The following is a 57,671-nucleotide window of genomic DNA, read 5'->3' as shown; positions in this document are numbered from 1 at the left end:
GTGGCTGTGTTTTTCTGCCATATCCTCACGCTTCATGGTGTATGACAACAAGGCTGGCACCAGCGTCAAGGTCAAGATAATGGCGCCCAGCAAGGCAAAACTCAAGGTGAACGCCATCGGCGAGAAAATTTTCCCCTCTACGCGTTGAAAGGTAAAAATCGGCAAAAAGGCAGTGATGATGATGGCTTTGGAGAACAGAATCGGGTGCCCCATATCAATCGCCGTGCTTTTAAGCGTCTGCATGCGCCAGGCCAGCCCCATATTGCCTTGTGTTTTATCCACCTCAGCCACCGCCAGGCGCACCATTAGCGCCTCTACCAGCACCACTGCGCTGTCAATAATAATGCCAAAGTCTACCGCCCCGAGCGAAATCAGGTTGGCGGAGACGCCGCGTAAATCCATGACAATAAAGGCAAATAACAGGGATAACGGAATCACCGAAGCCACAATCAGGGCGGCGCGCCAGTTGCGCAAAAACACTACCAGAATCGTCACCACCAGCAACGCGCCGACAATCAGGTTTTCTGCCACGGTATGTACGGTGTGGTGAACCAGGCCGGTGCGATCATAAAAAGACACGATTTTGACGCCGGGCGGCAGGGTCTGATTGGCCAGATCCACCTTCTCGCGCAAGGCGTCGATCACTTTGGCGGCATTCTGGCCCTTGGTCATCAGCACGATGCCTTCAATAATGTCATCCTGCTGATTAAAGGAAACGATGCCTGAACGGGGGCGGTCACCAATCACCACCTGACCAAGGTCGCTGACCAGAATCGGCTTGCCATCCCGCGTATCCACCACGGATTGCGCAATATCATCCAGACTGCGAAACAGGCCGATGCCACGCACCACCAGCGACTCGTCGCCTCTGTGCATGAGTCCGCCACCCACGTTACTGCTGTTGTTGCTGACCGCCTGGTTAACCTGATCAATACTCACATCAAACTTTTTCAAGCGGTAAGGATCCAGCTTGATTTGGTATTCCTTGACCGTCCCGCCAAAACTGGTGATATCGGCCACGCCTGGCACCATGCGCAGTTGCGGGATAATTTTCCAGTCCTGGATAGCGCGGATTTCGCGTTGCGGCATCTCTGCCGGCGCTTCAACCAAATAGCGGTAAACCTCCCCCACCGCCGTCGTCAGCGGTGCTAGCGTGGGCTGCAAGCCGATGGGCAAGCTCACCCCTTGTAAACGTTCTAACACCTGCTGCCGCGCAAAATAATCTTGCGTGCGCTCGGCAAAAGTGAGGGTGACCACGGAGAGCCCGGTAATAGACACCGAGCGGATTTGTGCCAGTCCCGGCACCCCGCTCATCCCATGCTCAATCGGCAGTGAAACGACGCGCTCGACCTCCTCTGGCGCCATGCCCGGCGATTGTGTCACGATAATCACGTGCACATCTTCAACATCGGGGAACGCTTCAATTGGCAGGTTTTGCACGGCAAACCAGCCAAAAATCATGAGCACAACCGCGCCAATCAGCAGAAAGACACGCTGTTGCAGTGAGAAGGTGATCAAGCCTTTTAACATCGCCTATTTACTCACGGACAAATCTGAATTGAGCAGAATGGCACCGCTGGTCACGATGCGCTCACCCGGGTTTAAGCCGGTTTTCACGGTGGCATATTCCCGCCGTTGTAAATCCAGTACGACTTTACGCTTGCTAAAATGCAAGGGCTGCTCTTCTACAAAGACATAGCTGTAGAGTCCCTCGGTAATCAGGGCACTGTTGGGCACGCGGATAACACGATGCTGGCTGGTATCCAGCGGCGTGATGCGCGCATACATTTCTGGTTTGAGCTTGCCTTTGCTGTCGAGCAGGCAACGCACAGGAATCCGGCGCGTGGTCGGGTCTACCATGATGCCTATTGTTTTAATTTCGCCGTCAAACACCTCGTCAGGATAGGCATCCACCTGGACACTGAGCTTTTGCCCTTGCGAAATCCGGCTCAAGTCCCGCTCTGGCAAATCGATACTGGCCCAGACATGGCTGGGATCCGTGATCAAAAACAAAGGATCTGCCGCATCGGGGCGGACCTCGCTGCCGGGATTCACTTTCCGGTCAACCACCACCCCCGCGATTGGCGAGCGCACGACATAGCGATCACTTGCCCCGGTCGACACCCGCAGGTTTTTCAACCTCGCCATCGCGCGCTCATGTTCTGCACGCGCACTCGCCCAGTCCGCCTGTGCGACTTCCATGTCTTTTCTGGCCAGCACGCCGCCCTCTACCAGCATGCGGCTACGCTCCAGCGCCTGTTGCTTGAGTCCCAAATCTGCCTGTGCTTTGCGCACATCCGCGACCGCTGCCCCCACATCCGGCGAGTCCATCACCAGCAAGGGCTGACCGGCTTTCACGGCTTCGCCTATTTGTGCCTGAATATTCAGCGCTCGTCCGGCCACTGGCGAATACACCCGTGCTGTCCGGTTTTCATCAAACACAATCTTGCCGTTGAGCGGCTCGGTCACCGGCACCGGGATCTCGGTGACGGGTTCAATTTTGAGACTGTTTAATTGTGGCGAACCCGGCGTCAGTACAATCTGGTTGGCAGGCTGCGCGGGCACGCGGGCATTTTTATCTGCCGCCATGGCTGAAGCCATGCAAACCCCTATCGCGCACAAGATAAATACGATCTGGCGCATCGCCTTGACGGTAGCAGGAGGGCAAGCCATGGAGGTGAATGAGCGCATCATAAAATTATTCTTGATAGACAAATGCCTGGCGGGTGGCCGCTAACCAGGCGGATAGGGACTTGGCATAATCAGCCTTGACGCTGACTGCCTCCAGTTGGAGCGTGCGTAAAATACGTCTGGCATCGAGCAGATCCATGACATTCATGGCGCCATGCTTGTAGGCAAACTCTGCCGCGTCTGCTGCATTTTGCGCTTCCCGCAGAATGCTCTGGTCAAAACGTCGATTTTTATCAATCGCGGCATCCAAATCTGCTTTGGCCTGTCTCATTTCGGCAATCGCCGCCGCCTGCACTCGCTCTCTGGCCTCGATTGCACTGGTATAGCCAACTTCAGCCCGTGCGGCCTCGCCCTCATACTGATAATTGGTAAACAAGGGAATGCTCAATGAAGCGCCTATGGTATCTGGTGCCGATCCAGGCTCCTGCCCAGGAAAATGCTGGTAAGCAAACGACCAGGTAAAATCTCTGACCTTGAGCGACTCTGCAAGCTTTCTGGTCTGCTGAGCCTGCTCCATGCGCGCTTCAGCCGCCTTCACATCCGGACGTTGTGGTAACCAGCCAGTGTCTTTCTCAGCCGCTGGATTGGCCGAGGGCTCTGCAATCAGGGCGGGCCAGGGGTCCGTCACACGGAGCTTGCTCGCGTCCTGATCCTTGCCAAGCAAGTAAGCCAGCATGGCTTGCGCTTTTTGCACAGTCGCCTCTGCCTGGCGCAAATCATTGCTGGCCCGCAGGGCATCTACCCGGATGCGCGCTACATCCGCCGACGCCACATCGCCTGCTTTCAGACGCAATTGCGCTGCCTGCAGTGTTTTCTCGTAGCTACTGACATTCGCCTGCTGAATGAGCAGACTTTCCTGGGCAAGTTTGAGATCAAAATAGGCCGTGGCCATGGCCAATGCCTGTTGACGATAGGTTTCCCCCAGGTCGAGCCGGCTCGCTTTGACCGCACTTTCCGCCACGGCAGAACGCAGTGCCCGCTTGTCACCACGCTCATACAACTGAGTGACCTGCACCGCCGAGTTATAGGTTTGATCCAACAGGTCTCGTTTGCCGTTTTGGTTTTTATTGCCTTGGCCGCGATTGAGGTTGAGACTGGAAAGGCCGAGTGACAAGACCGGGTTTGGTTTTTGGCCAGCAATCAGGGTATCGGCTTCTGCACTTTCAATCGCCCGCTTGGCAGCAAGCAGATCACGGTTATTGCCTGCAAACACAAGTTCCGCCTGCTGCAGGCTGAGCTGGTCCCATGCAATGGCTGGAGCGACACCGGAATCCGCAACCGCCTCAAAACAGACCATCAGCAACACGCAAAGCCAGCCCTGCTGACGCCTCAACATAACACCTATCCCTGTGCTCATCACTTAAATTTTTATGGTATACACCTGATTATCCTTATCATAGTAGGCTTATCTGCTTACGACAATCTTTCACTGAACGCATCCTGACAAAAAAGAGTCTATTGTAAACACCGTCAGCCATGGACAAGGCCGCGGGCTTTATAGACAATCCTCCTTATGACACAACATTTCAAGATTCCCGTTTCCGCATTGGTGTTGATTCATACGCCAGATTTGCAAGTACTGTTGATGGAGCGTACGGACAAACCGGGATACTGGCAGTCAGTGACCGGGAGCATAGAAGCAGAAGAATCGCCCTATCAGGCAGCGATTCGCGAAGTGCGGGAAGAAACCGGCCTGGACGCGCTGGCTTACGACTTTGAAGATTGGCACGCCAGCAATGTGTATGAAATCTACCCGCATTGGCGTCACCGATATGCGCCCGGCATCACGCAAAACACCGAGCACCTGTTTGGCTTGTGTCTGCCGGAACCACAACCAGTCACGCTGGCGCCAGACGAACACACGCGCTATGAATGGGTAGACTGGCGGCAAGCGGCTAAAAAAGTCTTCAGCTGGACGAATGTGGATGCCCTTAGACGGCTGGGTGAAAAACACCGTTTAACACTGTAATTGCCAGCTTTGCAATTGGGATAAATCCACATCGGTTGTAAAATAGCGTTTTACCCTCAACTAATGGCTATGACCATGCAAACCGCCACTATCAAATTTGAAAAGTTCCAGTCGGCCAAAGACGATGACTGTCAGGCCCGTATTCTGGCTGCCCGCGAAAAGCTGGGTAAGCGACTGGTGATTCTGGGCCACCATTACCAGCACGAGAGTGTTTACCGCCATGCGGATTACTCTGGTGACTCACTGAAACTGTCTAAATATTGTGACAGCCTGGATGCGGAATACATCGTCTTTCTGGGTGTGCATTTCATGGCCGAGGTGGCTGACATCTTGAGCCGCCCGGATCAGGTCGTGATCTTGCCAGACTTGGCCGCAGGCTGCTCCATGGCAGACATGGCCAATCTGGCCAAGGTTGAGCGTAGCTATCGAGAACTCAGCAAAGTGCTTAATTTTGATGAGACCATCACACCGGTCACGTATATCAACTCCGCGGCGGACCTGAAAGCCTTCTGTGGTGAACATGGCGGCATTGTGTGCACCAGCACCAACGCCCCCAAAATCCTGGAGTGGGGTTTCAGCCAGCGCGAAAAAATCCTGTTCTTTCCGGATCAGCATCTGGGCCGTTGGAGCGGCTACAAAATGGGTATCCCATTAGAGCAAATGCCTGTCTGGGATCCAGATCTGCCCATGGGCGGCTTGACCGAACAGCAAATCAAAGACGCAAAAATCCTGCTGTGGAAAGGTCATTGCTCAGTACACCAGATGTTCCGCAAACAGAATATCGACCAGTTCCGCGCCCAGCATCCAGATGGCAAAGTCATCTCTCACCCGGAAACGGCGTTTGAGGTCTGCATCAACTCAGATTATGTCGGTTCTACAGAATACATCTTGCGTACCGTGAGTGAAGCCGAGCCTGGGACGAAATGGCTGGTAGGCACCGAATTGAACCTGGTCACACGCCTGGCCGAAGAAATGAAACCGCAAAACAAGCTGGTACAGTTCATGAGCCATGTGGTTTGCGAATGCTCAACCATGGCACGTATTGACCCGCAACACCTGGCCTGGTGCCTGGAAAACCTGGCCGATGGCAATGTGGTCAACCAGATTAAAGTGCCAGCGCATGAAGCCAAACTGGCCAAGCTCACACTGGACAGAATGCTGGCCGTTTCCTGATGCGCGACTGCCCGCTGTGCCAACCAAGCCCCTACGACTTGCTATGGCAGGATGATTTTTGCCGGGTAGTGTTATTGCACGACGCAGATTACCCTGCCTATTGCCGGGTAGAATTAATTGCACACGTCAAAGAAATGACCGACCTGCCTCCCGCAGCGCGAGCACGCACCATGAAAGTTGTGTTTGCTGTCGAAACTGCACTGCGGGAAGTCATACAACCGGATAAAATCAACCTGGCTAGCCTAGGCAATAAAACGCCGCATATGCACTGGCATGTGTTGCCAAGATTCGAGCGTGACAAACACTTTCCGAATAGCCACTGGGGCAGCGCTATGCGGGATTCCGAGAGTCAGCCACTGCAACAAGACCAAAGAGACAGGCTACAAAAATTAGTGACCGAACGCGTGGAATGCGCCTTAAATTCGTAATCAATATAGGCTGAACCCTAGGCGGCCGATCATGGTCGCAAAAAAGGGGCTTTCAATAGCCCCTTTTTACTTTATAGACCCTTATTTCAGCCATCTTGCGATATCCATCGCATAATAAGTCAGCACGCCGTCTGCTCCGGCACGTTTAAACCCAAGCATTGCTTCCAGCACGCAGGCTTTTTCATCCAGCCAGCCATTTTGTGCAGCGGCTTTGAGCATGGCGTATTCACCGCTAACATGATATGCATAAGTCGGTACGCCAAACTCGTCTTTGACACGGCGTACGATATCCAGATAGGGCATGCCTGGTTTAACCATGACCATATCCGCGCCTTCTTCCAAATCCAGTGCGACTTCTTTTAATGCTTCATCAGAATTGGCTGGGTCCATCTGGTAGTTGTATTTGTTGCTTTTGCCCAGATTGGCCGCTGAACCCACCGCATCGCGGAAAGGACCGTAAAACGCTGATGCGTATTTGGCAGAGTAAGCAAGAATTCGCGTGTAGATGTAGCCTTGCTCTTCAAGCGCATCACGAATGGCGCCAATACGGCCATCCATCATGTCAGAGGGCGCAACCACATCTGCACCCGCTTCTGCGTGACATAACGCCTGCTTCACCAGCACTTCAACAGTTTCGTCATTCAGGACATAGCCGGTATCGTCGATCAGGCCATCCTGGCCGTGAGTGGTGTACGGGTCTAAAGCCACGTCAGTGATTACGCCCAAGTCCGGGAAAGCCTTTTTCAGGGCTCGCACAGTCCGTGGCACCAGGCCTTCAGGGTTATAAGCTTCTTTGGCATCCAGGCTTTTAAATTCTTGTGGCACCACCGGAAATAAAGCCAGCGCGGGAATACCTAGTTTTACGCACTCTTCAGCGGTCTTGAGCAGCACATCCAGGCTTTGACGCTGTACGCCAGGCATCGATTTGACTTCTTCAATCGCGCCTTCACCCTCAAGCACAAACACCGGGTAAATCAAGTCATTGGTGGTGAGAACGTTTTCACGCATCAAGCGACGTGAAAATTCGTCTTTGCGCATACGGCGTGGACGGAGGGCTAAAAATTGATTACTCATATCGATTCCTTTTTTGACCACAGCATCTGGTCAAATTGCGTGCGCTTTCAATCATTGCGCCTGATTTGGACACGCTCATGCAGGGCATACCTTTGCACTCACGCTGTTTAAAACTTCTCCTAACCAAAGACCCTGGCGAGTTCTGCACCTGGATCCTCTTGCCGCATAAATGCTTCGCCGACCAAAAAACCATTCACCTGATGGCTGCGCATCAAAGCCACATCCTCTGGTGTGAAGATGCCAGACTCAGTGACGACAAAACGGTCTTCCGGCATGTTCTCGAGCAGGTCGAGCGTGGTTTGCAAGGTGACATCGAACGTGCGCAAATTGCGGTTGTTGATTCCCAGTAGCGGCGTTTCCAGTTGCAGCGCGAGTTCAAGCTCATCCGCGTCATGGACTTCGACGAGTACCGCCATGCCCAGATTGTGGGCCGTCAGCTCCAGTTCCTGCATTTGTGACAGTTCGAGAGCAGCCACGATGAGCAACACGCAGTCAGCGCCCATGGCTCGGGCTTCGTAAATCTGATAAGGATCTATCATGAAATCTTTGCGCAACACGGGCAATTTGCAGGCCGCGCGCGCTTGCTGAAGGTATGCAGCAGATCCCTGAAAATATTGCTCGTCAGTCAGTACCGACAAACAGGCCGCGCCGCCTTTTTCATAGCTTTTAGCAATGGCGGCCGGATTAAAGTCAGCACGGATGATGCCTTTGGAGGGGCTGGCTTTTTTAATTTCAGCAATCACGGCAGGTTTATCTGCATCCACCTTTTTAACAATATTGCCGATAAAGTCACGGCAATCCGGCTGACTCAACGCTTCCTCACGCATCGCATCCAATGACTTGCTGGCTTGCGCTTTGCTGATTTCTTCACGTTTGGTCGCTAAAATTTTATTTAAAATATCGGACATAATCTGCTCGCATGCCTTATTCGTAAGTGTGATTTTGATGTTTGATCCAGCCATGCTGGTGGCCCTGCGGGTCATGATGCGTCCAGTGCATAATGCCGCCTTTGGGGTTATAAATATATTCGCCTTTAAAACTGATCTGATCCTCTATGTTCAGGCTTTCTACCCTGGGCGCGAGGTCAATATTATGCGCAAATAATAATGTTTGTCTTGGCGACACGCTCACCAGAAACCGCTGGTGCCTGGCACCTTGAGTGTCATCGGGCAACAGCTTCTTCACAGTGCCGCTACCTTCGAGCCAAACATGACTTTTCTTTTGGGCAAATGCCTGCTTAAGCGCCGCATTCTCTTCAGTGACGAGTCCTGCCGAGAGCGGTTGCAAGTGTACAGACTGCACCTGCGATTTCACCTCTAGCGCAGACTGTGGCTGATTCAGCGGATTGGATTGCTCTGCTTGCTGGCAGGCGGCCAGCAGGCAGAATATTGCAATCAGCGCCCCTTGTTTCATGCTGCCTGACTCAAGGCCTTCAATTGTTGCAATTTACGCAACGCGGCGCCTGAATCAATCGATTGCGCGGCTTGCGCAATGCCTGATGGCAAGTCGCTTGCCAGGCCAGACACATAAATCGCCGCCCCGGCATTGAGCAAGACGATATCGCGGGCAGGGCCTTTTTCGCCAGAGAGCAGGCCTAAGATAATGTCACTCGAATGCTGCGCACTTTCCACATGGATGCTGTTCACATCATGCACGGGCATGCCAAACTGGGTAGGGTTTAAAGTGTATTGACTCACCTGGCCATGCTTGAGCTCGGCCACATAAGTGTCTGCTGAAAAAGAAATTTCATCCATTTCATCCGCACTGTGCACCACCATGACATGCTCGCTGCCGAGCTTTTGCAAGGTTTGCGCCAGCAAAGGCACCAGGTCACGGTGAAAAACCCCCATCACCTGACGCTTGGCGCCGGCCGGATTGGTCATGGGGCCTAACAGGTTGAACATGGTGCGCACACCCAGCTCACGGCGCACCGGGGCAGCATATTTCATGGCCGCATGGTGGTTAGGTGCAAACATAAAGCCGATTCCTGCCTCGTTCACGCAGCGCGCCACTTGCTCAGCCGTTAAGCCAATATTGACACCCAACGCCTCCAGCACATCGGCAGAGCCGCTTTTTGAAGAAGCTGCGCGGCCACCATGCTTGGCGATTTTGGCGCCGGCCCCGGCCGCCACAAACGCGGATGCGGTAGACACATTAAAGGCTTTGTTGGGCGCGCCGCCGGTGCCGCAGGTGTCAATTAAATGCGTAGAATCGGTAATTTCTACCTTGCTGGACAGGTCGCGCATCACCTGTGCAGCCGCGGCAATTTCGGTGACGGTTTCACCCTTGACGCGCAGGGCCGACAAAAAGCCGGCAATCTGGATTTGAGTAAACTCGCCGCTCATGATCTGCTGCATGATTTCCAGCATTTCTTCATGTGTGAAATCTGTATGGTCAATCAGGCGCTGTAAGGCGATTTTAGGTGTGATGGCCATCAATAGCCTTTCAGGAAGTTATCCAGCAACTCATGCCCGTATTCGGTCAGAATAGACTCGGGGTGAAATTGCACGCCTTCCACGGCCAGTGTTTTATGCTTGACGCCCATGATCTCGCCATCTTCGGTCCAGGCCGTAATCTCCAGGCAATCCGGAATAGTTTCGCGCTCGATGACCAGCGAATGGTAACGCGTCGCGGTATACGGGTTAGGCAGGTTTCTGAACACACCGGTATTGGTATGGTGGATCAATGAGGTTTTGCCGTGCATCAGGGTTTTGGCCTTAATGATGTTGCCGCCAAACGCCTGGCCTATGCTCTGGTGACCCAAACAGACGCCCAGCAAAGGAATCTTGCCGGCAAACTCGTGAATCAGAGGCACGGAAATCCCGGCTTCGTTTGGTGTGCACGGTCCGGGAGAAATCACGATTTTTTCCGGCGCCATCGCTTTGATCTGTTCAAGCGTGATTTCGTCATTGCGGTGCACATGAACATCTTGCCCCAGCTCGCCGAAATACTGCACGAGGTTGTAGGTAAAAGAGTCGTAGTTATCAATCATCAACAACATATCAGGCTCCTTTTCCTGCATGGGTTTGAACATTGGCTGCCTGGCTATCCAGTCCTGCCTGCACCAGCTCAGCGGCGCGGATCACGGCTTTGGCCTTATTCTGGGTTTCTTCCCATTCGCTTTGCGGCACTGAGTCGGCCACAATGCCGGCGCCCGCCTGCACATAAAGTTTTTTGTTTTTGATCACGGCTGTACGGATCGCAATTGCCACATCCATATCGCCATTAAAGCCTAAATAGCCGACGGCGCCAGCATAAATGCCACGTTTGGAAGGCTCCAGTTCTTCAATGATTTCCATGGCGCGCACTTTAGGGGCACCAGACACGGTCCCGGCAGGGAAAGTCGCTTTGAGCACATCAATCGCATCCAAGCCTGGCTTGAGCTGACCTTCAACATTGCTGACGATATGCATGACGTGTGAATAACGCTCAATGGTCATATTGTCAGTGACTTTCACAGTACCCGTGAGCGCGACGCGACCCACATCATTGCGGCCCAGATCCATCAACTGCACATGCTCGGCACGCTCTTTAGGGTCAGCCAGCAGCTCGGCTTCGAGGGCCAGGTCATGATCACGATTTTTACCGCGTGGGCGTGTCCCGGCAATCGGCCGTGAAGTCACGGTGGTCTCTTCCAGACGCACCAGGATTTCTGGTGAAGCACCGACCACATGATGGTCATCCATATCGTAATAAAACATATAAGGAGATGGGTTGAGGCTTCGCAAAGCGCGGTACAGACTCAATGGTGACGCGTCAAAGTCTTGCGACATCCGCTGGCTCAATACCACCTGCATGATGTCGCCTTCTAAAATATATTGCTGTGCTTTTTTGACTGCCGCTTTGAAGTTGTCTTCACCAAACTCAGAAATAGCCTCTGTTTTAGCGCTCGGCAATGCAGCAGGAATCTCTACGCTACACCGTAACTTCTCGACCAAGGTGTGCATGCGTGCGCATGCAGTTTCATAGGCATTGGCTTTAGCCGGGTCAGCATACACGATGAAATACAGTTTGCCGGAGAGGTTATCCACCACGGCAATTTCTTCTGAAACCATCAACAATATATCTGGCGTACCAATCACATCTGGCTTTTTCTGCTTACCCAGACGTTTTTCAATGTATTGAATAGTCTCATAGCCAAAATAGCCAGCCAGGCCTCCGGTAAAGCGCGGCAAACCATCGTAAGGCGGCGTTTTAAAGCGCGCCTGATAGGCCTTGATAAAGTCCAGCGGATTTTGATCGCTATGCGATTCAATGACTTGATGATCCTGAATCACCTGCAATTGATGCTCACGCACCACAATTCGCGTGGTGGCAGGCAGGCCTATGATCGAATAGCGGCCAAAGCGCTCGCCGCCTTGTACGCTTTCGAGCAGGTAGGAATAAGGTTGATTGGCCAGTTTAAGATACAGTGATAAGGGCGTATCCAGATCGGCAAAGGTTTCTAGCACCAGCGGGATACGGTTGTAGCCTTGCGCCGCCAGCGCGTCGAATTCGGTCTTGCTTAATGTGCTTAACATGATGCTTTTTTCCAGTTTGATTCGTAGAGTGCCGTGCAAACAATCACAGCAGGTCGGTGCAAATGGCGCGCACCTGCGCGTGGGGCAGGACTAGCCCCGCCACGAACGACGCCAGCTTAATACTGGCCAACTTGAAGAATGATGAGCACAAAACATCATGGTAATTAAGGTCTGTTTTTTTTATGATCCCTGCTTTAAGAGAGCAGGTAACTCCAGCAAGTTCACCACCTCGGTAAGTTGCTGTACGGTGGCATCCACCGTCGCGACATCAATTTCGCGGCCTTGATTATACCCATAAGGCACGGTCACGACAAAGCATCCGGCAGCATGCGCGGCCTGAATATCCGTCTCAGAATCCCCTACCAGCACCGCTTCAGCAGGCAGCACACCTAGCTTTTGGCAAATATGCAACAGTGGCAAGGGGTCAGGTTTCTTTTTGGGCAAGCTGTCGCCAGAAATAATGACCTCAAAAAAATCAGCCAACCCTGCTTGTTGCAGCAAAGGTAAGGTGAATTTTTCGGGTTTATTGGTCACGCACGCCAGGCGAAAGCCTTGTTTCTTGAGCTGCTGCAAAGCAGGGACAACCCCTGCGAATGGCTGGCTTTGGGTGGCGTTGGCGGTATAAAAATCATGATACAGCGGCTGCGCCTGCGCAAACAAATCAGCCTCCGGCTCCACCTGCACGCTCTCGGTGAGGCAGCGCTTGATCAGGTTTTGCACGCCTTCACCAATATATGTGGCGATTTGTGCTTGTGGCAACATGGGTTTGCCTAAAGCTACCAACATGCGGTTGGCAGCTTCGGCAATTTGCGGTGCGGTATCCAGCAGGGTGCCGTCCAGGTCGAACATCACCAACTTGACTTGAAACCGCATCACAACAGACTTTTTGAATTAAACAGTGGCTAAAGAAGCACGCATCGCCGCCACAACTGTGTCGTAACGGTTAGGATCGGTGTCTTTAGGTGAACCGAAAATCGCGCTGCCTGCAACGAAAGTATCAGCACCGGCTTTGGCGATCTCTGCGATGTTGTTGGCGTTCACACCACCGTCCACTTCCAGCCAGATTTGACGGCCAGTTTTTTCGTAATAGGCATCAATACGGGCACGCGCTTGTTTCAGTTTGTCCAAGGTGGCTGGAATGAATTTTTGGCCACCAAAGCCTGGGTTCACCGACATCAGCAAAATCATGTCCACTTTATCCATCACGTAATCCAGGTAGTGCAATGGTGTCGCTGGGTTAAATACCAGGCCAGACTTACAGCCGCTGTCACGGATCAAGGCCAGGCTACGGTCAATATGGTCAGAGGCTTCAGGGTGGAAAGTGATGATGTCCGCACCTGCTTTGGCAAAGTCAGGAATAATGCGGTCAACAGGTTTCACCATCAGGTGCACGTCGATGAGTGCACCAACATTGTGTGACAGGTCACGAATCGCATCACAGACCAATGGGCCAATCGTCAGGTTAGGCACGTAATGGTTGTCCATCACGTCAAAGTGCACGATATCGGTGCCGGATTTGATCACGTTTTCGATTTCCTGGCCCAACTTGGCAAAGTTGGCAGATAGAATACTGGGGGCAATGCGGAAAGTTTTGTCCATGCGCTTGATGTTCCGTAATTGAATCTAATAAAAGTTAGCAAAACCAATATTTTAACGCCATTTTGTGACAAATTGACAGGATTCTTGCTTGCCGTCGCTGAATATAAGAAAATGTCGGCACTTTTGACATGGATGCCTCTCCAATTCGCCATGAACCACCTGCAAGCGCCCACGTGTTTCACTTTTGACCCTGTCCCGCAGGTAAAATAGCGCCATGCAACTGTATACCATTGGTGTCAACCACACCACCGCTCCCATTGCCATCCGCGAGAACGTTGCGTTTAACAACGAAACCTTGCCGCAAGCTCTGGCTGATCTGGCACGACACAATGTGGCAGAGGTGGCGATCTTATCCACCTGCAACCGCACCGAAATCTATGTGCAATCCATCCGGCCAGAAGTGGTGATTGATTGGCTGGCAGCGTATCACCGCCTGGAGGCAGACAAGTTGCTGCCTTACACCTACACCTTGAGCAGCCACGAGGCCGTCAAACACGCGTTCCGCGTGGCCAGCGGGCTGGATAGCATGGTGTTGGGCGAGGCGCAGATTCTGGGTCAATTCAAGCAATCGGTAAAAATTGCCCAGGACGCAGGCACCTTGGGTACCCTCTTGCACAAACTGTTTCAACGCACGTTTGAAGTGGCCAAAGAAGTACGCACCAACACCGATATCGGCGGCAGCTCGATCTCAATGGCCGCCGCAGCGGTCAAACTGGCACAACGGATTTTTGGTGACTTGAGTGGGCAACGCGTGCTGTTTATCGGCGCCGGTGAAATGATAGAGCTCTGTGCTGACCATTTTGCCGCGCAAAAACCGAAAAAAATCACTGTGGCAAACCGTACACTGGAGCGCGGCGAACAACTGGCAGACAAGATTCGCGGCCAGGGCCTTAATGTGCAGGCCATTTTACTCAACGACCTGCCAGAGCGTTTTCAGGAATTCGACATCGTCATCACCAGCACCGCCAGCCAGCTGCCGATTGTTGGCCTGGGCATGGTCGAGCGCGCTATTAAAGCGCGTAAACACAGACCGATGTTTATGGTAGACCTGGCCGTGCCGCGGGATATCGAGCCCGAAGTCTCGGCGCTCGATGACGTATTTTTGTACACCGTAGACGATTTGGCGCAAGTGGTCTCCGAAGGCCTGGGCAATCGCAAAGAAGCCGCGATAGATGCAGAAATGATCGTCAACGCACGCGTTGAACATTTTATGCAATGGCTCAAGCAGCGCGAAGCGGTGCCCACCATCAAAGCCCTGCGTGATCAAGTAGACAGCCTACGCAAGGCTGAGGTGGAAAAATCGCTCAAATTGCTGCAAAAAGGCGAGCCGCCCGAAAAAGTACTCGAACATCTCAGCAATGCACTGACCAACAAGTTTTTGCATGGCCCCAGCCACGCGCTCAACAACACTGAAGGCGATGCCCATGCGCACATGGAGCATCTGGTCAAACAACTTTTTCAGTTAAAAGAATAACTTTTTCAAGATATCGGCCTCCGCTGACGCTTTGAATTTTAGGGTCCCACAATGAAACCAAGCATGTTGCAAAAGCTCGCCAACCTAAGCGAGCGTCTCGAAGAACTCAACCGCCTACTCAGCAGCGAGGGCGTGACTGACAATATGGATAACTACCGTAAAATCATGCAGGAACATACGGAAATCACTCCGATTGTCGAGCAGTATCACGTCTACGCGCAAACCGAGTCTGACATCAAAGAGGCACATGCCATGCTGTCTGACCCTGAGATGAAAGAGTTTGCCCAGGAAGAAATCGAGACTGGCAAAAAACGTCTGGAAGAAGTGGCGCTCACCCTGCAAAAACTGCTGCTGCCTAAAGACCCCAACGATGACAAAAATATTTTCCTCGAAATCCGTGCCGGCACCGGCGGCGATGAGTCTGGCCTGTTTGCCGGTGACCTGTTCCGTATGTATTCGCGCTATGCCGACCGGCAGGGCTGGAAGGTAGAAGTGGTCTCTGCCAACGAAGGCGAGGTCGGCGGCTACAAAGAAATTATTGCCAAAATTATCGGCTACGGGGCATATTCAAAACTCAAATTCGAGTCCGGCGGCCACCGCGTACAGCGCGTGCCGGATACCGAAACACAAGGCCGGATTCACACTTCAGCCTGTACAGTCGCGATTCTGCCAGAAGTCGAAGAGGTGGGTGATGTTGAAATCAATCCCGCCGATATCCGTATCGACACCTTCCGCGCCTCAGGTGCAGGTGGTCAGCACATCAACAAAACCGACTCTGCGGTGCGGATCACCCACGCCCCCACCGGTATCGTAGTGGAATGTCAGGATGGCCGTAGCCAGCACGCCAACAAGGCGCAAGCCATGCAGGTGTTGGCCGCACGCATCAAAGCCAAGCAAGTCGATGAACAACAAAGCAAAATCGCCTCCGAGCGCCGCAACCTGATTGGTTCGGGTGACCGCTCAGAACGTATTCGCACTTACAACTACCCGCAAGGCCGCATTACCGACCACCGTATCAACCTGACACTGTATAAAATTGACGCGATTACCGAGGGCGATATGGATGAGTTGATTAATGCGCTGGCGACTGAATATCAGGCGGATTTGTTGGCGAGTTTGGGCGAAGACGCCTAATCGAAAAATATGGTGACAGCAACTCATCTCCACCATCGAGGCAGTTGCCTATGTGAAACGGTGCACTATGAAGTCAGAGGCGCACTGGGAGAACTGGTATATTGCCACTGCCAGCGTTGCCGCAAAGCCACCGGCTCTGCCTTTATTGCAGTTGCCCCTGTGCCCAAGGCCAACTTCACAATCACGCAGGGCGAGACGGCACTTAAAACTTACCGCAGTGAAGCAGGGGTTTGTCGTGTATTTTGCAGTCATTGTGGCTCGCCCATCATGGCTTACCGCGAGAGTGCACCCGATATCTTGCGACTTCGAATCGGGACCCTAGATACGCCGCTCCCCACTCAGGTATCAGCCCATATCTTTGTTGGCTCAAAAGCAGACTGGCATGAGATTCACGATGATGCGCCACAATATGTTGAGCGCCCGTGACTGAATCGTCCCCGCACATGACCCCATTTCGCATCCCTGTTGCGCCGCGTAGTATCCAGAAAGATAACCCAATCAAGTTTTTACTGGATACTGAAGCCGTCGACTGCTTGGCACATAATATCGGATTAGTGCATTCGGCTTTTGATGGACACTCATTCAAAAGCTTGGCGCTCACCAACATTGCAGCGCTGGGGATTATGGATCGCTCAGCGCATATTGCGGCGGCATTAAAAGCGACCTTACCCGCAAAGTTTTCCGAAGCCACGGACATTCTGCTCAGCACGCTAACGCCGCCGAATGTACACACCGAACGTCTCGGCTTGAGTGTGTTTTTTTACTTGCCGCATACACGCTTCATTGCCGACTACGGGCGTGATCCGCAACACAACGCGGGCGAAGATCCTTTTGACACGGCCATGCGTGCCCAATATGAATTGACGCGCCGCTTTACCGCCGAATTTTCGATCCGTCCGTTCCTGATGCATGATTTTGAGCGCACCTTGAATCAACTGACCTTGTGGCTAAACGACGCAGATCCGCATGTGCGCCGCTTATGCTCTGAAGGCTGTCGTCCCCGCTTGCCTTGGGGTGCGCGCATTCCCCAGTTGATTAAAGACCCCAGACCGACACTGCCTATTCTGGAAGCGCTGAAAAATGACCCCAGCCTGTATGTACGCCGCAGTGTTGCCAATCATCTAGGCGATATCGCAAAAGACCATCCAGCATTGGCATTTGAGGTATGTGAGCGCTGGCTGACTAATGCGGATAAAGACTTGAAATGGGTGATCCGCCATGCGGTGCGCCATCCTGCCAAGCAAGGCAACGCGCAAGCGCGTGCTATCCGGCTGGCTGCGGGAGGAAAATAAATGCTACCGACCATCCGCGCCTGCCTGGATGCTGCAAAAATCCAATTGATGCAAACCATCCCGGCTGACGAAGCCAGCATAGAAGCCCGCATGTTATTAATGGAGGTGCTCAAGGTGAACCATGCCTGGCTACTCGGTCATGCATTGGATTTGCTGGACACACAAAAACAAGCGGACTTTAAGGTCTTAATTGACCGCCGCCTAAAAGGGGAGCCCATCGCCCATATTTTGGGCTATCGGGAATTTTTCGGGCTCGCGCTCAGAGTGACGCCTGACACCTTGATCCCTCGACCAGATACTGAAACACTGGTAGAAGCGGCCTTGGAAAAAATCAACCAGCATGCGCGCGGCAAACCGCTTGAAGTGTTGGACCTGGGCACAGGAACCGGGGCTATCGCACTCGCGCTGGCCAAACATGGACCAGACTGCCAGGTGACTGCGGTGGATGCCTCTGAAGCGGCCTTGGCCGTCGCGAAAGACAACGCTTATGCGCTGGGCATTGAGAATACGCAGTTTGTGTTAAGCGACTGGTTTTCAACGCTGGCTCCCAAACCTTACCATGTGATTGTGAGCAATCCGCCCTATATCGAAGCGGACGACCCGCATCTACAACAAGGCGATTTGCGTTTTGAACCCTTATCGGCGCTGGCTTCAGGGGCAGACGGTTTGCAAGCGATCCGGCAGATTATTGCCCAGGCGCCTGGCTATTTGACTGAAAATGGCTGGCTCATGCTAGAGCACGGTTACAACCAGGCGGACGCCGTGCAATCACTCTTAAAAGCACAAGGTTTTGCAGAGATTGCAACGATGCATGATCTGGGTAATCAGCCCCGAGTCACGTCAGGAAAATGGCCACTAGCAAAACCAGTATGATTTTTGCTAGATTGAAAACAAAACCTTTATCTAAGGAGTTGTGATGCAGCCTATCCCTAATATTAAAGCCGTGCTATTTGACCTGGATGGCGTGTTGTATATCGGCAATCAAGTCATCAATGGCGCGATCGCGGCCGTGAAACAACTGCGCGAAGCGGGCATTGCGGTACGCTTTGTCACCAACACTAGCACGCTATCCTTAGCGTCCTTGCAATCCAAGCTGAATGCGTTGGGCTTCAATGTAGTGCCCGAAGAAATCATGAGTGCACCACAAGCGACCATCCAGTACCTCAAAAAGCAGCCGAACCCGGTCTGTAAATTATTGCTGGCAGACGATGTGAAAAAAGATTTTGCCTGTTTTGATCAATCAGAAACCGCTGCCAATTATGTGGTCATCGGCGATATTGGCGACCGCTGGTCTTACCAACTACTCAATGAAGTGTTTACCTGCCTGGTGAATGGCGCGCAGTTAATTGCCATCCATAAAAACCGCTTCTGGCAAACCGAGACCGGCTTGCAAATGGATATTGGCGCGTTTGTCACCGGGCTGGAGTACGCCAGCAATACCAAAGCCATGCTAATGGGCAAGCCTTCGCAGCATTTCTTTCATATGGCCATCGATGCTTTACGGCTAAAACCTTCGGAAGTGCTGATGATAGGCGATGATATTGATGCAGATATTGGCGGTGCGCAAGATGCAGGCTTGCATGGCATTCTGGTCAAAACTGGAAAATATCGCGAAACCTATACGCGCTTATCCGCCGTGGAGCCGGATGCGATGATTGCTTCAGTGGCAGATTTACCGGCATTGCTAGGCTGTTTTTCTGCCTCCGCCCATTCCTCCTGACCGGGTCAGCCCGGTCTCGCCGTTTCGGCATGCCGCATAGTATAATTGCGGCATGTTTGAATCGAATTCTGTTGGTATCGTTAAAGCGCAAGTTGCGCATTTCACCCGGCCGCTCACGCTTAAAAGCGGCGCCGTGTTGCCACAATACCATCTTGCTTATGAAACCTATGGTGAACTTAACGCGGCCAAAAGCAATGCCGTGTTGATTTGTCATGCCCTGTCTGGCAACCATCATGTGGCTGGCCGTTATACGCCAGAAGATAAATATCCTGGCTGGTGGGATAACCTGGTGGGTCCGGGCAAACCGCTGGATACCAACAAGTTTTTTGTGATCGGGTTGAATAATCTGGGCGGCTGTCATGGCAGTAGCGGCCCATCCAGCGTGGATCCGCTGACAGACAAGCCTTATAGCGCTACTTTTCCGGTCGTGACCGTAGAAGACTGGGTAGAGTCACAAGCGCGACTGTTAGATTACCTGGGTATTGACCAACTGGCGGCGGTGATTGGCGGCAGTCTGGGGGGCATGCAAGCGCTGCACTGGAACATTGTGTACCCCGAGCGTGTGCGGCATGCCTTTGTGATTGCCTCGGCGCCCAACCTGACCGCACAGAACATGGCGTTTAACGAAGTGGCACGCCAGGCGATTATCACTGACCCCGAGTTTTTTGACGGCGATTATTACAACCATGGCACCGTGCCGCGCCGTGGCTTGCGCATTGCCCGCATGCTGGGTCATATCACCTATCTGTCAGACGATGCCATGGGTGAAAAATTTGGCCGCAAACTGCGTCATGGCGATGTGAAGTACAGCTTTGATGTCGAGTTTGAAATGGAGTCTTACTTGCGCTATCAAGGCGACAAGTTTGCCGGCGAATTTGATGCCAACACCTATTTACGCATGACACGCGCGCTGGATTATTTTGACCCGGCGCTGGATTTTGAAGGCAATTTGAGCAAAGCGCTCAGCCGCGCCAAAGCCAAGTTTGTCGTCATCTCGTTTACCACCGACTGGCGTTTTTCGCCTGCACGTTCGCGCGAGATCGTCCAGGCCTTGCTGGATAACGCCTTGCCCGTGAAGTATGCCGAGGTCACCTCGGCCCATGGGCATGATGCCTTCTTGATGCCTGATGCGCATTACCATGCCATCATGCGCGCCTATTTGGAGCAAATCAAAGTATGACGAATGTAAATATTACCAATGTTCGCCCAGACTTTGCATTAATTACAAAATGGGTGCAAATAAAAGCCAAAGTGCTGGATTTAGGTTGCGCAGATGGCACGCTGCTCACGCACTTGCATCAAACGCTTGGCATTACAGGCTACGGCATTGAAAAAGACGATGCCAATTGGTTGGCAGCATTAAAAAATGGCGTGGATGTGATTCAAATGAACCTCGAAGAAGGCCTGTCCGGCTTTGAAGACCAGTCGTTTGATACAGTCATTTTGTCGCAAACCTTGCAGGCCATGCACAATACTGAAAGCATCGTGCATGAAATGCTGCGGGTAGGGCGCGAAATCATCGTCACCTTCCCCAATTTTGGCTATTGGCGCAACCGCCTGCAAATCACGCTGGGCAACATGCCGGTCTCCAAAAGCCTGCCCTACCAGTGGTATGACACACCCAACGTGCACCTATGCACCATCAACGACTTTGACCACTTTTGCCGCCAGCACAACATTCAAGTGATTGAGCGCAAGGTAATTACCGACGGCCAGGATATCCACGTCTTGCCCAATCTGCTGGGCAACCTGGCCATGTACCGCTTAAAACGCGCATCCTGACAACATCAAGCCAGCTATTTCAAGAAAGATTGAGCGCTTTTAAGCGCCGGTAAAGCGTATTTCTGCTTAACCCCAGCTGACGGGACACCGCTGAAATATTGCCGCCATGTTGCAACATGGCTTGCCGGATCGCTTCATCATTTTGCACTTTCAGACTGGCCGCTGGCAACGCGGTCATGCCGACCGCAGACGGTTCAGCATCTGCTTTTTTGGCATGCATTTCATCCAGAAAATCCTGCATCAAATGCTGGCGGCCAATGATCCCGCCATCCGCCAATGCCACGGCCGTGCGCAGTACATTATGCAACTGGCGTACATTACCCGGCCAGGGGTGGTCATTAAACAGCGCCACCACCTCTTCACTCAAGCTGGCTTGCGGCGCCTGTTCAATTTGCAGAATGACCTGAATCAACCTTGCCATATCCAGCCGCTCTCGCAGTGCTGGCAATTGCACACTGAGGCCATTGATGCGGTAATACAAATCACTGCGGAACTCGCCTGCAGCCACTTTATCTTTCAACTTCTGATTCGTCGCGCTGAGCAGCATAAAGTTGACCGGGATAGACTTGCTGCCGCCCAACGGCGTCACGCTGCGCTCTTGCAAGACGCGCAACAAGCGCGCTTGCAGTGACAATGGCATATCGCCAATCTCATCCAGAAACAAGGTGCCGCCATCCGCTTGCTGGATTTTGCCAAGATTGCCTTTACGCTTGGCACCTGTATAAGCGCCTTCTTCGTAGCCAAACAGTTCAGCTTCAATCAACCCTTCTGGCAAGGCCGCACAGTTGACGGCAATAAACGGCTTGTGGCGGCGCGCACTGGCATCGTGAATCGCGCGTGAAAATAATTCTTTACCGGCCCCGGTCTCGCCGAGGATCAGCACCGGGATGTCTTTGTCCAGCACTTGCTTCACTTGCGTGATCGCCAGCTTGAATTGCGGGTCGCCACTGTCCAGCAGCTCCAGACTGGCGGCAGACTCGCGCGGCGCCAGCGGAGGCATTTTTTTCGGAGCGGAAGGCGTCTGGCTCGCCGAGGCGCGGGCATATAACCGCGCGCCATTACGCAGATGCAGTGGAAACAGGACATCGGCATTTAAACCGCGCTGCTTGAACGCGATCCACGACTCGTCAAAAATATCTTCAAATGCAATGCGCCGCGCAGACAGGCTATCCTGGTCCAGCGGCAAACCAAACTGAAACTGACCACTGCGGTTGATCGTCTGTAGCTGGCCAGCCGCATCAAACAAAGCCACCCCTTCCCACAAGGTACCAATAAATTCTGGCCGCACATGAAAATGCACGGCGATTTCACCCTCTGCAGTGGCATGAAACAGCCGGTTTTCGACCATTTGTGCCGCCATTTTGACCAGGGCCAGCGTGTGCTGCTGCGGCGCATTAAGGTCGTTGGATACGTCCAGCGTCGCAACCAAATGGTTATTAGCAGCAAAGATCGGCACGGCGGAACAACTGAGTGAATGATGATAGGCCATGAAGTGCTCAGCCCCCTGCACACTGATGGCCAGGCGCTCTACCAGCGCAGTGCCTATGGCATTGGTGCCCCGGTGTTCTTCGCTCCACGACGCGCCAGGCAATAATGAGGCGCGGATCTGATTTTCATCCACGCCTTCACCCATGGTGCGCAAAATCACCCCTTCGTTATCGGTCAAAATCACCAGGCTACGCGTATGGGCGATTTGCTCACTCAAGGTGATCATTTCCGGTTCAGCTTGCGCCAATAACAGGCGGTTTTTCTCCAGCCGCTGCGCCAATTCCTGGGCAGTGATAATCTGGTCTTCTGCCGGGGCTTGCTCATCCACGCCTTTGACCATACACCGCCGCCAGGAGCGGGCAATCGCTTCGGCAATCGCGCGCTGATCATCACGCAAGCCAACTTGCGGCAGGGGAGTGGAGGAGGGGGAATACTTGTTGGGCATGGAAAACTGAACACCTGTCACGTCGGATTGAACAACTGTACCAGTATGACACAGTCGTGAACAGTACAGGCTATCTTGCACAGAATCTCGAGCATTGATCATACTTTTATAACCTACTGATTTTAATATATTTTTTAAAAATTTCCAAAAGATGATTGCGGTTGGCACACGCATTGCAATGACTGATCAAGCCGTCACAAAAGAAGCATTTGTTAACGGCGTGTCAACACAACTCATCCAGCTTCAAAGCAACCATTTTGGAGGTTATTTATGCAACAACGTATCAAGCTTGCCATCAGCGCATTACTGTTAGGCAGCATCAGCACCAGCGTATGGGCAGATGCTGAACTGGACACTTTAATGAAAGATGACAATCAGTGGGCCATGCAGCGTAAAGACTACGCGAATCAGGGCTATAGCCGCTTGTCACAAATCAACAAAGGTAATGTCAAACAATTGAAAATGGCCTGGTCGTTTGCCACTGGTGTGAACCGCGGTCACGAAGGTGCACCGCTGGTCATCGGCAATACCATGTTTATCCACACCGCATTCCCTAACAACGTGTATGCGCTGGACTTGAACGATGACCAGAAAATTCTGTGGTCTTATTTCCCTAAACAAAGCCCGGATGTGCAATCCGTCATGTGTTGCGACAACGTGAACAAAGGCTTGGGCTACGGTGACGGCAAGATTCTGCTGCAACAGAATAATGGCGTACTGGTCGCTCTGGATGCAAAAACAGGGGCCAAGGTTTGGGAAGTAACTGTCAACGACCCAAGAACAGGCGCGGCCAACACCAACGCTCCACACGTGTTTAAAGATAAAGTAATCACTGGCTGTTCAGGCGGTGAATTCGGTGTACGTTGCCATATCAGTGCTTACAACATCAAAGATGGCAGCCTGATCTGGAAAGCCTACAGCACCGGTCCAGACAGCGAAGTGATGATTGGACCAGACTTCAACAAGGAAAACCCACACTACAGCGCACTGTCTCTCTACGAAGACGTGAATGGCGGTAACAAAATGGGTGGTTCCTTCAAGAATCTGGACAAAGCACAACTGAAATTTCCAGAAGCCAACCTGGGTGTACGCACCTGGCTCAAACCACAACAGCAGAAAGATGGCTGGCAAAATGGCGGCGGCCCAACATGGGGTTGGTATTCTTACGATCCAAAATTGAACCTGATGTACTACGGCAGCGGTAACCCAGGTACCTGGAACCCAGACGTACGTCCAGGCGACAACAAATGGTCGATGACGATTTTTGCCCGTGACCTCGATACCGGCTTGGCACGCTGGGGCTACCAGATGACGCCACACGACGAGTGGGATTATGACGGCATGAACGAAATCGTGTTGTGGGAAGCAAACGGCAAGCAATTGGCCACCCACTTTGACCGTAACGGTTTTGGCTATACCTTTGACCGCACCAACGGCACGCTGCTGGTCGCTGAAAAAATGCACCCGTTCGTCAACTGGGCAACCAAGATTGATCTGAAAACCGGTATTCCGGTCAAGGATCCAAAATACTCTACGCACCAGGATTACAACGCAAAAGGCGTTTGCCCTTCTGCACTGGGTGTTAAAGACGAACAACCGTCCGCGTTTTCACCGAAAACCAAAACGTTCTATGTCCCGCTTAACCACGTGTGCATGACCTATGAGCCAGTTGAATCGAAATATGTGGCCGGTCAACCTTGGGTAGGGGCGACATTGACCATGTTTGCCGGTCCAGACGGCGTGATGGGTGGCTTTATGGCTTGGGATGGCCTCAAAGGCAAAGCTCAGTGGTACAACAAGGAGAAATTCTCTGCTTGGGGTGGCGCACTGGTCACCGCGTCTGATCTGGTCTTCTACGGCACACTGGACCGTTGGGTGAAAGCACTGGATGCCAAAACCGGTAAAGAACTGTGGAAATTCCAGGTAGGTTCCGGCGTGGTCGGCAACATGATCACCTACGGTCACAAAGGCAAACAATACGTCGGCGTACTGTCTGGCATTGGCGGTTGGGCGGCCGTGGCGATGAACCTGGGCTTAACCAATGATACCGATGGCTTGGGTGCTGCCGGTGGTTACAAGGAACTGACTAAATACAACGCCGCACCTGGTGGTGGCGCCATGAATGTATTCAGCTTATAAGAGAGGAAACCGCATGCAATTGTTTAACCAAACCTTGCTCGCCACGGCCTTGCTGGCTGCCACAGCCTCTGCCATTGCAGGGAGTGGCGCCGAGGCCTTGGCTCAAAAAAGCGGCTGCTTGCTTTGCCATGGCATCGACAAAAAAGTCGTTGGCCCGGCTTACAAAGAAGTCGCCGCCAAATACAAAGGTGATAAAACCGCTGAAGCCAAGCTGATCCAGAAGGTGAAGGCTGGTGGCAGCGGGGTATGGGGTGAAATGCCCATGCCACCGAACAGCCCACAAGTGAAGGACGAAGATATCAAGACCATCGTCCAGTGGGTGTTGAGTTTGTAGTTCCCCTGCGAAATAAGGCGTCAGTGGCCTGTGCAATATGGATGATTCACTTGCCCACTGACGTCCTGTTTCCAACCGTTTTACCATTGATCTCCGAGTGTGCCAACCCGCAAGGGTTGGCTTTTTTTTGCCGCCGAATTAGCCAAGCCTTAAAAGCGTTTACAATGCGGGCATGACGATCTCGCAAACCCTGTTTACACGCCGCATGCTGATGTGTTTCGCCCTAGGCTTCAGTTCTGGCCTCCCCCTGTATCTTTTGCTGCAACTGTTGCCTGCCTGGTTACGTAGCGAAGGCCTCAATCTCAAAACCATCGCCGCCTTTGCCTTTATGCAACTGCCCTATACCTGGAAGTTTTTGTGGTCACCCTTGATGGACCGCTATAGCTTGTTACAAGCGCTGGGCCGCCGCCGTAGCTGGATACTGGGCACTCAATTCGCGCTGCTTGCCAGTATTGTGGGCCTGGGCATGTTCCAGCCGCAGCAAGAAATCAGCATGGTCGCCCTGCTAGCGACACTGGTAGCGCTATTTTCGGCCAGTCAGGATATCGTCATTGATGCCTACCGCCGCGAAACACTGAGCGATGAAGAGCTGGGTTTGGGCAACAGCCTGTATGTCAACGCCTATCGGATTGCTGGCTTGGTTCCTGGCTCGCTGGCCCTGATTCTGGCAGACCATCTGGCCTGGTCGCAGGTATTTTTGGTCGTTGGCCTTTTTATGCTGCCCGGTATCGGCTTTACACTGTGGGCGCAAGAACCCGTGATGGCCAGCGCGCCCAAAACCTTGCTCGCTTCCGTGATTGAACCTTTCAAGGAGTTTATCCATCGTAGCGGCTGGCAGCATGCGCTGTGGGTGTTGCTATTTATCTTGCTTTATAAGCTGGGCGACAGCATGGCCACCGCACTCGCGACGCCGTTTTATATTGACATGGGCTTCAGCAAAACCGATATCGGCGCCATTGCCAAAGGCAGCGGCCTGGTCATGCAAATCGCCGGTGCCTTCGTTGGCGGCATCTGGATGCTTAAATTGGGCATTAACCGCGGTTTATGGACCTTTGGAGTCGTGCAGGCACTCTCCATCCTGGGGTTCGCCTGGCTCGCGGGCAGCGGCCCCTTTACCGAGATCGATGCCCCAGAACGCAGCATGCTTGCGATTGTGATCGGCTTTGAAGCCTTTGGCGTTGGCTTGGGCACCGCGGCTTATGTGGCCTACATGGCACGCGAAACCAACCCCGCCTATACCGCAACCCAGCTCGCCTTGTTTACCAGCCTATCCGCCGTACCGCGCTCCGTTTTTAATGCTCTGACTGGTGGCATGGTGGAGGCACTGGGATGGCAGCAGTTTTTTTATGTATGCACTTTGCTGGCAATCCCGGGGATGTTGCTGCTGTTTAAGGTAGCACCTTGGCGGGAAAAATAGGTTTCTCGCAGACAAATATGTTTCTTTTCGACTCTTGACGAGTTACTTTTCTTTGCTTGCACAGGCTGTGATTTACTTTTGAGTGCGCTTTGGGATTTTGGAAGGGTCTATTTCGCCTTTAGGCGACCATTCTTTGTTATGCTTTTCCATAAGAAAGAAGGCAAAGAACAAGACACCCTAGCTTCCGCTTCATTCCTGCGTTGCTCGCCAAAACAAGCGGTCACGAAACTCGACCTGGCAGCTCACAAAATACGTGGGCTGCTGCGGGACTCGAACAGTCGCTCCCTTCTTCCTTGTTTTGGCTGCGCTACTCGGTGCGGCAGATAGGGGCCCGAAAACCCATCAGCGCCACCGTTTGTGGGCTAAAAAGAAAAGAATTTGAGTTTTTGAACGGTCCAAATTTCAATAGTGTGAGTTTGGCGAGATGAATCCCATTCCATCACGCTGAGTAGCGGAGACGAAGTGGGGCATGTCGGCCATCGGCTGTTTGAGTTCCGCAACAGCTCACGTTTTGTGTGAGCTGTCAGGGCGAGTTGTGACCGCTTACTTTGTTGATAACTAAGACTGCGAAGCAGTCTGTTACGGCGTAGGCTAACTTGCGCAGCAATGTTAAGCGTAGCGGCCGTAGCCAACAACGCAAGGAAGCCAAAGGCCGTGATGGCTGGGTGCCCTCTTCTTTGGTTACTTTCTGTAGGGCAAGCAACAGAAAGTAACTCGCCTAGAGGCGAAACAAACTCTTCATGCATTCGGCATCATATTAACAAAGTACTCACTAGAGCACTTGGATTCCGACCTACGTCAGAATGACAGAACGCACTATCCCAGCAAGCTAAAAAGAACAACCTTGCTTACTCAATCCGCATAATCCACAATCAAAGGTGCATGGTCACTAAACCGTTCCGCCTTATACACGCTCGCCGCAGTCACTTTTGCACCCAATGCTGGCGTTGCCAGCTGGTAATCAATGCGCCAACCCACATTCTTGGCCCAAGCCTGCCCACGGTTACTCCACCAGGTGTAGCACGCATCGGTGGTGTCAGGATACAGCGTCCGATAAGTGTCAACCCAGCCGACACGTTGCAACACATCCCCCATCCAGGCGCGCTCTTCTGGCAAAAAGCCGGAATTCTTTTTATTGCCTTTCCAGTTTTTGAGGTCAATTTCCTGATGGGCAATATTCCAGTCGCCGCAAATTACGACCTCACGGCCACAGGCAATCAACTGCTCCAGATGCGGCAAAAATTTTGCCATCACGGCAAATTTGAATTGCTGCCGCTCTTCGCCGCTAGAGCCGCTCGGCAGGTATAAAGACACCACGCTTAGATTGCCGTACTGACATTCCAGATAGCGCCCTTCAGCGTCTATTTCGGCATGGCCCAAGCCAATAATCACCTTATCTGCAGGCTGCTTGCTGTAAATCCCCACACCGCTGTAACCTTTTTTCTCGGCATAATGAAAATAGCCGTGGTAACCAGGCGGCTGCAGCATGTCAGGCTGCATGTCACCTGCCTGGGCTTTGAGCTCCTGTAAACACACAATCTCGCCGCCACTATTCGCCATCCAAGGCAAAAAGCCTTTGTTGCAGGCTGACCGTATGCCATTGAGGTTCAAGGTTATAATACGCATTGTTTAAATACTTTCTGCTTTTTTAAAATGACTGCCAACACACTCAGTGCCGATTTTATTGCTTTTTCCATCCACAAACAGGTATTGCGCTTTGGTGAATTTAAAACCAAAGCCGGCCGCTTGAGCCCATATTTTTTTAATGCTGGCCTGTTTGATGACGGCGAGAGCATGCTCAAACTGGGTGAGTTTTATGCAAACAGCATTCTACAGTCTGGCTTGCAATTCGACATGCTGTTTGGGCCAGCTTATAAAGGCATTCCGCTGGTGACCGCGATCAGCATTGCATTTGCACGTCTGGGCCATAATTATCCGTATGCGTATAACCGCAAAGAAGCCAAGGACCATGGCGAAGGCGGGACGTTGGTCGGGGCTGCATTGAACGGCCGTGTGCTGATTATTGATGACGTGATTTCTGCGGGCACTTCTATCCGGGAGTCTGTTGAACTCATCCGCAAAGCGGGAGCCACGCCTTGTGCAGTGAGCATCGCCCTAGATCGCCAGGAAAAGGGGCTAGGGGAGTTGTCTGCCGTGCAGGAGGTTGAACAAACCAACCAGATGCCAGTGGTCAGTATTGCCAAACTGGCTGACCTGTTTGCCTATTTGCAAGGCAACGAAAAACTGGCGCAGTACTTTCCAGCCATCGAAGCGTACCGCGCACAATATTGCGTACGCTAAGCCGGCGGATCCCACTAAAAAGCGAGCATCGGCTCGCTTTTTTTATTTCAGCATGCCCATCAAGCGCGACATGATAAGTGCCGGATTATTCTCCACCACACCATTCGGCGTTAATTGATTCACCACATCGGGTAAATGTTCGGCAATTTTGCTACTCAGCTCATCGGTCGTCATATTCAACTTACCGGCGATCCCGCTCAATACTGCAGTACCCAAGGCAGCCCCGACTTGCTGAGCACTCACATTCAAATTCGCCCCTGTGCCTACCCACGAATCAACCTGCTCGCTCAAGCCGCCGTTTTTCAGCGTTTGCAAAATGCCAGGCAAGCCACCGTATTGTTGAAATAGCTCCATCGCCAGTTTTGCCAATGGACCTTTATCACCCATGACCTTGTTCACCATGGCACCAGCGACGCTATCGAATAATCCCATTCTGGGCTGCTCCTAGTTTATTGTCCAAATAGTTCTTCTTTTATTGCACCCAGGCAACGATTACCCCGCCTGGATCCGCTCTAGGCCGGAACGACAGATCCCAAGAGCTAATCAATCTGCTTTAATAACTATCTTAGAAGTAGATTGTTTACCGATTCAGAAAAGACCAATCAAAAACGCTCATGCTCGCCCAAATAACGCCATTGTCCCGGCGGTAACTTACCCAAGTTGATACTGCCTATGCGAATCCGTTTTAAGCCGACGACGTGCAATCCCACCAGTTCACACATGCGTCGAATCTGGCGCTTACGCCCCTCACGTAACACAAATCGCAGTTGATCTTCATTTTGCCAGGAAACTTTGGCAGGTTTTAACTGCACCCCATCCAGACTTAGGCCATGATTCAACAAAGCCAGGCCATTGGCACTGAGCTGACCTTCAACCCGCACCAAGTATTCTTTTTCAACGCTGGAGTCATCCCCGATCAGCTTGCGCGCAACGCGGCCATCTTGTGTGAGTACGAGCAGTCCGGTGGAGTCAATATCCAGCCGCCCGGCGGGGGCCAAGCCACGCAAATGGCCTCGCTTGAAGTGGATACCGCTGCTATCTTCGGGCCATTGATTGTCTGGATTGACCAATACCACTGCTGGTTCATAGCCATCTTCAGCCTGGCCGCTGACGTAACCCACTGGTTTGTGTAGCAGAATGGTGACGGTTTCGGCCTGATGCTCCTTGGCATAGGCACTGATAATAATCTCGGCCGCTGGGTCAATGCGGGTGCCCAAGGTTTCAATGATTTCACCATTGACCTTGACCCAACCGTTCACGATCCAGTCGTCGGCTTCGCGACGTGAGCACAAGCCGCGGTCGGCCATCACTTTGGACAAGCGAGGCTGCTGGTCAATGGCAGCGGGCGCAGGGGCTGACGGGCGAGGGGGGCGGTCATCGGTTTTTGCCATGCGTGGACGCTGCTGTTCGCGGTTGTATTGTCGACGGCCGTCGTTGGCGGAGGGTGAGCGTCTCTCTTTTTGTTCGGGTTTACCATCAAATGCACGTGGCTTTTTATCACGCACGGCTTTTTCTTTGCGTGCGGGTTGCGCTTGTGCGTCGCGCGCTTGTGGCTCGGCAGCAGCGCGTTCTTTTTTGACAGGGGGCGCTTTGCTGCGGTCACGCAGCTCGGGTGAAAGTGGCCGCACCGGCTTTTCTCGTTTTTGTTCTGTGGGCGCGGGAGATTTATTGAGTTTGAGCGTAGACAAAGTAGTCGTCTCACCATAGAAAATGAATAAGACGCTATTGTAATTTATTTGACTGGCAGCGGACGAAAATTCAGGGTGCCAGGCTGTTTGCGGGCACTTTCCGGCATATAGTGCAAAATACTTTCAGCACGCGACAATACGGGGTTTCTGGCAATAAACTGTTGTTTCCAGGCACGGTGCGGGTTGCGGATGATGCCCGCCAGCCAGGCGGCCTGAATCGGATTCATCTTGGCAGGCTCCAGGCCAAAATAATAGTTGGCCGCTGCGTGTGCACCACACAGCCCCGGGCCCCAATCCACCGTATTCAGATACAAATTAAGAATTTGTGTTTTATTTAAAGTGTGTTCGAGCTGCACCGCGTAGAGCAATTCTTCAATTTTACGCTTCCAGGTCCGTTCACCATTGGTGAACATGTATTTCACGACCTGCTGGGTGATGGTGCTGCCGCCCACCGCTTTATCCGTGCTTTCCTTGCCTAAGAGCTGCCGCATTTGCGTGAGCACATAGCCGGGATGGTGCCTGAACTCGGCATCCTCGGCGATGATTACCGCCATCGGCAGCCAATGCCCCATGTTTTCATAACTGAGCCAGTGGACTTTTTCAGGATGTTTTTGCTCATCAAGCAAGGGGCAATCATACTGCACCGTCGACGCTGTGACTTTGCTGAGATCAAGCCCTGTCACTTGCAGCTGTTCAAGCTGAGGTTGTGCACTCCAGCTCTGCTTGGGCCAGCGCAGGGTGCCGCTGGCGCTAAGAATGCCTGAGACATGCGCCTGCGCGATGCTGGAGGAATGACTGGCCAAAGGCGCCAGCAAGCTCGCTAAGGGGGTAGCAGGCAGCGTCCAGTTAAGCTTTAAGGCGTGCATGGTGACTTTGCCTTCAAAGTTAATTTTGAAGGCGGGCGTGGGCACTGCTGAAGGGGCATTGGGGAGCGCTGAGGACTGCGCAACCAGGTGTCCGCGAAGTTGCTGGCCATTCAGCTTGAGCCATAACTCGACACTTTCCAGCATCAGGGGCTTATCACTCACCGATTTAGCGATTAACCAGCATTGCTGGCAGTGGACACGCAAGCCGTCTGCATCATACAAGCGGATCTGGCCATGGTGCAGGCTAAATGCCTTGTGGTCCAGCCACCAGCGGCCAACTGGCGAGGTCGCCAGCATGAACAGCGGCAACACACGGACCTGAACGCCACTGCCTATCGGCAGCTTTATTCGCCAGGCAGTTTTATCATAGGGCTGCCAAATCCAGGCAGTGACGGCGAGCGTTGTCAGCAGGACAGCTGCCAAGAGCGTGAGTAACAGGCGTTTGCACCAGAGTCTGACCATGTTGAGCAATGCTTAGACCACCAGGCGCTCCACAACCTTGCCTTGCTGCAGATGACTTTCGATGATGTCGTCAATATCGCTTTCATCGACAAAGGTATACCAGACCGCATCTGGATAGACGACCATGACCGGGCCAACGCCACAACGGTCCAGGCAACCGGCACGGTTAATCCGCACTTTGCCAGCCCCAGCCAAGCCTTGCTGTTTGACCCGCTTTTTCATGTAATCAAAAGCCGCTTCGGCACCTTTGTTCATACAACAGTCTTCACCGTTTTCACGCTGGTTCAGGCAGAAAAAGACATGGTATTGAAAGTGGCTTGGAGTCATCTAAATTGCCTCAGTAAATAGGGACTGCACATTACTCAGTCGAAAGTTGGTCATCCCTGGTAAAGTTCCAGGTACGGGTAATACTCAGCACATCGGTATCCTGACGAATATCTTCGGTGAATACCGGAAACGGCGCGGCCAATTGCACAATGCGACGTGCGGACTCATCGAGCAACCTGTGCCCGGAGCTGCGATGAATACGAATATCTTCTATCGACCCATCGGCCTTGATCGACACCGTCATCTGCAATTGACCATATAACTTTTGTGTTCGGGCCGCCTGCGGATAATTCAGGTTTCCCACACGCTCAATTTTTTGCCGCCATTGCTCCACATAATTCGCAAAGCGATATTCCCGCGTGCGGGCACCGATAAATTGTCGCTTGGGGCGATTTTCATAGGCCTCCTGCTGCTTGGCAATCAATGCTTCCAGCTTGGCCATTTCTTGCATGGCAGCCAATTGCGGCTGTGATTGCTCTGGCAGCAATTTTGCCGGCGGTTGCTCTTTGCTGGATGGATGCGGCAATGTGGACGGCGCCTGCAGACTAGTGACCGATGTACTGGCTTTTAGTTGCGTCAGTAGTGCCTGCGCTTCTTGCTCCAGTTGGGTCACCCGCTGTTTTTCTCGAACCAGCTCAGACTCTTGCGGGGCCGCGGCAGGCGTTGCTGAGGCGGTGTTTGCCTGTGGCGTAGCGGGCAAGGCTGCTTGTAATTGCTGCACGCTGGGCAGCGGACTTTTCATCTGCCGCTTTTCATCGGTATTGCCGCCGCGATCAAGGTTGGCTTGTGCCAGCGCATCCGCTTTTTCTGGCGCACTGCGGGTTTTGCTGTTGACCAGCATCACCTGCAAAGAGGGAATCTGGTCTTTAAACGCCTTGAGTTCGGGCTGAAAATGGAGCGTCAGCAATACGGCGTGCACCAGTAAAGAAGCCCACAAGGCCCATACCAGTGGTGACTGTTTGCTGAAACCTTTCACGAGGCCCATGCGGCGTCTGCCTGTTTATCCCTGCAAAGCCTGCAATAATTTCTGGTGCACGCCGCCGAACCCGCCATTGCTCATCACCAGCACATGGTCGCCAGGTTTGGCCAAGGCGCTGACAGCGGCCACTAACTGTGTCAGGTCATCAAAGGTTTGGGCTTTGTGCTGAATCGGCGCCAGCGCTGCTGCAGCATCCCAGCCCAGGTTGCCGGCGTAGCAAAATACGGCATCGGCATCGCGCAGGCTCTCGGGCAGGGCCTCTTTCATTACACCTAGTTTCATGGTGTTAGAGCGTGGCTCGAGTACTGCCAGAATGCGAGCTGCGCCCACTTTGGCACGCAAGCCTGCAACCGTGGTGGCAATCGCGGTAGGATGGTGGGCAAAATCGTCATACACCGTGATTTCGTTAACCACGCCTTTGACTTCCATGCGGCGTTTGACGTTTTTGAATTCGCTCAAGGCCTCAATCGCAATGCAAGGTGCAACACCGACATGGCGGGCGGCGGCTATCACGGCCAGCGCATTATTACGGTTATGTTCGCCGAGCAGATCCCAGCTCACATTGCCCTGGCGCTCACCGTTAAAAAACACATCAAAGCGACCTTGGGCGTCCACATGTTGCACTTGCCAGCCACTCGCGCTGTCTATGCGCTCCACAGCACTCCAACACCCGCGTGCAAGTACCCGGTCCAGGCTTTCTTGTTGGTTCGCGACCACCAGACCTTGCTGAGGCACGGTGCGCACCAGGTGATGGAACTGCTTTTCAATGGCGGCAAGGTCGTCAAAGATATCCGCATGATCGAATTCCAGATTATTCAGTACGGCTGTACGCGGACGGTAATGCACGAACTTGGAGCGCTTGTCGAAGAAAGCGGTGTCATATTCATCGGCCTCAATCACAAAGAAAGGGGAGACCGATTGCGGATCTTGCCTGGGTGTTTGTGGCAACCGCGCAGAAACACCAAAGTTTTCGGGCACGCCGCCAATCAAAAAGCCAGGCGCCAACCCGGCGTACTCCAGCACCCAGGCCAGCATCGAAGACGTAGTGGTTTTGCCGTGTGTCCCGGCCACGGCCATCACCCATTTACCTTGCAGTACATTCTCTGCCAGCCACTGTGGGCCAGAAATATAAGGCAATCCCTGATTGAGGATTTCCTCCATTAAAGGATTGCCGCGCGTCACCACGTTTCCAATCACGTAAATATCAGGCTGCAAGCCGGTTTGCGAAGGATCAAAGCCTTGGATCAACTCAATGCCCTGAGCCTCAAGTTGGGTGCTCATAGGCGGGTACACATTGGCATCACAGCCAGTGACCCGATGCCCGGCCGCCTTGGCCAGCACGGCGATGCCGCCCATAAACGTGCCACAAATGCCAAGGATGTGAATATGCATAGAATTTACCAGAACAGATTAACGCATGCATTTTACCAAACAACGTCTGGCAAAACGGTAGTGATGTGATTCAATTTGACGCAAATAAAGACTGATATGCCCGGGAGCGGGCAGTGATATCGTCCGCCTGGAAAATATCGCTAATCACGGCCAGTGCATCCGCGCCAGCCGTGATCAATGGACGGGCATTCTCCAGCGTTATCCCCCCAATGCCAACCACCGGCACAGACAACTGTTGCCTGGCTTGCGCAAACAACGCAGTCTCGGCACGCGGCGCATTCGGCTTGGTAGAAGAAGGATAACAGGCGCCAAAAGCCACGTAATCCGCCCCCGCAGTTTGCGCGTGTTCCGCCAGCGAAAACTGGTTATAGCAAGAAGCGCCAATGATTTTTTGTTTACCGAGCAGGGCGCGTGCCTGCGTGATGGCACGGTCATGCTGACCCACATGCACGCCATCTGCATTCAGATGAGCGGCCAGATCAACATGGTCATTAATCAAAAAGGGAATCTGAGCGCCACGGCATAATGCCAACAAGGCTGCCGCTTGCTCCAGACGCAAGGCCTCGGTGGCCGTTTTATGACGGTATTGCACAATGGCAACGCCTCCACGCAAGGCCTGCGTCACCTGTTCGCACAACAGTGCAGTGTCATCACAATCTGGCGTGACCAGATACAAACCTTTAATGCTGAAGCTCACTCGCCTTTTCCTGTACCTCGGACTCACGTGCCCAGAAGAAACGGTCGGGAATAAACTGCCCCATGCCCGGCCTAAAGGCGTGACGCAGGGTTTGCCAGGTGAATTCCTGTGCTTCGTGCACGGCTTCTTCCATACTCAAGCCATGTGCCAGACATGCGGTGATGGCACTGGTGAGCGTGCAGCCAGAGCCATGATAACTGCCAGGCAAACGCTCCCAATGATAATCCTTGATCAGGCCAGGCGCCCCATTTTGTAAACCATACAAACTATTGACGACGTCATTTGAACGCTCGTGCGTGCCCGTGATCATCACATATTCAGCCCCCATGCCCAGCAGGCGTAGCGCACATTCTTCAAGCGAGCTATGCTTCACCTCGTCGCTTTCATCGTAATAGGCCAGGCGACGGGCCTCCAGGCTATTAGGCGTAATCAGAGTGGCTTGCGGGAACAAGAGCTCGCACATCGCCGCCTGCATTTCTTCATTCGACAACTCATCGCCGCGGCCGGACGCAAGAATCGGATCGATGATAAGCGGCACATCCGGGTAATCAGCCACAATCTCGGCAATCACTGCCACATTTTCAACGCTCCCCAGCAAACCCAATTTAAACGCGCTGACGGAAACATCTTCCAGAATGGTGCGTGCCTGATCATTGATCAGGTCTGCATCCAGCGGCATCACGCTCTCTACCCCCACTGTGTCTTGCGCGGTAATGCCAGTAATCACTGACAACGGGTAGCACCCAATGCTGGAGAGCGCCAGAATATCGGCCTGCACACCTGCACCACTGCTGGGATCTGTGGCCGCAAACGTTAAAACGGTGGGAGGGGTATTTGCCATGAAAAATCCTTTGGAGCGGCTGACGGGAATCGAACCCGCGTATCAAGCTTGGGAAGCTGGCGTTCTACCATTGAACTACAGCCGCAGATGAACGGGCTCTATTTTACTTGGTGTTAGCATGAATACAAAACATTATTCAGCATAAAAATAAAGCCGGACAATTGCCCGGCTTTATTAACACTCAACACATTAAATACAATTCGAGTTCACACCATCCGGCAATTTAACGCCGGAACTCAGGATAGGCGTACTACCCAGGTGATCTTCATTCACTGGACAAGCCACTGCATCAGGATCTTCATCATCCCCCGCAGCAGGGTTCAGCGAAACGATAGTCATCGTATTCAAAGCAGGGTTAGTTCCGACCAGGCCACCTAAACCAGCGTTGTCACGTGGTGAGATATTCAACGTTGTAGTCGTTGGAGTGGTAGGGGGCGTTGGAACAGCCAAAATGCTAGCTGTAGTCGTTGCGGTATTATTAACCAGTGTATAGTTACCTGCATCTACACCACCTAAAGTGATGCCACTGATATTAACAGTTTTACCAGCACCTACGGCACTATCAATAAACTGTCCGTCAGCTGTCGCCACTGTCAGCTGATCATTACCCAATCGTCCATTAAATATGGCAGCACCCGTATTTAAAGAAGCAAGTGTATTTCCATCAAAAACTTTGTCATTGGCTGTTATTCCAGCGACAGTTGAAAGGCTAGCCGGGGTAATTTGACCAATAGCTCCAGTTGCACTTGCTGAGGTCTGATTGTTGGTCAAGGTATAACCATACACCTGTCTCGCCACATCAACACCATTTCTACTTGTTGTATTAGTCACACTCAGGATCGAAATAGGATTAGTGGTCACGACCTTATTGTCGCCAACATTTTTGTTATCAAAAGTTGCAGAAACTATATTACTGTAATTAATCACATCACCATCACGACCCTCTGTCACCAATGATAAGCCTGCAATACTAGCATCTGTTGTCGTATCGTAAACACGACTTACAGACCCGGATAGCTTCGGATCAATCACAATATTTTCAGAGTAAATCAAGCCATTCCCTTTGGCTGCAGCATTGATCTGCTGCGTACCATTTTTTACACCATCATAAGTAGTGCCGTACTGCTTGAAATCATAGCCATTGAGGATTTTTGTACCGCGCTGCCCATTATCCGGTGACTGTGAATAAATGAGCCAACGACCATTTGCACCCGTAGAAATATCAAAGTTGCTGGTATTCCTATACCCTCTGCCTGCAACAATTGTCGTATTCAAACTCTGAGCATTAGTAATGATATTGCCAGACTGAATTACATCGCGGCCCGCACGAATAAAGAGATCAGGAGCCTGCCCAATTGTTCCATTGGCTAACGCAAAACCGACTTTGAGTGAAATTTCTTTAGTGACAACATCACCATCAGTCGAAACAAGTGAGACCGACCCAGCATTACCGCTTTGGCCTTTACCTGTTGCACCCGAAGCGTTGATATTGCCAACATTAATACCCGTACCCGCATTCACAGCGATATTACCTGCATTTGTACCGTTGTTATTGCCAGGATTGGAGGCATTCGTATTAATGTCCCCGGTATTAACGCTCCCATTGTTAGCGGTTAGAGTGACATTTGCTCCATTGGAGTTGCTGACGCCTTGAGTATTAATATTACCAATATTCAGATTGCCGCTAGCACTACTGATTTGAACTGCACCTGAATTACTGGCAGCAATATTATTACCAGCACCCGCCCCGCCAGCGCCAGTAGTGATGTTACCGACAGTAGCATTTCCGGAGGTGGAGATTGTCACTGCACCGCCATTACCACCTGGCAATGCAACAACTTGTCCGTTAGGGGCCACGACTGAAGAGCCCGAAGTATCAATATTGCCTGTCATATTGAGGCTGCCAGCATTGATCGTTACTGTGCCACCATTAAACCCAGCTGGCGGAAATGAGTTTTCACGCCCTTTGGCAGAAATATTTGCTGAGCCCAAATCTGCAGAACCAGTCACCGTAATATTCACATTACCAGCGTTTCCTGTGCTACTTCCGGCGCCAGGCGCACTGATATCACCCGCTGTATGCGTCAATGTCGCAGCTGAAAGTGTGACGCCGCCTGTCCCTGAAATATTGGCACCAATTGCTAAATTACCGGTACCGCTATTGTCAGCATCTGCCTTAAGGTTGATACTGCCTTTGCCAGTGGTTGTAATTGCAGCATTTACATTGATGTCATTATTTGCTTCCAGACGCACGCTACCATCACGATTCATCGTAAGCGCACTGTTAACGGTAATGTTATTGTTAGCTTGCAAATAGAGCTCGCTGTAACCCTTCACCTGAGTGACATTGACTTCAGTATTTGCCCCTGGATTAATGGCGAATGCATCATCTGGGGTGCCATCCGGTTGGTTTGCTGGTGCAGATGCCGCGGTGTTATTCAAAACAATGTTTTCAGGATCAAATAAAACGGTGCCACCGATGCCATTTGTGGCACCAACATTAACTTCACCTAGCATGGCCAAGTGCTGCTTGCCAGAGACCTCAACAAACCCACCGTTTCCACTCTTGGCGCCGCCTTGAGCAGAAATCTCGCCATAGTAACGGGTCAAATCATCAGCCCAGACAACCACTTTACCGCCATTGCCTTCCTGAATGGCATCCGCTTTGATCGTTGCACTGCTGGCTACATAAGTTGTTCTAGCGTTGTAAACTGCATCATTTTTACCCTGGTAATCACCACCTACCAACACTTTGCCACCGCCTTTATCGCCGGAGGCATCCAGCACAGCGCCGTTCATCAATGCCACTTGCTCACCTGTGACCTCAATGGTGCCGCCAGTAGTGTTAAGACCTTTCGCAATCAGGCGACCAGACACTTCAACCTTGGCATTATCGCCACCCTCCAGACGGATGACGCCATTACGTTCGACCAGTTGATTGGCTTCCACAATCCCGGAGATATTGATGGCTGAGGCACGGGCATTGGTTGCCATTTGCACAAAGCCGCCATCGGCATAGATAGCGCCGCTGTTTTTGATATTGGCCTCGAGAGCATCCCCCGAGAGCTTCGCCTTTATAAGACCATTACCGAAGAAATCCAGTGTTGCCTCTTGTGCCGACCCGAGCACAACACTGCCATTATTTGCGACCAACGTACCGGTATTTTCTACTGATTTACCAAGCAGAACGATATAACCTTCATTTTTAGCTTTAATAACACCATGATTGACAATAGACCCCATATTTTCAGTGCCTGTAAATTTATAACGTCCGGCCAGAAAATCATCATCGGTAATTTTTAATGTGGAGAGGATAATATTTCCAACATTAACTTCAGAACCTTTGGCAAAATAAATGCCGTTGGGATTCACAAATAAAAGCATATTGCTAACATTAAACTTGCCTTCAATTTGCGAAGCATCAGGCCCGGTAATCATAAACATTGCTCGGTCGCCAGCATGCTGATTCAAGTTAACTGTTTCGTTTGACCCAATATTAAAGCTATGCCAAGAAGCCTTGAGAGCGGAGGTTGTCTGATTGATGTCAAGCGTGGTGCCATTGTTACTCACATCAAAAGTTGCATGCCCAATGTCCAGCTTTGCATCAGAAGGGAGCGCATAAGAAACGCCTGAGGCTGTGAGCGCGGCGACTCCTAAACTCACTCTTAATCCAAGCTTAGCTGACTTACTTAATCGAGCACTAAAAGTAAGGCTTTGACTCTGTATTCTGCTACTTACGGACAACGATTTTTTGCCTTTGCTACGCGCTGTCTCTGCAACTACAGCCCATGCATTTTGCACATGACTCCACACCAATCTGTAGACGTGGTTTAAGGATGCTGCTTTCATGACACTTCTCCTTGTTAATAATAAACGCCACTGATCTCATGACCAGTGGGTTACCATCACTTCTCTCATATTCCTGATATGGATGTAATTTTGATTCAGGAATTTTTTTTTGTATGTAGCCCAGTATGACTAACGCTATTCATCTGGGCTACTTATGATTTATGTCAGGTTCAAAGCCTGTTTATTGACTGCTAGAAATACTAGAAACTCTTTCTTAGCTGCCCCCACAACTGGTATTCAGTATTACTACCCGAACCATCCAGATCACGCTTTTGCTGGGAGTAAGTGGTCGTTAATACCCACTGTCCTGGAATCTGGATATCAGTACCGATACCCACATGTTGGGAGCGGACATAGTTAGTGCTGCCAATCGGGTCATGATTTAACTTGCCACGACCAGCATCGTAAAAAACAAACGGCGTCACAGCTTGGATGTAGGGAGTCACGTCAGCGCCCGTGGTCGCAAAAGTACGGCGTAAATCAGTTCCTGCCATCCAGCCTTGGTCTGCCTGGCTGGGGATATCAGAGAATTGACGCCAGCGGTTAATGGCGCCAATACCAAAGCGCTCTGCGATATCAAGGTTACTATTTGTGCCTTGGTAATCTGCCCGCACAATCCAGTTGACGCCATTGTCGAATACCTGCGTACGGCTGGAAGTCCAGTTCCATTTGGTAAAACTGCCCTGGGTATCAAGTTGAGACCTATCCGTATCCTTTGCTGAGGCATCCTTGAATGAAACATTCCCTTGCGTGAGCACCAAACTCCATTGATAAGCAACGTCACCGGTCTCATTGATCCAATCACCCAACACGCCGAGCTCAAGGCTGCTAATGTTACGGCGGTTGTTAATAGAAAATGCCTTCACATCGTCATCCAGAATTTTGTAGTTGCTACCCACTTTGAATGAAATGCTTTTTTTAGTTTCACGTAACCAGGGATGTTCTAAAGACGCATAAAAATAATGCGCATCGCCCGACGCATCAAACTGTTTGAAATCGCGACCAAGCTCATAATCTACATAGCTGTAAGCCAGATTTAAAATATTACCTGCACTGCCAACAGGCGTCAGATACAATCCACTCAATGAGCGCTGACCTTCATCTCTGGAAACTTTACCCACCACCGCCAATTGATCTCCACGACCGTTCAGGTTGTTGATGGCACCGCCAAAACCTAATGTTTCTCGACCGGTGTAACGGTTGCCGTAAGTGTTTGCCGCCACATACCCACTGTACCGCGTTCTGGGTTCAACAGACACAGCCACATCTGAACTGCCCACAGCCTCACCGGGGTTGAGCTGAGAGGTGACCTGAATGCCCGGCAAGCCGTTCATCACCATGATATTGCGCACAAGGTTGCGCTCATTGAGCACATCCCCCTTGTTCAAGCCGTACTCGGAAACAGACTGGAAATACGACTGATCCAGCCCTTCACCGGTTTCGGCTTTCACCTCGCCCAAAGTACCTTCCAGAATCGCCAACTCAACCACAGCTTCTGCTTCAGTAGTTTTTTGCAAATCTTGCGTAGGCAAATAGACTTGTGTCAGCAAGTAGCCACGTTGGCGGTAATAGTTCCGAATGGTACCCACCGCTTCATTTAGCTCGCGCATACCCACTTCATGGCCAGTCAGCGAGGCGACTTGTGCTGCAAGCACCTCATCTGAAAACTGTTTGTTGCCAGAAAATTTAAACGCCTTGACCACAATCTTCAGACTGGATTTCTTTTGTTTTTTTTCTGGCTGTGGCGTTTCTTGTGGCACCTGAATAATGGGCCGTGGCTCTGGAATAATCGGTCTAGGGATATTGGGCTGCAAGGGCTCCGGGAACGAAACGCCCCCTGCCAAAACCTGCGAGCAATATCCCATGACCAGCCAAGGAATCAGGCGCATACCTGTCGTGTGTTTTTTCAAGATGACTCCCCAAAACTTTTATTAAAATCAATATGCTACAAATAATATCTCAACCCTCAAATTTACCTTAAAAAACAATCAAACACTAACCCTTTTTTACAAAATACCCTGTCATTGAAGACCACTTTTGCAAATTTGCTAGTATTCCAGGGCATCGACATCCAATACCCAGCGAATTTTCGCCTGTAATGGATGTGCTCTTACCCAGGCGACAGCGACTTGCAGTAGCTGCTGCAAGGCGTTGCGATGTGCAGATTGCATCATCACATAACCCCGCTCCATACGGTTCAGGCGTGCAAGCCCAGGTCTGACAGGATCATAAATTAGCGGCTGATCAGGCAAGGTTGCAGCATGCTGATCGACATAGGCTCTGGCGGCCAAACTAAACTCCGTCAGAAACTGGTTTACCAGGGCATACTCAGTGGCTTCTGCTTTCATCACGGCAATATAGGTAGCAGGCGGGAACTGCATCGCCATTCGCTCTTGCAACAAAGCCTGTGCAAACTCGGCGTAATTCTGCTCGCGCAAGGCGGTAAATAATAGGTGCTGCGGGAAGGCCGTTTGTATTAATACCTCACCCGGTTTTTCACCACGGCCTGCACGACCAGCCACCTGCATTAATTGGGCAAACAAGCGCTCGCTGGCGCGGTAATCCGGGCTATACAATGCACTGTCGGTATCGAGCACACCCACCAAGGTCAGATTAGCAAAATCATGGCCTTTGGCCAGCATTTGGGTGCCCACCAAAATATCGATTTCACCGGCATGCACCTCGGAAAGCAAGGTGGTTAAAGCATCTTTGGCCTGAATGGTATCTCTGTCCACGCGTGCGACGCGCGCCTGCGGAAACACCTGCTGCAGCGTTTCCTCGATGCGTTGCGTCGCCTGACCAACCGGGCGCAAATCTGGATTGCCGCAACTTGGGCATTGCAGCGGAATAGGCTGCTCATCGCCACAGTGGTGACAGCGCAGCACGCGCTGCCGCAGGTGCAGCACCGCTTTGGCAGAACATCGGCGGCAATCGGCCAGCCACTGGCAGGCCGAGCAATGCAGCACCGGGGCATAGCCACGGCGATTAATAAACAACAAGCTTTGTTCGCCCCGCTGCAAACGCTGCTCTATCGCCTGCTTTAACAAGGGCGTCAACCCAGCTTCTGGCGGCGGATGCGCAGTATCTATACAAAAAATACGCGGCAATGTGGCTTGCGCCACCGCCCGCTTGTTTAAAGTGAGCAAGCGATAAATCGGCTTTCTGCCGCCTGCGTGCTCCTGATCGCCCGTTGCGTTGTACCAGCTTTCCAGCGAAGGCGTGGCACTGCCAAGCACCACGGGCACACCATGCTGCTTCGCACGCACCAGCGCAACGTCGCGGGCATGATAGCGCATGCCATCTTGTTGCTTGTAAGAGCTGTCATGCTCTTCGTCCAGAATCATCAGCTTGAGGTGAGGCATGGGCGTAAACACACTCAAGCGCGTCCCGATTACAATGCGTGCGGCGCCAGACTGGGCCGCTTGCCAGTTTTGCAAGCGCTCACTCTCACTCAAATGGCTATGCAAGGTAACCAATGCGTACTCACTGAGCCGGCTACGAAAACGGCTTTCCAGCTGCGGTGTCAGGTTGATTTCGGGCACCATAATCAGCACTTGCGACTGTGGATCAGCCAACACTTTTTCCAACAAGCGAATATACACCTCGGTTTTACCGGAGCCCGTGATCCCAAACAGTAGCCAGGGCTGAAATCCATGCAGGCGGCCCAGAATCGCCTCAACGGCCGCGGCCTGCTCGTCATTGAGTTCGGGGACCTGCGCGGAGGCAGGCATGGAGGGCCGCGTCGCGATGACTTCTCGCCTGTTTACATAGCCGCCATCCAGCAAGGGCTGTAACGCTTTGCGCCAAGTGGCAGAAACCGCAGCGAGCATGGCCTCACTGCATTCGGCGTGCTGCTGTAGCAAGGCCAGCAACCTCGCTAAGACTTGTTGCCGCTTGCCGATCAACGCATCAGGCACCGGTTGTGCCAGATGATAGAGCCACATTTTGCGCGACACCGCCGGCTTGATTTGCCGCAAGCGCAATGGCAGGCTGGATAATACGGTTTGCCCAAACGGATAGTGATAATAGTCTGCACAAAAGCGCAACAATTTGAAGCTGGCAGCATCCAGCGGCACGTCGTCAAACACTTGCAATACCGCTTTGAGCTTGTGCAAGGGGATATCGGTCTCATTGACCAGAGCCATCACGATCCCCACCAGTTGCCGTCCGGCAAATGGCACCACCACGCGGTTACCCACTTTGATCACCAGGCCAGGATTCAGATAATCAAACTCACGGTCCAGCGGCACATCAAGCACGACGCGCACAATGCTGGCGGACGTGGTGACCTGAGGAGCGGCGGATGTTGAACACATGGGTGAAAAGGCTTAATTAGGTTAAAATGGCGGTTTGACGATAACGCATCATTTTAACCTTGAAACAAACGATCACAGAACTGATTCTGCAAGCGGTGACGCCGCTGGTGGCAGACACCTCCAGTCTCCATATCATCCTTGAGCGGCCAAAATCTGCCGAGCATGGGGATTTCGCGACCAATATCGCCATGCAACTGGCTAAACCGCTCAAGCAAAATCCGCGCATGATTGCCCAGCAGATTATCGACGGCTTGCCCGCCAACCAGGTGATCAGCAAGGTGGAGATTGCAGGTGCAGGCTTTATCAATTTCTTTTTGTCGGCAGATAGCAAACAGGCCATCGTGCACGATATTTTGAAACAAACCGACCAGTTTGGCCGCAACCCGGCGGGGCAAGGTGAAAAAGTCCAGGTGGAGTTTGTCTCTGCCAACCCCACTGGCCCGTTACATGTGGGCCATGGCCGCGGTGCTGCGGTCGGCGACTGTTTATGCCGCTTACTGGCCGCCAATGGCTGGGAAGTGACGCGTGAGTTTTATTACAATGATGCGGGCGCACAAATCGATAACCTGACCAAATCGGTGCTGGCGCGCGCGCAAGGGATAACGCCAGACGATGCAAGCTTCCCTGAAGATGGTTACCGTGGGGACTATATCCTCGAAATTGCAGAGGCCTTTTTAGCCAAAGCGACGGTGACTGCTGACGACATGCAGGTGACCGCCAGCGGCGATGTCAATGATACGGAATCTATCCGAAAATTTGCGGTGGCTTATTTGCGCCATGAGCAAGATCTCGACTTGCAGGCATTCCAGATCAAATTTGATGTGTTCTCACTCGAAAGCGCGCTATACACCGAAGGCAAGGTAGACAACACCGTGCAATCGCTGATCGCCAGTGGTCACACCTATGAACAAGACGACGCCTTATGGCTGCGCACAACGGATTTTGGTGATGACAAAGACCGCGTCATGCGCAAAAAAGAAGGTGGCTACACCTATTTTGTGCCGGATGTCGCTTACCATCGTGAAAAGTGGCAGCGCGGTTTCAAACGTGTGATCAACGAGCAGGGCGCAGACCACCACAGCACCATTACGCGCGTGCGCGCCGGGCTACAAGCCCTCAATGTTGGCATTCCGCAAGGCTGGCCCGAATACGTGCTGCACCAAATGGTCACGGTGATGCGCGGCGGTGAAGAGGTCAAGCTCTCCAAACGTGCAGGGAGCTATGTGACTTTGCGCGACCTGATTGAAGAAGTTGGCTGTGATGCCACGCGTTACTTTTTGGCGGCGCGTAGCCCGGATTCGCAATTGGTGTTCGACATCGATCTGGCACGTGCGCAAACCAATGACAACCCGGTTTACTATATCCAGTACGCGCATGCGCGCATTTGCAGCGTACTCAATCAGTGGGGTGGCGATGTTGGCAGCCTCACCACCACCGACCTGTCACCACTCAACAGCACAGCAGAAACAACCCTGATGCAAGCCTTGGGGCAATATCCTGAAGTGGTCAGCAGCGCCTGCCAGGCACTGGCACCGCACATGGTGGCCAACTATCTCAAGGAGCTAGCCAGTGCCCTGCATAGTTATTACAATGACACCAAATTTTTGGTGGATGATGCACAAGTCAAACTGGCACGCCTGTCGCTGATTACCGCAACCCGCGTTGTCCTTCGCAATGGCTTGTCTTTGCTGGGGGTAAGCGCCCCGGATAAAATGTAAGCACCTGAAAAGTGCCCGAATTGATTGGTTCAAATTATCTATGAGTCGCGACTACAAACCCTCACAAGCCAAAGCAAAAAGCAAGAGCAGCGGCAGCACCTTCTTTAATGGCCTGCTGGTCGGCCTGTTTTTGGGCGTCGCCTTGACGGTCGCGCTCATCATTTATATCAAAGGTGACCACAGCCCGTTCTCCAGCGCCTTCAAGAATGACAGTGGCTCGCAAGAGCTGCCGATCAAAAGCACCGTCACCGAAGAAGAAGTCAAACCTGGGAGCACCTCGATTGAGGACCCTAACAAATTTGACTTCTACACCATTTTGCCGGATACCGAGAGCAAAATCAGTGAAGAGCAAGTGAAAAAGAACCCGACCATCAAACAAGAAAGCTACTTTATTCAGGTGGGCGCGTTTGCCAAAGAGGATGATGCCAACAATCTCAAAACCCGACTGGCACTGGTAGGCTTTGAGGCCGTTGTACAAACGGCAGAAATTCCGAACAAGGGCACCATGCACCGTGTACGCATTGGACCGCTCAACGATCTGGCAAAAATTACAAAAATCAGCCATGACCTGGAAACCAATGGCTTTCAGCCTAATCTGATCAAGGTCAATATCGAATCTTCAGCATCGCATTAATGCTGTCATCGTATCGCCAACTGTCACGTTAAACCATTACTTTCCACACATAAGGAAACGAATATCATGAAAAAAATGTTGTTAAGTTTGATGCTCTGGGCAGGCTTCACCGCCACTGCTGCCTTGGCTGAGCCGCAAATGGGTGAGCAATTTGATCAGGTTGCACAGCAAATAACGACCGATCAACCTGCCAAAATCGAAGTCATGGAGTTATTCTGGTACGGCTGTCCGCACTGCTATCACATGGAGCATCCGCTGGAAGCCTGGGTGAAAAAATTACCTGCGGATGTGTATTTCAAACGCATGCCAGCCTTACCCAATGCCAGCTGGGCGCCCATGGCCAAAACCTATTTTGCCATGCAAGAACTGGGCGTACTGGATAAACTGCATACCCCATTGTTTGACGCCATTCATAAAACAAAAAGCTTGAACCCGGCGGACGAAGCTGCAGCCATTGACTGGGTGACCAAACAAGGTGGCCTGGACAAGATTAAAGTTGAAAAAGCTTTTAAGTCGTTTGCGCTGAACATGCAAATGAACAAAGCCATGCAGGTGTTCCGCGCTTCCGGCGCTACAGGCGTACCTGCCTTGATTGTTGATGGCAAATACATCACCGGCAGCTCCATGGCCGGAGGCAATGAAGCTGCCTTGCAAACAGCGGACTTTATTATCCAGAACGTGCGCAAGGACCGCGCAGCGGGTAAAAAATAAGCACCAATGACAATAAAAAACCCTGCTTAGGCAGGGTTTTTTATTGTTTCAGCCAGCGGCCAATCCAGGTTTCAGGCATCTCATTCCCTGTCACCAGATAATGCAAGGTTTTCAGGTCGTGCAGCAGATAGCGCTGGATCGATTTGGCCTGATCCAAACCACAGAATAAAATTTTATCGCCCATCTCCAGCGGCGTCGCCAGGTCCGGTAATAACATTTTTTCACCCGCGCGCAGCAACATTAACGGCACCACCGGCATTTCATGCCGCTGTTGACCGGCAGGATTCATGAGTAAATGCTTGAGCGCTGGTCCCAAGCCTTGCTGCATGAGGCCACACACCGCCACGGCCATGTCATCCGCAATCGTAATATCCCAGGTATCTGGCACTTGCTCACCGAGCTTGGAAACCAGTTGCGCAATCACGGCATTGGCCCAGGCATTGCCCTGATGCCGCGCCGTGGCAAGAAACTCGGCCAACATGGGTGAAACCATATAAGACAAACAGGTGTGTGCAATCACATCACTGGGCTGCATGGTGATGTCGGCATCAAAATGTTGAAACAGCGGCTCGTTATGGCGCTTGTTCTTGCGGATGATCACAAACAGATTAGGGTTGAGTTCCAATGCCGTCATGACGATAGACAAGTTATTAATGTCATTGTCGGTGCCCGCTACAATACCCACCGCCTGCTCAATCCCGGCCTGTTTCAAGATGTGCGACTCCACACCGCTGCCGATAATGCATTGCTCACATTGCGTGCCTGCCGGATCTGCCTCGATGATCGTGACATGCATGGCCTCATTTTGCAGGCTTTTGACGACGGACTTGCCAAAGCGACCAAAGCCACAAGCAATCCAGTGGCCTTGCGGAATGGCGGCCGGGGTTTCAATCGCATCGCCCGGTGCACGCGTCAACCACTCATGCAGCAGGTAAGTGCCCAATGCGTTGAGCCGCATGGCCAAGTGTTCCCCAAAAATATGGTAAGGATTAATAATGCGGTCTGTGCCAAACGAGGCCATATTGGCGGCGATGACATCATCCTGTACACGCGCCAGCACCGGCAATCCAGGCTTGATCAGCTTCACCGCCACCGAGATTGCCAGGTTGGCATGGTCATCATCGGTCAGCGCCGCCACCCCGCGGCACATGGGATTTTTAATGCCGGCGTAGAGCAACACCTCGGATAACTTTGCATCTGCGCATAAGTGCGGAATATGAAACTGGTAATTCGTCAGCTCAAGTTCATTCACGCGTTCTGGCGAGCGTTCAAGCACCACCACCCGCAACTCGTTTCTATCCAGCGCCCTGACCAGCTCGCCGCCGGTTTCCCCATAGCCACAAATCAGGTAAAACGGCTCCATCAGGTTTTTGACATCGCGCTGGAAAATCGCAGTTTTAAACGCCTGCTTGAGTGCGCCCTCCTGAAACAACCCGATAATCGCCCCGATGGCGTAAAACCAGGAGATCACCGTCACATAAATCGAAAAAGTCATCCACAGACGCTGTGGCGTGGTAAACGGGTAGGGGAGTTCACCAAAACCGATGGTGGTCGCGGTATAACTCAGAATATAAAAGGCATCGAAGAAATTCAGATGATAGGCTTGGCCGCGGTCATTTACCCCGGGGATCAACACAAAGCCAATCATCGCAATGGCATAGCTGACAATCAACATCAGCAGCGGCGCACGCATGCGCCGCAAAATCCAGAACACAATTTGATTGAGCGTCATGCTGACTACGTGCTTAGCGACGCAGGGTCACGGTTTCATAAATCAGCAAAATGACCGACGTGATATTGGCGAGAAATGCACCACCAGACAAAGAAACCACCCCGACAATCACCTCAGTATCCGCGCCGTTGCTACCAGCAACGGTCCAGATAATTGCTGCGCCAATCAACTGTAAATCGGCGACCAGGCTGGTAGCGAGGTGGATCGCACCAATCTGCGTCCGGTCACCAAATTTAAGTACGGTGGCGATCAAATTCACCACAATGGCGACATACAACTCGTAATGCAAGTGATGTTGCGGGTTATCAATATCACCAACAAAAAATCCAAAGTTAAGCGTCATGGCTAGAATAATAAAAAAGCCAAAAATCACTTTTTCCAAATTCATCTACGTTTCCCCGACCAGTGTTTTATGGCATTCTACCCGATTAAAATTTGTTTACTGCAATGTATTTTATGGCGAAAACCAATTCTGACTGCCTGCATATTGTGATTACCGGTGCCTCCAGTGGCCTTGGCGCCGCCATGGCCACGGCCTATGCCCAACATTATCGGCAACAATTGCAACTAAGTCTGTGCGGTCGCAATACGGGCGCCCTGCAAGCGCTTGCCAGTCAGCTGAGCAGCCAATATCAGGTTGCCTGTACAACTTACAGCGTCGATGTAAGGCAGGCAGACCAGATGCAAGCCATGGCGCAAGCCGCCATCCAGCAATATGGCACCCCGCATATCGTCATCGGCAATGCCGGCGTCAGCCGTGGCACCCACACCGAATACCAGGACGACATCCCCGCCTTTCAAGCCGTGTTTGATACCAACGTCATGGGACTGGTGCACACTTTTCAACCGTTTATCGAGGCCATGAAACAGGCAACAGAGCAGGGCAAGATGGCGCAACTAGTTGGCATCGCCAGTGTGGCCGGGATTCGCGGCTTGCCTGGCGCCGGCGCTTACAGCGCGAGTAAAGCAGCGGCCATTACCTACCTCGAAAGCCTGCGCGTCGAAATGCAGCAATATGCGATTACCGTCACCACCATCGCCCCCGGCTACATCCGCACGCCCATGACCGACATCAACACCTACCCGATGCCCTTTCTCATGGATGCCGATGTCTTCGCCCGCAAAGCCATGCGCGTGATTGCCCAACAACGCCGCTTTAGTGTCATCCCCTGGCAAATGGGTATCGTCGCACGCCTGCTCCGCATGATCCCGCCCGGCCTGTGGGACTGGATCATGAAAAAAGCACCGCATAAAGCCAGGCTACCCGATTAAATTTAGCCGCCATCAAGGTCGATTAGCCCGAACAGGCTATTGAGTAGATATTTCAGTTGGAGATAATCAAACAAACCCACCTTGTTTTAAGAGAAGTATGGACAACACCCAACCCCGCCAACACCCTCTACAGCCACAAGCACACGAGGTCTGGCAAGACCAATGCCGCATCTGCCTGATTAACGGCAAGCTGGTTGCCTTGCCTTATATTGAAGCGTCACGCTTTGACGATTACGAATTCGGTGCCACGCTGGCAGCCATTAATGCCAACCGGCTGATACGTAAACTGGTGAACAAAGAGCAATCTGCTCCTTGCTAGTCAAACCAGCCTCTGCGACGTCCTGCCAGGTCAGGATGCATGGGGCAAAAGTTTTTACGTCGACAACCCAAAGAGGGTTTTAAGCGTATCGCTACGCTCACCCTTCGGTATGATCCTTTTTGTCACCACGCCATCGGTGATGGTTTTCAAGGTGTCGCCGAATAAAATCATCCTGCCTGCCGGCTGATGTAATACAACCAGCAATCTCTGCACAAAAATCGCCTCAGGGTGAGTGGAGTTCATAAAATTTGCCGGATAAAAATCAATCCACTCCCAGGGATGCAGGTCAAACGCAAACTGGTTTTGCCAGCCCTCATCGACGCGTGCCTGTACTAAAAACTCGCGCTCGCCCTGGGTACGCAACATAAAGCAATCATGGTCCTGCATGGTTTCCGTATCCAGCCTATTTAAGGCCAGTGGTGCGCGGATACCATAGCTGCCAAAACCCAAATCACATAACCAGGCTTGTTGCTCGAGATGTACCACAATTGCCATATGCGTTTTGGGTCTGCGCACCGGATAAAACATTGGTCGCGCCGCGACCAGCTGAAAGCGAAAGCCCAGCGCCTGTAATGCCATGGCAAAGACCCCATTCACTTCGTAGCAATATCCCCCACGTTGCCGATAAATAACTTTCTCGACTATCTCCTCTGGCACCATGGAAACCACCTTGCCAGCCTGTACATCCAGATTTTCAAACGGCACACTGAATAGCTGACAGCGCATGAGTGCACGCAAGGTCTCGATATTGGTGTCAGGCTGTCCCACATAGCCTATGCGGTTGAAATAATCCTGCAGTTTGAAATTGGTTGCTTGCATGTGAATAGGATCCTGTGAACAAGTTGCTCTGAAGTGCGCTCCACAGTAACACGATCCACATAAAAAAGCCCACCTTGCGGGTGGGCTGTCTTTTATCGCGTAATCGGTTTATAGCGGATACGTTTGGGTTTGGCACCTTCTTCACCCAGGCGTTTTTTCTTGTCAGCTTCGTATTCCTGATAGTTGCCGTTGAAAAACGTCCATTGCGAGTCGCCTTCGGCGGCCAGAATGTGCGTAGCAATCCGGTCCAGGAACCAGCGGTCGTGCGAGGTCACCAGTACGCAACCTGAAAACTCAAGCAAGGCATCTTCGAGCGCTCGCAGGGTTTCCACATCAAGGTCATTCGAGGGTTCATCCAGCAGCAAGACATTAGCCCCGGAAATCAGGGTCTTGGCCAAATGCAAGCGACCACGTTCACCACCCGAGAGTTGACCAACGATTTTTTGCTGGTCGCCACCTTTGAAGTTGAAGCGGCCAATATAAGCCCGGCTAGGCATTTCAAATTTACCAACGCTGAGCACATCCAGCCCGCCAGAAATCGCTTCGAATACGGTTTTATCGTTGTCCAGGCCATCACGGGTCTGGTCGACTGCAGCCAGTTTAACCGTTGGGCCGGTGATGATTTCACCACTATCAGGCTGCTCCTTGCCTTGCAGCATGCGGAACAGCGTGGACTTACCGGCACCGTTGGGGCCGATCACGCCAACAATCGCGCCAGGCGGAATGGTGAATGAGAGGTTATCAATCAACAAGCGATCCCCAAAGCCTTTGGAGACGTTGCTAAACTCAATCACCTGGTTGCCAAGACGGTCACCGGGCGGGATAAAGATTTCCTGCGTCTCGTTGCGGCGCTGGTATTCGACGCTGGACATTTCTTCATAACGTGCCAAGCGCGCCTTGCTCTTGCTCTGACGCGCTTTTGCCCCTTGGCGCACCCATTCCAGCTCTTGCTTCATGGCTTTGCGGTGGGCGTCTTCCTGTTTTTGCTCCAGCGCTAAGCGGTCTTCTTTTTGTTCCAGCCAGCTGGAGTAGTTGCCTTTCCATGGAATACCCTCACCGCGGTCCAGTTCCAGAATCCATTCAGCGGCATTATCCAGGAAGTAGCGGTCGTGGGTGACAGCCACCACGGTGCCGGGGAAGCGCACCAGAAACTGTTCCAGCCACTCGACGGATTCCGCATCCAAATGGTTGGTCGGCTCGTCCAGCAACAGCATGTCAGGTTTTGACAGTAACAATTTGCACAAGGCCACGCGGCGTTTTTCACCGCCTGACAACGGGCCGATTTTTGCGTCCCAGGGTGGCAAGCGCAGTGCATCGGCGGCAATCTCTAATTGCTGCTCGACATCACTTCCGCTGGCGGCCAGGATATTTTCGTACTTGGCCTGCTCTTCGGCCAGTTTGTCAAAATCGGCATCAGGTTCAGCATAGGCGGCATAAATTTCTTCCAGCTTTTGCTTGGCTTCCATGATAGCGCCCAAGCCGGCTTCGACCTCCTGACGCACGGTTTTATCAGCATCCAGCTGTGGCTCTTGTGGCAGATAGCCAATCGAAATATTCGGCTGCCATTGCACTTCGCCTTCAAACTCTTTATCCGCGCCCGCCATGATGCGCAGCACGGTCGACTTGCCTGAGCCGTTTAAGCCCAGCAAGCCAATTTTTGCGCCCGGGAAAAATGAAAGGGAAATATTTTTGATGATTTGCCGTTTGGGCGGCACGATTTTGCTCACGCGGAGCATGGACATCACATATTGCGCCATTTGTATTACATCCAGAGTATGGTTGGAAGCGGCTATTTTAACGCAGAGCGGGGATAAACAAGGAATTCTTTAGCGTTAGATAACCGCGGATGAGCATGGCATGCGGACAGTGACATGCGCATGCAAGGCGGTTGACTGGATGCCTTTGCTAAGGCGACTAAACAGATTTCTATTCTGCAGCTAAATATGAAAAAAGGGCCAACTGGCCCTTTTTTATACCCTCAGCTTAAGCTGCTTTTTGCTCGATCAAGTTAGCGCTTGCATTTGGGACTGCGGTGCCAATTTCAATTTTGCGTGGCTTAAGTGCCTCAGGAATCTCACGCACCAAAGCAATCGTCAACAAGCCATTTTCGAGCTGTGCCCCGGTGACTTTCACATGATCGGCCAACTGGAACTTGTGCTCAAAGTCCCGGGTGGCAATGCCCCGGTGCAGATAGGTGGTTTCCTGTTCTTTTTTGGCTTTGCGGCCAGTCACGCGCAAAGCCTGGTGTTCAGTTTCAATCTCCAGCTCATCTTGCTGGAAGCCAGCCACTGCCATCACGATTTTGTAGGCGTTTTCGTCTACCAGTTCGATGTTGTAAGGTGGATAGCTGATTTCGTTTTCACTGCGCTGGCTTTCGTTGAGCATTTTAGCCAAACGGTCAAAGCCAATTGCGGTTCTGTAGAAGGGGGTTAAGTCATAACTACGCATACGTTGATCCTTTCAAAAATAAGCGATTAACATGATTCACAGACCTCAAACTGCAAGCATCTGTATCGTGTAAATGGGTATGCGCTTTATCTTTTCAAGAGGGTCAGGTATTGATTTATATTCCCAGAGCCTCGGTCCAGGCCAGCGCCTCCATATGGCACTGATTAACTTTTTCCGGCTTGAGTTGCAGCATGGCAGCCATCTCTAAAATTTCTTCATTGTTGGCATCCTCGCAGGCTTCAGTGAGCTTGAGGAAAGGGCCAAAAATTCCCTGGCGCTCAACCAGTGCATCGACGATCGTCTCAGGTAATTGTAGTTTTTCGAGGATGTTTTCCATCGGCACTTTAAGCATCACATCCAGCAGCGAAAATACGCCCACCACAAACAGATTGTCACGGTCGCGCTTTTCAAAAAACGGTTCGCCCAATAACTCGGTCAAGCGGCCACGTGTAATTGAGGTTTTCATCAGGGCAGGGGAGCTGCTGTTGTTACCCGCCGTGACCATAAGTAAAGTCAGCCAGCGATAAAGCTGGTTGCGCCCCAAGATGGTCAAAGCATGACCGATGGATTGCACTTCGCATGACAAACCAAAGCCCACGGAATTGATATAGCGCAGCAGTTTATAGCTCAGCGTGGTATCACGTTTAAACCCATTTTCGATGTCCTTGTTTTCTGCCTCCTGGCTGACCAGGTTCAACAAATGCAACACGCCATCAAAGCTTGGATTAATGACCTTGCTGCTGATATTTTCTGGCTTGGCATAAAAATAGCCTTGGAACTGGTGATAACCCGCATCCAGCAGGTCCTGAAACTGGTTATTTTCCTCCACCTTTTCTGCGATGAGGGAACATTGATCGTGCTGGTATTTTTTTAACCATTGTTTAGCTTGTGCAATGTCCACATTGCGCATATCGATCTTGATAAAGTCGGCATAAGGCAACAAGGCCTCCAAATGCGGGTAGTGTTGCGGATTATCCAATGCGATACGGAATTTGAGTTGTTTCAACTCCTGGCAACGTGCCAGGATTTCTGGGGTGACCTGAAGGTGATGCACCACTTCGAGCACGGTTTTTTCTGCCGGCATCAATTCCAGAAACACGCTATTGAGCATGACATGATCGACGTTGATGAATGCCAGCTGCTGGCCGAGTAACCAGCTCTCATGCATTTCGTCCATGGTGGTATTCAGGATACGCGCGCAGGTTTGAATATCTTCCTCAAATGGCGTGTTGCTGCCATCCGTCTCATTACGGAAGAAAAACTCGTAGCCTATGATTTGTTGTTGATCATTAACAACCGGCTGGCGACCGATAATACTGTGTTGTGACGTGGTCATGACTGCATTCCTGATTAGCACCGAATACCAGTTTATGGCAGTCATCGCCATTTTGTATTGAAAAAAAAGCCCCGAATCTCGGGGCTTTTCTGGGGTTTATGATTATTCGACGGTCACACTCTTGGCCAGGTTACGTGGTTTGTCTACATCTGTGCCTTTAAACAAGGCGGCGTGATAAGCCAGCAGCTGCACAGGAATCACATGCAACACCGGGGAGAGCGCGCCGACATGGCGCGGCGTGCGGATGACCTGTACGCCTTCAGACGCATGAAAGTGGCTGTCTGCATCCGCAAACACAAACAACTCGCCACCGCGTGCCCGGACTTCCTGCATGTTGGATTTGACCTTTTCAAGCAAGGCATCGTTGGGGGCAATCACCACCACAGGCATATTGCTATCAACCAGCGCCAAGGGGCCATGTTTTAACTCACCGGCAGGATAGGCTTCGGCATGGATATAGGAAATCTCTTTAAGCTTGAGCGCGCCTTCCATCGCAATCGGGAAGTGGATGCCACGGCCGAGGAACAAGGCATGTTCCTTATCGCCAAAGCGATGTGCCCATTCGCGAATCTGAGGCTCCAGATTCAGCGCAATTTGCACGCTGCCGGTCAGTTGGCGCAGCTCGGCCAGGTATTGTTGCTCTTGCGCATCGGTCAAGAGACCGCGCACTTTGCTCAAGGTAACGGACAGGACAAACAATGCAATCAATTGCGTGGTAAATGCCTTGGTACTGGCCACACCGATTTCTGCACCAGCACGTGTGTAGTAAATCAGGGATGATGCCCGTGGGATGGCGCTTTCTTGCACGTTGCAGATGGCAAGACTGAAAGGATGCCCCAGTTTTTGGGCATGTTTGAGCGCTTCCATCGTATCCAACGTTTCACCGGATTGCGAAATGGTGACGATCAGCTGCTTGGGATTAGGCACCGAATCACGATACCGGTATTCGCTGGCGATTTCGACTGAGGTTGGAATCTTTGCGATGCTTTCCAGCCAGTATTTGGCGGTCATGCCCGCGTAATAGCTGGTCCCCGCCGCTAAAATCAATACGCTATCAATCTGTTTGAAAATGTCAGCTGCTGTCGCACCAAACAATTCACACCTGAAAGCGCCATCATCAATAAGCGCCTCAATGGTATCGCTAATCGCGCGTGGTTGCTCATGAATCTCTTTTTGCATGAAATGGCTATATGGGCCCAATTCCAATGAGGCCAGAGAGACATCACTCATGTGCACTTTGCGCTGCACGGTTTCACCTTGCTTATCGATAATCGTCACGCGATCGGTTTGCAAGGTGGCGACATCGCCATCTTCCAGATAAACCACTTTACGCGTGGCTGACAGCACCGCAGACACATCGGAAGCAACGAAATTTTCGCCTTCTCCATAGCCAATCAACAGTGGGCAGCCCAAGCGGGCAACAATCATGGTTTGTGGCTGGGCCAGGGCGATCACACTGATCGCATACGCCCCGGTCAGCTCACTGATCGCTTGTCTGACAGCCACCAGCAGGTCTTTGCTCTGCTGGTAATAATAATGCACCAGATGGGCAATCACTTCGGTATCAGTTTGTGAAGTAAAGTGATAACCCAAGGCTTGTAAACGGTCACGCTGTTCATCGTGGTTTTCGATAATGCCGTTATGTACCACGGCGATTTCAGCCTGGTCTTGCGTAGGCGAAACATGCGGGTGTGCATTTTGTTCGGTGACGCCACCGTGCGTTGCCCAACGCGTGTGGCCTATGCCGATCTGGCTGGTTAAGCCCTGTGCTTTGCGCTCTAATTCAGAGACGCGGCCGACCGCACGCACACGTACGATGGACTGGTTGAGTACAGCAATCCCCGCTGAGTCATAGCCGCGATATTCCAGCCGGCTAAGGCCTTCAATTAACAAGGGAACAATATTACGGTTTGAAACTGCACCGACAATGCCACACATATGTTTATTTTTTCACCTTTTGCGGACGTTTCCATCCTTGAATTGAACGTTGCTCACGTGCACGACAGAGCGTTAATGTCTCTGCAGGCACATCTTTAGTGATGGTGGAGCCTGCGGCAATCGTCGCCCCTTTGCCTATGGTCACAGGAGCGACCAATTGACTGTCAGAACCCACAAACACATCATCTTCTATCACAGTCTGATGTTTATTGGCCCCATCATAATTGCAAGTAATCGTTCCCGCACCAATATTGACGTTTGCCCCGACAGTGGCGTCTCCCACATAACTCAAGTGGTTGACCTTGCTACCCAGGCCAACGCTGGCATTTTTAAGTTCGACGAAGTTA

52 protein-coding genes and 1 tRNA gene (2 of these 53 cut by a window edge) are annotated in these 57,671 nt (G+C 52.0%); 20 read left to right on the top strand and 33 right to left on the bottom strand.

The window, feature by feature from the left end; genetic code table 11:
• The 3 genes in view from GOC95_RS12870 to GOC95_RS12860 are tightly spaced (at most 4 nt apart) and all read right to left on the bottom strand, a layout consistent with a single transcriptional unit that may run on beyond the window.
• Nucleotides 1–1,530 carry the beginning of a CusA/CzcA family heavy metal efflux RND transporter gene (locus GOC95_RS12870; protein ID WP_275357579.1) on the bottom strand. 1,566 nt of this gene lie to the left of the window's left edge, so 1,530 of the gene's 3,096 nt are visible here — the first part of the coding sequence; the start codon lies at nt 1,528–1,530; the stop codon falls past the left edge of the window.
• 3 nt (nt 1,531–1,533) lie between these two features.
• Entirely contained in the window at nt 1,534–2,694 is a 1,161-nt protein-coding gene (locus GOC95_RS12865) for an efflux RND transporter periplasmic adaptor subunit (protein ID WP_275357578.1), read from the bottom strand.
• Nucleotides 2,695–2,698: 4 nt separating this feature from the next.
• A complete protein-coding gene (locus tag GOC95_RS12860) occupies nt 2,699–4,027 on the bottom strand; it encodes a TolC family protein (RefSeq protein ID WP_275357576.1) in 1,329 nt (442 codons plus the stop codon).
• A 177-nt stretch (nt 4,028–4,204) separates the two neighbouring features.
• On the opposite strand from GOC95_RS12860, the gene nudB reads away from it, so the two are divergent.
• From nudB to GOC95_RS12845, 3 genes are all read left to right on the top strand, one after another.
• Entirely contained in the window at nt 4,205–4,660 is a 456-nt protein-coding gene (gene nudB, locus GOC95_RS12855) for a dihydroneopterin triphosphate diphosphatase (protein WP_275357575.1), read from the top strand.
• 75 nt (nt 4,661–4,735) lie between these two features.
• Nucleotides 4,736–5,833, top strand: a complete 1,098-nt coding sequence (nadA, locus tag GOC95_RS12850) for a quinolinate synthase NadA (RefSeq protein WP_275357573.1) — start codon at nt 4,736–4,738, stop codon at nt 5,831–5,833.
• Nucleotides 5,833–6,261, top strand: a complete 429-nt coding sequence (locus GOC95_RS12845) for an HIT family protein (protein ID WP_275357572.1) — start codon at nt 5,833–5,835, stop codon at nt 6,259–6,261. The genes nadA and GOC95_RS12845 overlap by 1 nt, the downstream gene beginning before the upstream one ends.
• Before the next feature lie 81 nt (nt 6,262–6,342).
• On the opposite strand, the gene hemB is transcribed toward GOC95_RS12845, so the two are convergent.
• From hemB to rpe, 8 genes are all read right to left on the bottom strand, one after another.
• Nucleotides 6,343–7,335: a porphobilinogen synthase gene (gene hemB, locus GOC95_RS12840; protein WP_275357570.1), complete on the bottom strand. Its 993-nt coding sequence runs from the start codon at nt 7,333–7,335 to the stop codon at nt 6,343–6,345.
• A 119-nt stretch (nt 7,336–7,454) separates the two neighbouring features.
• The gene (gene trpC, locus GOC95_RS12835; RefSeq protein WP_275357568.1) at nt 7,455–8,243 is read right to left on the bottom strand and encodes an indole-3-glycerol phosphate synthase TrpC; all 789 of its coding nucleotides are present in this window, start codon (nt 8,241–8,243) and stop codon (nt 7,455–7,457) included.
• A gap of 16 nt (nt 8,244–8,259) precedes the next feature.
• Entirely contained in the window at nt 8,260–8,748 is a 489-nt protein-coding gene (locus tag GOC95_RS12830) for a DUF3465 domain-containing protein (protein ID WP_275357567.1), read from the bottom strand.
• Nucleotides 8,745–9,770 (bottom strand): anthranilate phosphoribosyltransferase, encoded by a 1,026-nt coding sequence (gene trpD / locus GOC95_RS12825; RefSeq protein ID WP_275357566.1) that lies wholly within the window; start codon nt 9,768–9,770, stop codon nt 8,745–8,747. The genes GOC95_RS12830 and trpD overlap by 4 nt, the downstream gene beginning before the upstream one ends.
• On the bottom strand, nt 9,770–10,336 hold the full coding sequence (locus tag GOC95_RS12820) for an aminodeoxychorismate/anthranilate synthase component II (protein WP_026295541.1): 567 nt from the start codon (nt 10,334–10,336) through the stop codon (nt 9,770–9,772). Before GOC95_RS12820 ends, trpD begins: the two co-directional genes overlap by 1 nt.
• 1 nt (nt 10,337) lies before the next feature.
• The gene (gene trpE, locus GOC95_RS12815; protein WP_275357563.1) at nt 10,338–11,855 is read right to left on the bottom strand and encodes an anthranilate synthase component I; all 1,518 of its coding nucleotides are present in this window, start codon (nt 11,853–11,855) and stop codon (nt 10,338–10,340) included.
• A gap of 180 nt (nt 11,856–12,035) precedes the next feature.
• Entirely contained in the window at nt 12,036–12,728 is a 693-nt protein-coding gene (locus tag GOC95_RS12810) for a phosphoglycolate phosphatase (RefSeq protein WP_275357561.1), read from the bottom strand.
• A gap of 18 nt (nt 12,729–12,746) precedes the next feature.
• Entirely contained in the window at nt 12,747–13,454 is a 708-nt protein-coding gene (rpe, locus tag GOC95_RS12805; protein ID WP_049639627.1) for a ribulose-phosphate 3-epimerase, read from the bottom strand.
• A gap of 214 nt (nt 13,455–13,668) precedes the next feature.
• Here rpe and hemA point away from each other — a divergent pair, with 214 nt between their 5' ends.
• The 8 genes from hemA to metW are packed head-to-tail and all read left to right on the top strand — an operon-like array spanning nt 13,669 to nt 20,856.
• Nucleotides 13,669–14,928, top strand: a complete 1,260-nt coding sequence (hemA, locus tag GOC95_RS12800) for a glutamyl-tRNA reductase (RefSeq protein WP_275357559.1) — start codon at nt 13,669–13,671, stop codon at nt 14,926–14,928.
• Nucleotides 14,929–14,979: 51 nt separating this feature from the next.
• Nucleotides 14,980–16,062 (top strand): peptide chain release factor 1, encoded by a 1,083-nt coding sequence (gene prfA, locus GOC95_RS12795; protein ID WP_194749604.1) that lies wholly within the window; start codon nt 14,980–14,982, stop codon nt 16,060–16,062.
• A 60-nt stretch (nt 16,063–16,122) separates the two neighbouring features.
• Nucleotides 16,123–16,488: a GFA family protein gene (locus GOC95_RS12790; protein WP_275357558.1), complete on the top strand. Its 366-nt coding sequence runs from the start codon at nt 16,123–16,125 to the stop codon at nt 16,486–16,488.
• A 17-nt stretch (nt 16,489–16,505) separates the two neighbouring features.
• Entirely contained in the window at nt 16,506–17,354 is an 849-nt protein-coding gene (locus GOC95_RS12785; RefSeq protein ID WP_275357556.1) for a DNA alkylation repair protein, read from the top strand.
• Nucleotides 17,355–18,227, top strand: a complete 873-nt coding sequence (prmC, locus tag GOC95_RS12780; protein WP_275357554.1) for a peptide chain release factor N(5)-glutamine methyltransferase — start codon at nt 17,355–17,357, stop codon at nt 18,225–18,227.
• A gap of 43 nt (nt 18,228–18,270) precedes the next feature.
• On the top strand, nt 18,271–19,074 hold the full coding sequence (locus GOC95_RS12775; RefSeq protein WP_194749608.1) for a TIGR01458 family HAD-type hydrolase: 804 nt from the start codon (nt 18,271–18,273) through the stop codon (nt 19,072–19,074).
• A 52-nt stretch (nt 19,075–19,126) separates the two neighbouring features.
• Nucleotides 19,127–20,254, top strand: coding sequence for a homoserine O-acetyltransferase (locus tag GOC95_RS12770; RefSeq protein ID WP_275357551.1), 1,128 nt, complete (start codon nt 19,127–19,129; stop codon nt 20,252–20,254).
• A complete protein-coding gene (metW, locus tag GOC95_RS12765; RefSeq protein ID WP_275357549.1) occupies nt 20,251–20,856 on the top strand; it encodes a methionine biosynthesis protein MetW in 606 nt (201 codons plus the stop codon). Before GOC95_RS12770 ends, metW begins: the two co-directional genes overlap by 4 nt.
• A gap of 19 nt (nt 20,857–20,875) precedes the next feature.
• Here metW and GOC95_RS12760 read toward each other — a convergent pair whose 3' ends face one another.
• Nucleotides 20,876–22,789: a sigma-54-dependent Fis family transcriptional regulator gene (locus GOC95_RS12760; RefSeq protein WP_275357628.1), complete on the bottom strand. Its 1,914-nt coding sequence runs from the start codon at nt 22,787–22,789 to the stop codon at nt 20,876–20,878.
• Between the two features lie 270 nt (nt 22,790–23,059).
• Between GOC95_RS12760 and GOC95_RS12755 the strand changes: the two genes are divergently transcribed.
• The 3 genes from GOC95_RS12755 (at nt 23,060) to GOC95_RS12745 (ending at nt 26,679) form a co-directional block, all read left to right on the top strand.
• Nucleotides 23,060–24,928 carry a methanol/ethanol family PQQ-dependent dehydrogenase gene (locus GOC95_RS12755; RefSeq protein WP_194749611.1) on the top strand — a complete coding sequence of 623 codons (1,869 nt, stop codon included), beginning with the start codon at nt 23,060–23,062 and terminating at the stop codon, nt 24,926–24,928.
• A gap of 13 nt (nt 24,929–24,941) precedes the next feature.
• Complete coding sequence (locus tag GOC95_RS12750; RefSeq protein WP_194749612.1) at nt 24,942–25,262, top strand: c-type cytochrome; 321 nt, start codon at nt 24,942–24,944, stop codon at nt 25,260–25,262.
• Between the two features lie 172 nt (nt 25,263–25,434).
• The gene (locus GOC95_RS12745; protein WP_275357547.1) at nt 25,435–26,679 is read left to right on the top strand and encodes an AmpG family muropeptide MFS transporter; all 1,245 of its coding nucleotides are present in this window, start codon (nt 25,435–25,437) and stop codon (nt 26,677–26,679) included.
• 852 nt (nt 26,680–27,531) lie between these two features.
• On the opposite strand, the gene GOC95_RS12740 is transcribed toward GOC95_RS12745, so the two are convergent.
• On the bottom strand, nt 27,532–28,305 hold the full coding sequence (locus GOC95_RS12740; RefSeq protein WP_275357545.1) for an exodeoxyribonuclease III: 774 nt from the start codon (nt 28,303–28,305) through the stop codon (nt 27,532–27,534).
• Nucleotides 28,306–28,332: 27 nt separating this feature from the next.
• Between GOC95_RS12740 and pyrE the strand changes: the two genes are divergently transcribed.
• On the top strand, nt 28,333–28,980 hold the full coding sequence (pyrE, locus tag GOC95_RS12735) for an orotate phosphoribosyltransferase (protein WP_194749695.1): 648 nt from the start codon (nt 28,333–28,335) through the stop codon (nt 28,978–28,980).
• A gap of 42 nt (nt 28,981–29,022) precedes the next feature.
• Here the strand turns inward: pyrE and GOC95_RS12730 are convergent, their stop codons facing one another.
• From GOC95_RS12730 to GOC95_RS12675, 12 genes are all read right to left on the bottom strand, one after another.
• Nucleotides 29,023–29,412 (bottom strand): YidB family protein, encoded by a 390-nt coding sequence (locus GOC95_RS12730; RefSeq protein WP_275357543.1) that lies wholly within the window; start codon nt 29,410–29,412, stop codon nt 29,023–29,025.
• Between the two features lie 170 nt (nt 29,413–29,582).
• Nucleotides 29,583–30,668 carry a pseudouridine synthase gene (locus GOC95_RS12725; RefSeq protein WP_275357541.1) on the bottom strand — a complete coding sequence of 362 codons (1,086 nt, stop codon included), beginning with the start codon at nt 30,666–30,668 and terminating at the stop codon, nt 29,583–29,585.
• Nucleotides 30,669–30,712: 44 nt separating this feature from the next.
• Nucleotides 30,713–31,996 (bottom strand): biosynthetic peptidoglycan transglycosylase, encoded by a 1,284-nt coding sequence (locus GOC95_RS12720; RefSeq protein ID WP_275357539.1) that lies wholly within the window; start codon nt 31,994–31,996, stop codon nt 30,713–30,715.
• Nucleotides 31,997–32,008: 12 nt separating this feature from the next.
• Nucleotides 32,009–32,323, bottom strand: a complete 315-nt coding sequence (locus GOC95_RS12715) for an NAD(P)H-dependent oxidoreductase subunit E (RefSeq protein ID WP_275357537.1) — start codon at nt 32,321–32,323, stop codon at nt 32,009–32,011.
• 31 nt (nt 32,324–32,354) lie between these two features.
• Nucleotides 32,355–33,308 carry a TonB family protein gene (locus GOC95_RS12710; protein WP_275357535.1) on the bottom strand — a complete coding sequence of 318 codons (954 nt, stop codon included), beginning with the start codon at nt 33,306–33,308 and terminating at the stop codon, nt 32,355–32,357.
• Between the two features lie 15 nt (nt 33,309–33,323).
• Nucleotides 33,324–34,694, bottom strand: a complete 1,371-nt coding sequence (mpl, locus tag GOC95_RS12705) for a UDP-N-acetylmuramate:L-alanyl-gamma-D-glutamyl-meso-diaminopimelate ligase (protein WP_275357533.1) — start codon at nt 34,692–34,694, stop codon at nt 33,324–33,326.
• Nucleotides 34,695–34,764: 70 nt separating this feature from the next.
• Nucleotides 34,765–35,391 carry a thiamine phosphate synthase gene (gene thiE / locus GOC95_RS12700; protein WP_275357531.1) on the bottom strand — a complete coding sequence of 209 codons (627 nt, stop codon included), beginning with the start codon at nt 35,389–35,391 and terminating at the stop codon, nt 34,765–34,767.
• On the bottom strand, nt 35,375–36,232 hold the full coding sequence (locus GOC95_RS12695) for a hydroxymethylpyrimidine/phosphomethylpyrimidine kinase (protein ID WP_194749687.1): 858 nt from the start codon (nt 36,230–36,232) through the stop codon (nt 35,375–35,377). Before GOC95_RS12695 ends, thiE begins: the two co-directional genes overlap by 17 nt.
• A gap of 11 nt (nt 36,233–36,243) precedes the next feature.
• Nucleotides 36,244–36,317: transfer RNA gene (locus tag GOC95_RS12690), tRNA-Gly, on the bottom strand.
• Between the two features lie 104 nt (nt 36,318–36,421).
• Nucleotides 36,422–40,081, bottom strand: coding sequence for a YDG domain-containing protein (locus GOC95_RS12685; RefSeq protein ID WP_275357529.1), 3,660 nt, complete (start codon nt 40,079–40,081; stop codon nt 36,422–36,424).
• A gap of 200 nt (nt 40,082–40,281) precedes the next feature.
• Nucleotides 40,282–41,991, bottom strand: a complete 1,710-nt coding sequence (locus GOC95_RS12680; RefSeq protein WP_275357527.1) for a ShlB/FhaC/HecB family hemolysin secretion/activation protein — start codon at nt 41,989–41,991, stop codon at nt 40,282–40,284.
• A gap of 138 nt (nt 41,992–42,129) precedes the next feature.
• Nucleotides 42,130–44,397 (bottom strand): primosomal protein N', encoded by a 2,268-nt coding sequence (locus GOC95_RS12675; RefSeq protein ID WP_275357525.1) that lies wholly within the window; start codon nt 44,395–44,397, stop codon nt 42,130–42,132.
• A gap of 59 nt (nt 44,398–44,456) precedes the next feature.
• On the opposite strand from GOC95_RS12675, the gene argS reads away from it, so the two are divergent.
• The 3 genes from argS (at nt 44,457) to GOC95_RS12660 (ending at nt 47,460) form a co-directional block, all read left to right on the top strand.
• Entirely contained in the window at nt 44,457–46,115 is a 1,659-nt protein-coding gene (gene argS, locus GOC95_RS12670) for an arginine--tRNA ligase (protein ID WP_275357523.1), read from the top strand.
• A gap of 40 nt (nt 46,116–46,155) precedes the next feature.
• Entirely contained in the window at nt 46,156–46,749 is a 594-nt protein-coding gene (locus tag GOC95_RS12665; RefSeq protein ID WP_275357522.1) for an SPOR domain-containing protein, read from the top strand.
• Between the two features lie 66 nt (nt 46,750–46,815).
• Nucleotides 46,816–47,460 carry a thiol:disulfide interchange protein DsbA/DsbL gene (locus GOC95_RS12660; protein ID WP_194749682.1) on the top strand — a complete coding sequence of 215 codons (645 nt, stop codon included), beginning with the start codon at nt 46,816–46,818 and terminating at the stop codon, nt 47,458–47,460.
• 40 nt (nt 47,461–47,500) lie between these two features.
• Here GOC95_RS12660 and GOC95_RS12655 read toward each other — a convergent pair whose 3' ends face one another.
• A complete protein-coding gene (locus GOC95_RS12655; RefSeq protein WP_275357520.1) occupies nt 47,501–49,192 on the bottom strand; it encodes an NAD-binding protein in 1,692 nt (563 codons plus the stop codon).
• Nucleotides 49,193–49,205: 13 nt separating this feature from the next.
• Complete coding sequence (locus GOC95_RS12650; protein WP_194749680.1) at nt 49,206–49,580, bottom strand: DUF6394 family protein; 375 nt, start codon at nt 49,578–49,580, stop codon at nt 49,206–49,208.
• A 59-nt stretch (nt 49,581–49,639) separates the two neighbouring features.
• On the opposite strand from GOC95_RS12650, the gene GOC95_RS12645 reads away from it, so the two are divergent.
• Together GOC95_RS12645 and GOC95_RS12640 are read left to right on the top strand one after the other, a co-directional pair.
• A complete protein-coding gene (locus GOC95_RS12645) occupies nt 49,640–50,464 on the top strand; it encodes an SDR family oxidoreductase (RefSeq protein WP_275357626.1) in 825 nt (274 codons plus the stop codon).
• Nucleotides 50,465–50,561: 97 nt separating this feature from the next.
• On the top strand, nt 50,562–50,783 hold the full coding sequence (locus GOC95_RS12640) for a hypothetical protein (RefSeq protein WP_275357517.1): 222 nt from the start codon (nt 50,562–50,564) through the stop codon (nt 50,781–50,783).
• A 54-nt stretch (nt 50,784–50,837) separates the two neighbouring features.
• Here the strand turns inward: GOC95_RS12640 and GOC95_RS12635 are convergent, their stop codons facing one another.
• From GOC95_RS12635 to glmU, 6 genes are all read right to left on the bottom strand, one after another.
• Complete coding sequence (locus tag GOC95_RS12635) at nt 50,838–51,602, bottom strand: arylamine N-acetyltransferase (RefSeq protein ID WP_275357515.1); 765 nt, start codon at nt 51,600–51,602, stop codon at nt 50,838–50,840.
• A gap of 92 nt (nt 51,603–51,694) precedes the next feature.
• Entirely contained in the window at nt 51,695–53,359 is a 1,665-nt protein-coding gene (gene ettA / locus GOC95_RS12630; protein WP_194749677.1) for an energy-dependent translational throttle protein EttA, read from the bottom strand.
• 226 nt (nt 53,360–53,585) lie between these two features.
• On the bottom strand, nt 53,586–54,050 hold the full coding sequence (locus GOC95_RS12625; RefSeq protein WP_275357513.1) for an Hsp20 family protein: 465 nt from the start codon (nt 54,048–54,050) through the stop codon (nt 53,586–53,588).
• A 115-nt stretch (nt 54,051–54,165) separates the two neighbouring features.
• Nucleotides 54,166–55,386 (bottom strand): EAL domain-containing protein, encoded by a 1,221-nt coding sequence (locus GOC95_RS12620; protein WP_275357511.1) that lies wholly within the window; start codon nt 55,384–55,386, stop codon nt 54,166–54,168.
• 102 nt (nt 55,387–55,488) lie between these two features.
• Entirely contained in the window at nt 55,489–57,324 is a 1,836-nt protein-coding gene (glmS, locus tag GOC95_RS12615; protein ID WP_275357509.1) for a glutamine--fructose-6-phosphate transaminase (isomerizing), read from the bottom strand.
• 4 nt (nt 57,325–57,328) lie between these two features.
• Nucleotides 57,329–57,671, bottom strand: the final stretch of a protein-coding gene (glmU, locus tag GOC95_RS12610; protein WP_275357508.1) for a bifunctional UDP-N-acetylglucosamine diphosphorylase/glucosamine-1-phosphate N-acetyltransferase GlmU. It continues 1,028 nt past the right edge of the window; only the last 343 of its 1,371 coding nucleotides appear in the window; its start codon lies off the right edge, out of view — the gene reads right to left on this strand; it ends in the stop codon at nt 57,329–57,331.

The sequence above is a fragment of the Methylophilus sp. YYY-1 genome (assembly GCF_029132825.1).
In the GTDB taxonomy this organism is placed as follows: Bacteria; Pseudomonadota; Gammaproteobacteria; order Burkholderiales; family Methylophilaceae; genus Methylophilus; species Methylophilus glucosoxydans.
This window is presented reverse-complemented; position numbering and strand designations above follow the sequence as displayed.

Coding starts and splice junctions, on each gene's coding strand:
- GOC95_RS12865 (WP_275357578.1), bottom strand. CDS start 2,694: ATGATGCGCTCATTCACCTCCATGGCTTGCCCTCCTGCTACCGTCAAG.
- GOC95_RS12860 (WP_275357576.1), bottom strand. CDS start 4,027: ATGTTGAGGCGTCAGCAGGGCTGGCTTTGCGTGTTGCTGATGGTCTGT.
- nudB (WP_275357575.1), top strand. CDS start 4,205: ATGACACAACATTTCAAGATTCCCGTTTCCGCATTGGTGTTGATTCAT.
- nadA (WP_275357573.1), top strand. CDS start 4,736: ATGCAAACCGCCACTATCAAATTTGAAAAGTTCCAGTCGGCCAAAGAC.
- GOC95_RS12845 (WP_275357572.1), top strand. CDS start 5,833: ATGCGCGACTGCCCGCTGTGCCAACCAAGCCCCTACGACTTGCTATGG.
- hemB (WP_275357570.1), bottom strand. CDS start 7,335: ATGAGTAATCAATTTTTAGCCCTCCGTCCACGCCGTATGCGCAAAGAC.
- trpC (WP_275357568.1), bottom strand. CDS start 8,243: ATGTCCGATATTTTAAATAAAATTTTAGCGACCAAACGTGAAGAAATC.
- GOC95_RS12830 (WP_275357567.1), bottom strand. CDS start 8,748: ATGAAACAAGGGGCGCTGATTGCAATATTCTGCCTGCTGGCCGCCTGC.
- trpD (WP_275357566.1), bottom strand. CDS start 9,770: ATGGCCATCACACCTAAAATCGCCTTACAGCGCCTGATTGACCATACA.
- GOC95_RS12820 (WP_026295541.1), bottom strand. CDS start 10,336: ATGTTGTTGATGATTGATAACTACGACTCTTTTACCTACAACCTCGTG.
- trpE (WP_275357563.1), bottom strand. CDS start 11,855: ATGTTAAGCACATTAAGCAAGACCGAATTCGACGCGCTGGCGGCGCAA.
- GOC95_RS12810 (WP_275357561.1), bottom strand. CDS start 12,728: ATGCGGTTTCAAGTCAAGTTGGTGATGTTCGACCTGGACGGCACCCTG.
- rpe (WP_049639627.1), bottom strand. CDS start 13,454: ATGGACAAAACTTTCCGCATTGCCCCCAGTATTCTATCTGCCAACTTT.
- hemA (WP_275357559.1), top strand. CDS start 13,669: ATGCAACTGTATACCATTGGTGTCAACCACACCACCGCTCCCATTGCC.
- prfA (WP_194749604.1), top strand. CDS start 14,980: ATGAAACCAAGCATGTTGCAAAAGCTCGCCAACCTAAGCGAGCGTCTC.
- GOC95_RS12785 (WP_275357556.1), top strand. CDS start 16,506: ATGACCCCATTTCGCATCCCTGTTGCGCCGCGTAGTATCCAGAAAGAT.
- prmC (WP_275357554.1), top strand. CDS start 17,355: ATGCTACCGACCATCCGCGCCTGCCTGGATGCTGCAAAAATCCAATTG.
- GOC95_RS12775 (WP_194749608.1), top strand. CDS start 18,271: ATGCAGCCTATCCCTAATATTAAAGCCGTGCTATTTGACCTGGATGGC.
- GOC95_RS12770 (WP_275357551.1), top strand. CDS start 19,127: ATGTTTGAATCGAATTCTGTTGGTATCGTTAAAGCGCAAGTTGCGCAT.
- metW (WP_275357549.1), top strand. CDS start 20,251: ATGACGAATGTAAATATTACCAATGTTCGCCCAGACTTTGCATTAATT.
- GOC95_RS12760 (WP_275357628.1), bottom strand. CDS start 22,789: ATGCCCAACAAGTATTCCCCCTCCTCCACTCCCCTGCCGCAAGTTGGC.
- GOC95_RS12755 (WP_194749611.1), top strand. CDS start 23,060: ATGCAACAACGTATCAAGCTTGCCATCAGCGCATTACTGTTAGGCAGC.
- GOC95_RS12750 (WP_194749612.1), top strand. CDS start 24,942: ATGCAATTGTTTAACCAAACCTTGCTCGCCACGGCCTTGCTGGCTGCC.
- GOC95_RS12745 (WP_275357547.1), top strand. CDS start 25,435: ATGACGATCTCGCAAACCCTGTTTACACGCCGCATGCTGATGTGTTTC.
- GOC95_RS12740 (WP_275357545.1), bottom strand. CDS start 28,305: ATGCGTATTATAACCTTGAACCTCAATGGCATACGGTCAGCCTGCAAC.
- pyrE (WP_194749695.1), top strand. CDS start 28,333: ATGACTGCCAACACACTCAGTGCCGATTTTATTGCTTTTTCCATCCAC.
- GOC95_RS12730 (WP_275357543.1), bottom strand. CDS start 29,412: ATGGGATTATTCGATAGCGTCGCTGGTGCCATGGTGAACAAGGTCATG.
- GOC95_RS12720 (WP_275357539.1), bottom strand. CDS start 31,996: ATGGTCAGACTCTGGTGCAAACGCCTGTTACTCACGCTCTTGGCAGCT.
- GOC95_RS12715 (WP_275357537.1), bottom strand. CDS start 32,323: ATGACTCCAAGCCACTTTCAATACCATGTCTTTTTCTGCCTGAACCAG.
- GOC95_RS12710 (WP_275357535.1), bottom strand. CDS start 33,308: ATGGGCCTCGTGAAAGGTTTCAGCAAACAGTCACCACTGGTATGGGCC.
- mpl (WP_275357533.1), bottom strand. CDS start 34,694: ATGCATATTCACATCCTTGGCATTTGTGGCACGTTTATGGGCGGCATC.
- GOC95_RS12695 (WP_194749687.1), bottom strand. CDS start 36,232: ATGGCAAATACCCCTCCCACCGTTTTAACGTTTGCGGCCACAGATCCC.
- GOC95_RS12685 (WP_275357529.1), bottom strand. CDS start 40,081: ATGAAAGCAGCATCCTTAAACCACGTCTACAGATTGGTGTGGAGTCAT.
- GOC95_RS12675 (WP_275357525.1), bottom strand. CDS start 44,397: ATGTGTTCAACATCCGCCGCTCCTCAGGTCACCACGTCCGCCAGCATT.
- GOC95_RS12665 (WP_275357522.1), top strand. CDS start 46,156: ATGAGTCGCGACTACAAACCCTCACAAGCCAAAGCAAAAAGCAAGAGC.
- GOC95_RS12660 (WP_194749682.1), top strand. CDS start 46,816: ATGAAAAAAATGTTGTTAAGTTTGATGCTCTGGGCAGGCTTCACCGCC.
- GOC95_RS12655 (WP_275357520.1), bottom strand. CDS start 49,192: ATGACGCTCAATCAAATTGTGTTCTGGATTTTGCGGCGCATGCGTGCG.
- GOC95_RS12650 (WP_194749680.1), bottom strand. CDS start 49,580: ATGAATTTGGAAAAAGTGATTTTTGGCTTTTTTATTATTCTAGCCATG.
- GOC95_RS12645 (WP_275357626.1), top strand. CDS start 49,640: ATGTATTTTATGGCGAAAACCAATTCTGACTGCCTGCATATTGTGATT.
- GOC95_RS12640 (WP_275357517.1), top strand. CDS start 50,562: ATGGACAACACCCAACCCCGCCAACACCCTCTACAGCCACAAGCACAC.
- GOC95_RS12635 (WP_275357515.1), bottom strand. CDS start 51,602: ATGCAAGCAACCAATTTCAAACTGCAGGATTATTTCAACCGCATAGGC.
- ettA (WP_194749677.1), bottom strand. CDS start 53,359: ATGGCGCAATATGTGATGTCCATGCTCCGCGTGAGCAAAATCGTGCCG.
- GOC95_RS12625 (WP_275357513.1), bottom strand. CDS start 54,050: ATGCGTAGTTATGACTTAACCCCCTTCTACAGAACCGCAATTGGCTTT.
- GOC95_RS12620 (WP_275357511.1), bottom strand. CDS start 55,386: ATGACCACGTCACAACACAGTATTATCGGTCGCCAGCCGGTTGTTAAT.
- glmS (WP_275357509.1), bottom strand. CDS start 57,324: ATGTGTGGCATTGTCGGTGCAGTTTCAAACCGTAATATTGTTCCCTTG.